The organism is Variovorax sp. N23 (genome assembly GCF_025486315.1).
GTDB lineage: Bacteria > Pseudomonadota > Gammaproteobacteria > Burkholderiales > Burkholderiaceae_C > Variovorax.
In genome coordinates this window covers 186348-242359 of the sequence record NZ_JAOOPY010000004.1, presented here as the reverse complement: position 1 = coordinate 242359, position 56012 = coordinate 186348, and the positions used below count along the sequence as shown (strand labels likewise).

The following is a 56012-nucleotide window of genomic DNA, read 5'->3' as shown; positions in this document are numbered from 1 at the left end:
CACATGCCCGACCTCTACCGCGTCCTGGGCCATGCACCGGCGATGTTCGAGGCGTGGCTGGACTTCGCCTGGCCCTTGCGGCAACGGGCAAAGACGCCACGAAAGCTGCGCGAACTCATGATCTTGCGTGGAGCGCAGATGTCCGGAACAACGTACGAATGGGCCCACCATCTTCCCATGGCCTTGGCAGCCGGAGTCAGCGAGCTGCAAATCGACTCACTGGCAAACTGGAAGCAGTCGACACACTTCGACGCGCAGGAACGCGCCGCCCTCGAGTTGGCCGAAGAGGTAACGCGGGGGCCTGGCGCATCGAAGCAGGCCATCGAGCGCCTGCGCCTCGAAGGCTTCGAAGAAGAAGCACTGGTCGAGTTGGTCCTGACTGCGAGCTTCTATGTCTGCGTGGGACGGCTATTGCATTCCTTCGAGATCCAGCCCGAGCCTGGATACGAGGAGCAGGTGAAGCGGATGGACCCGGCCAATTTCGATTGACGGAACGCTCAGCCCGCGGCAATCCAACGGTACCGCGTTCGCCGACCTGCTCACCGATGAGCGCGCCCAGTTCCAGCCACCGATTGACCGACACACAGGATCGATCGGTCTACGTGGCCGGCACAGTCATTGCGGAAACCGCTGCTGGCGCGGCCATCGGCTCAATGGTCGCCGGGGGGCGGCACCGTTGCCGCCGGGATCATCGGCAGCATCGTGGGCGTGATCGGAGGACTCGCCGTAGGCACAAGGCGATCAGCCCTTCGGGAGCGCGTCGCGTGATTCAGGCGAGCGACTCTTTCTGAGCCGGCCCCATGATACGCGTAGGTCTACTTAACTCAGGACGCAAACGACCCGCGTTTAGCCATGTTTGATTGGTGCGCTCAGACGATGGCGGCGGACAGCGCCAGGGCGCGTTCCACCATCTGCGACGAAAGGCCAAGGTAGTTGACCGGGTCGGTGAGACGATCGATGGTGGCGCGCTCGACATGCTGAGTAATGGCCGGCATCGCCGCTAGGGCCGCAGCCAATGTGCCGCCCTGCTCGTTGACTGCCCGGCAAGCGTCATAGACTAAGTCGTGCGCCTGCTGCCGGCCAATGGTGGGAGCCAGTCCCATCATGACAGCCTCCGCAACGATTAGGCCTTTGCTCATGCCCAAGTTATGCGCCATGCGCGCTTCGTCAACGATTAATCCGCCAAGCGCGAACTTCGCTTGATGGAGAGCACCAGCCGTCAAAATAAAACTCTGTGGGATCGCGATCCATTCGGCGTGCCAAGGGCCGGTGGCGCGCTCAAAGTCCTGCACCATCGCGTCGACCATCAGACCCGCGTTCTGCCGCACCGCCTTGGACGCAGCCAGCATAAGCTCGCTGGAAATGGGGTTCCGCTTCTGCGGCATGGTGCTGCTGGCGCCACGACCCTTGACGAAAGGTTCATAGACCTCGCCGAACTCCGTGGAGGCCATCAGCATGATGTCGAGCGCGATCTTGCCAAGCGAGCCGGTCACCAGCGCCAGCAGGTTGACGGCCTCCGCAAAGCCGTCACGCGCCACGTGCCAGGTGGTTGCCGGCACACCCAGTTGCAATTCTGCGGCAAGGGCCTGCTGGACTTCCATTCCCTTGTCGCCCAGCGACGCCAACGTGCCAGCCGCCCCCGCAAACTGCACCACCGCCACGCGCGGGCGCAGTTCGGCGAGCCGTTGCTGGTGTCTGTCGAACATGGCCAGCCATATGGCCACCTTGTAGCCGAAGGTGATCGGCAGCGCCTGCTGCAGATGGGTCCGGCCGGCCATCGGTGTGTCGCGGTAGCGCTGGGCGAGTCCCGCCAGAATGGCACGCAGCTGCCGAACATCCTCAGCAACAGCGTCGAGCGCATCGCGCACCTGCAGGGACACCGCCGTATCCATGATGTCCTGGGTGGTGGCACCCCAATGCACGTAGCGACCGGCTTCGCCGCACATCACCACCATCTGGTGGACCAATGGCAAGATTGGATAGCCGACGATGTCGGTCTCCTCGCGCATGTGGTCGAAGTCGATGCGGTCCAGCCGCGACTCGCGAGCGATGGCGTCGGCCGCGTCCTGCGGTATTACACCGACCTGCGCCTCGGCTTTGGCGAGCGCAACTTCGACATCCAGATAACGCTGGACCATCTGCTGATCGGAAAACACCGACCGCATCGCGGCCGTTCCGAATGCGTCGCGGAACAGGATGGAATCGATGACAGTGCTGCCGAAGGGGAAGGAAGAGTGGTTCATGGAGGAGGGAAAATTTGAGAACCTCGCGGTTCACCGAGCGGCAATTCTCAGCAGGGTCCGAGCGAGCAAATCCGGCTTGGTCATCATGGCGTTGTGCACCGTGGGCAGCTCTTCATAAGTCCAGCCGTCACGGTCCGCGGCTCGCTCGCGAGCCCATTGGCGCATCGGTTCGATGCTGGCCAACGGATTGAGGGTGCAACCGATGTAGGTGGTAGGAAGGCCGTTGCCCACAGGGTTGCGGATGTTCAGCGGCGAATCGTAGGTAGCCGCTGGATGGGGCGTCAGGCGACGCCGCAGCCATTCGACGTCGGGGCCGTCGGTGATGCCGAAGAAGGAGGTGGGCGGCACCGCCAGCGAGACCCCACCCGCAGCACGGATCGCATCGCGCCGTTGAATCGCGACCGCCGGCGGCACGGAACTCAATGCCGATTGGCCGGGCTGCAGGATCACTGCGTCCAGGTACACCAACTGCCGCAGGCGCCCGGCAACGCGATCTGCCGCGCCGCTGATGGCGATGCCCCCGAAGCTGTGGCCGACCAGCACCACGTCGTTCAACTCCTCCGCCTCGATCATGTTGACCAGGTCCGTGACGAGGACCTCGACCGTAATGTCTTTCGAGATGAGGTGCTTGCGCTCGCCCAGGCCGGTGCTGGTGGGCGTGAAGACGCGGTGCCCCTGAGCTCGGAGGCGATCGGCGACTCGCACCCAGCACCAGCCCCCGTGCCAAGCCCCGTGCTGCAGCACGAAGGTATGGCGTGGTACGGACATCGGCGCCGTTTGCGCTTGGCTGGCGCCAAGCGGTACGCCCGCCAGCGCGGCGGTCATGAGCGTTCTGCGCTTCATATGCTGTCTCCTTGTCGTTGAGCTTGCAAACGCGCTATTCGAGCTTGATGTCGGCCTTTCGGATCACCTCGCCCCAACGCTTGGTTTCGGTTTCGACGAAGCTGCTGAATTCGACTGGCGTGGAGCCCGTGGGGATGTAACCCAGCGGCTCGACCATCTTCTTGAACTCGGGAGACTTCAGCGTGGCATTGATTTCGGTGTTCAGCTTCTGGACCACAGCAGCAGGCGTGTTCGCTGGCGCCAGCAAGCCGTACCAGCCGTAGACTTCGAAGCCCTTGAGTGTCTCTGCGATCGCAGGCACGTCGGGAATGAGCGGCGAGCGCTCCGGACTGGTCACCGCCACTACATGGAGTCGGCCGCTGCGCGCCATGCCCAGCGAATCCGGGCCGGCAAACACGGTGGGAATCTCCCCACCGACGGCGGCGGTGATGGAAGGTCCGCCGCCTTTGTAAGGAACATGCAGCATCTGCACGCCAGCGGTGCTGGCGAACAGCTCGCCGGCCAGGTGGCTGGTGTTGCCGCTGCCGGCGGAGCCGAAGCTAAGTCGGCCGGAATTCTTCTTCGCATACTCGATCAACTCCGGCACGGTCTTCGGACCGAACTTGGGGTTGCTGTAGAGCACCAGCGGCAGCTTGGCCACCATGGAGATCGGTGTGAAGTCTTTGACCGAGTCGTACGGAAGATTCTTGTACAAACTGGGATTGATGGCGTGTGCCGCCAGCACCATCACCAGGGTGTAGCCATCGGGGTTGGCCTTGGCCACAAACTGGGTTGCAATGGCACCGCCCGCACCGGCCTTGTAGTCGAGGATGACGGGCACGCCCAGCCGTTTTCCCAACTCGACCGACAGTGGTCGAGCCACCGAGTCGGCAGTCCCTCCAGGCGGATATGGAATTTCGATGGTGATGGGCCGACTGGGGTAGTCGGCGGCTGAGGCACCAAGAACGGCGAGCGTGAGGCTGGCGGCCACAAGGGTTCTGCGAAACGGGTAGGTCATAGGTCAGTCTCCTTTGTTGATGTTCAATGCGTCAGAACGGACACGCAGTCGGCCCAATGCAGTGGCGCGCCGGTGGCGCGCTGCACCTGTTCGCGACTGACGCCGTCAGCCAGGCCACGCACCACGAAGCCGGTGCCCGGCACGACGTCGATGGCGACCAAGTCGGTGTAGACCGAGGTCACCACGCCGCAGCCTGTGAGTGGAAATACGCAGCGCTCCAGCAACTTGGGCTGGCCGTCGCGTGTGGTGTGCTCCATCGTGACGATGACGCGTTTGGCCCCAGCCACCAGATCCATTGCACCGCCGATGCCGGGCACCGCGTTCGGGTCGCCAGTGGACCAGCTAGCGATGTCGCCGTTGGGTGACACCTGGAAGGCACCCAGGATGGTGGCGTCCAGATGGCCGCCGCGCATCATCGCGAAGGACGTGGACTGCTCGCAGATCGACGAGCCGGGCACCAGCTGCACATGTTCCTTGCTGGCGTTGATCAGGTCGACGTCGCCGGCCTCACCCTCGCGCAGCCCCCGCAAGCCGAGGATCCCGTTCTCACTGTGCAGGATGACTTCCTTGGATGGATCGAGGTAGCGTGCGACGAGGGTCGGGATCCCTAGTCCCACGTTGACGTAGCTGCCGTCCGGGATCTCCGCCGCGACGATCTGCGCCAGCCGGTGCCGCGAGAGCTTTTTCAAATCAGCCATGGTTGTCCTTGCGCACCGCGCGGGCCACGAAAATGCCGGGGGTGATCACCGCATCGGGAGCAATGGCGCCCAGCGGCAGGATGTCGTCGACCTGCGCAATGGCGTGTCGCGCGGCCATGCACATCACGGGGCCGAAGCCACGGCCCGCGAGTCGGTAGGTGAGGTTGCCCCAACGGTCAGCCTGGTAGGCGCGCACCAGCGCGAAGTCGGCGCGCAGCGGCTGCTCGAGCACATACCCCCGGCCTTCGTACATGCGCTGTTCCTTGCCTTCGGCCACCGGCGTGCCGTACGCAGTCGGCGTGAAGAAGGGACCCAGTCCGGCGCCGCCGGCGCGCATGCGCTCCAGCAGCGTCCCCTGTGGCACCAGCTCCAGTTCGATCTTGCCGGCCTTGTAGAGCTCAGCAAACACGTGCGCACCGGACGATTTGGGGTAGGTGCACACCATCTTGCGCACCCGGCCGGCGGCCAGCAGGGCGGCCAGTGCATGGTCGCCCGTCCCGGCATTGTTGCTGATGATCGTGAGGTCACGAGCGCCTTGGTCGACCAGGGCGTGGAGCAACTCGAACGGCAGACCCGAGTCGCCGAAGCCGCTGACCATGACCGACGTGCCGTCGGTGATGGAAGCCACCGCGTCCTGCAGACTGGGAGCGATTTTGTTGATCACAGCGCGGCCTCGGTTGCCAGGATGGCGGTCGACTGGCTCGACAGCGTGGCGCCGTTGCCGTGTACAAGCGCGACCTCCACGCCGGCCTGCTGACGTGCACCGGCAGCGCCGCGCAACTGTTCGACCGCCTCGAGCACCAGGAAGCTGCCGTACATGCCAGGATGGCCGAATGACAGGCCACCACCGTTGGTGTTGACCGGCAACCTTCCTCCCGGTGCGATGCCGCCGTCCTGCACGAAGGCCCCACCCTCGCCCTTCCTGCAGAAGCCCAGATCTTCGAGGAACAGGATCACGTTGATCGTGAACGCGTCGTACAGGCAGGCCAGGTCGACGTCGGCGATCGACACGCCGGCCATTTCCAGCGCACGCGGGCCGGAACGGGATGCCGAGGTCACCGTGAGGTCCGGCATGGACGAGATCTGACGGTGCCAGGTTTCGCTGGCATTGCCGAGGACATAGACGGGCGGATTCGGCCCGTCTTTGGCACGATCGGCCAGGGTGAGCACAAAAGCGCCAGCGCCGTCCGTCAGCAGGCAGCAGTCGCGCACGCTGAGCGGGTCGCAAACCAACCGTGCGCCCAGCACGTCGTCGATGGTCAACGGACCCCGGCTAAAGGCCGCAGGATTCAGCTGCGCCCACTGGCGTGCGGCCACTGCCACCTCGGCCAGCTGCGCGCGTGTGGTGCCGTACTGGTGCATGTGCCGCGCCGTGGCCAGCGCGTAAGCGCTGATCGGCTGCATCGGCTGGTACGGCGTTTCATAAGGCTGTGGGTCCAGCACCTGGCGCATCTTGGTGACGGCCGCGCGGTCCACCGAGCCACTGCGCTGCGTGCTGCCGTAGCAGACCAGCACGTTGGTGCAGTCACCAGCCATCAGCGCATGCACCGCCGGCAGCAGCTGGGCAATGAAGCTGGAGCCGCCCAGCATCGTGCTGTCGACGAAACGCGGCTGGAGTCCCAGGTACTCGGCCACGGGCAGGGCCCACATGGTGGCCAAGCCGCTGCAGGTGCACAGACCGTCGATGTCTGCCATCTTCAGGCCTGCATCGGCCACCGCCGCCTGGGCGGCCAGCGACAGGATTTCCACCTCGCTGAAACCCTTGGCGTCACCCAGTCCCGCGCTGCCGATGCCTGTGATGGCGGCGGCGCCGCGGAACGCCTTGCTTGCAGCGCTCATACGCCCTCCCCGTTTGGGTGAAAAACCACCAGCGGCGCGCCGGCATGCTCGATCAGCACCGCGACCACTGGGTCGCCGATGGCAACGCGGCCCGGCTCGATGCCTTCGACCCGACTCATCATGCGAAAGCCCTCTTCCAGATCCACCAGACACAGATGCAAGTCACCGCCTGCGGTCGGTGGCCGACGCATCACAGTGGTTGAATGCACCAGACCATGGCCGCTGGGCGTAAACCATGTGTAGTCCGTCGAGCCGCAGGCGGTGCAAGCAGTGCGCGGAAAGAAAATGGGACGGTGGCAGGCGTTGCAACGCTGCACTTGCCAGCGGCCCTCTGCCAGCGATCGCGCGTAGTAAGCGTCCGGGCCCACTGCTGTGGCCGCAGCCGCTGGCGCCTCGACGGATTGGTTTGGCATGTGCATCAAATCGGATCCCAGTTGACGACGTCGGGCGAACGCTCCAACGCATAGAAATCGTGCTTCATGGCTGGAATCGCGACCTGTGCGATGGTCTCGGGTGTCCAGCCTTCGCTCAGGTGCACCGAGCGTTTTGGACGCGGCTGGCTGAAGACGAAGATCTCGTTGGCGCGCACCCCGAAGATCTGCGCGTTGACGTCGTGTGCTGCATCGCTGGCCAGGAAGACCGCCATCGGCGCGATCTTTCCGGCCTCCATGCGCTTGAGCTTTTCAACGCGCGCCCGTTCTTCGGGCGTGTTCGCCGGGATCGAATCCGTCATACGGCTCCAGGCGAAAGGTGCTATGCAGTTGGATCGCACGCCATAGCGCTGCATGTCCAGCGCAATCGACTTCGACAGCGCAACGACGCCCAGCTTCGCGGCCGAATAGTTGGCTTGGCCGAAGTTGCCGATCAGACCCGAAGTGGACGTCATGTGCACATACGCACCGGAACACTGCGCCCGGAAATGGGGGGCGGCCGCTCGGGCAACGAAGAAGCTGCCGTGCAGGTGGACGTCGATTACCTCGCGCCATTCCTGCTCGCTCATGTTGAAGAAGAAGCGGTCACGCAGATTGCCTGCGTTGTTGATGACCGCATCGATGCGCCCGAAGTGGTCGAGCGCCGCCTGCACGATGCGATTCGCTCCGGACGATGTCGTGACCGAATCGGTGTTGGCTACTGCAGCGCCGCCCGCCGCCCGGATGTCCTTGGCCAGTTTTTCGACCACAGTGGCATCGCCGCCCTCGCCCGTCAGCGTGACGCCGATGTCATTCGCCACCACCTTGGCCCCGGCCTTGCCAAGTGCTAGTGCAATCCCCCGACCGATGCCACCACCAGCACCGGTGAGTACCACGACCTTGTCCCGCATAGTTCTCCCTCAAATATGTACATACAAATGATATGTTTGAACATATTAAAGAGTCAATCCTCCCGGCCCCAGGGTTTCCACCAGGAAATGACTGCTTCAGAGTTCTTTGGGAGACTGCCGCTTGAGGACCGTCGAGTACGCCGAACGCTCGCCTGGATGGATGCTCACCGACACTTGGTACAGCTCGCGTGCCTGGTCGAAGTACTGCCGGATGAATTCCAGGGCCGGGGTATCAGGGGCCACACCCAGCTTCGGGGCCAATTCAGCGGGAAGCGCAATGGCACGCACAGTCTGGCGCACCTCGCTGAGTACCCTGCCATTGGCTTCGTGAATCAAGTCGGAAATCAGGCGCTGATCGCTCTTGAGCTTCGAGCGGATCAGTTCGCCGTCGTGCTCGACCACATAGACAGTCCACCAGGCCATGGGAAACCCGACGACATCGGGCGCGGAACGCGATGCTTGCACCTCCATCCAAGAGCTGCCAGGCGCACAGCCCAGGCGTCGAGCCAAAGCCTTGTCAGCCACGATGTTGCGGATGCCGTGGATCACCCGGGTGGAGTTGGCCGAGTACTGGATGAGTTCGTCGACCGACGAGATGGTGGGCTCGTAAGTTGCCACGACGGGATGACGGGCCTCCACTTTGGTTCCAGCACGTTTTCGCCGCGAAATCAGCCCCAAGCCCTGCAGCTTCTCAAGCGCCACCCGTACGGTACCCCGGCTTACATTAAACGCCTCCGCAAGCTCGGTCTCACCGGGCAGATTGCTGCCGACCGGCCACGTCCCGTCGGCAATGCCGCTGACCAGAGCCCTCGTCACTGCCGCATATCTCTGTTCCACGCCCACATTTTCCCCCGTGTACCGGCCTGCAAGCCTCGCTCGAATTCTAGAGTTGTCACGAAGCGGTCCTGCTTTTCGCGAGAGCAGGCTACGGCCGTCAAGGTGCGGCATCGGCAATGCGGGCAACTGCTCGAGCTCCGTCAGCAGTTCGCGAGCACGTCGAATCGTCGCCTATAACACTTCGGGGGCATCTACACGGACTTCTTGACTGAGGGCATGCGTCATCCGCTCGCAGTTCGCCTCCCACTCAAGAGCGGCAATGCGCTTTTTCGCTGCAGGTGATGCATGCAGGTCTCCAACCATGCAATCAATCTGCGGCGAGTTCAACGTCGCGCGCAAGAAACCTACCGCCACGCTCGGGGGAATCTCGGGAGGCCGCCCTTCCCACCTGCTGACGCCGGGCACAGCGGCTGGGAGCTACCAGAATCTCCACCAGGGTCGCGCGCCAGCACTGGCCGCAGGCGGGGCAGCCAATGGCGCGCCCAAGATGCTTTCCCAACTACCCCGGCGCCGCAACTCCCGCTCGAGTTCGTGTGCCCGGCCGAAAGCGAAACGGTTGCCGTGCAGCGCTTCACGCCTCTGTTGCCAAGCCGCCGCAGCTAACGCCTCGTCCGAGAGCGTCAGAAAATCAGTTTTCAGCTGGTCCATGTTGGCCCCTCCTTGATTTTATTCTGCGAGCCCGGCCTTCGTCCGTCCATAAGCAATTCGGCGTAGGCGAGACAAGCGTCGCGTGCGCAGCGTTATCGACCACCGCGGCGTGTTGACCGGCGGTACGCAATGCTGCCAATCCCATCGCGACCTGGCTGCCATCACGTAGGTGGAGCGCGGCTCCACCTACGTCAGAACAGCGTGCCGCCTCGCGGTGGAATCTGGCGGGTACGGCCTGAAGCGTAAGGTTACGGCAGTGCCGAAAGACACGCCGACCACTGTCTCGAAGTCGGGCACGTCGCGGTGGCACCCGAGCGGGGTTCCCCTGGCTAGTACTCCGCCACCAGCACCTGCTACAGCGCACCGGACGCCTCGCTCCTCAACCTGCTCGGCTGCTTCAAGCTTGAACTCTCGGCTGAACTACCTTCTCGTTCCCACGAACCACCTCCAGCTTCGTCTTCTACAGATGAGGCCTCGCGGGAGACGATATACACGCTGCTCCTCGAGTTAGACGGCGCTGCAAGCATTGGCCGAGACGAGCAGACGTTCAGATTTCATGAGGAGGACGAAAACATCCTCTCCACGGGTGGTCAGCTTGAGGAAGAAGCCTGGGAGGCTTTCCACGATGGTCGCTGTACGATTGGCTCGTCCCGGTGTACTTCAGCGCGCGGCCAAGACCGGACCTCGTCGGAGAGTTTCCAAAAGGGCGGTATGCGCAGGTGTCGCCCTGTCGCCCTGTCGCCCTGTCGCCCTGTCGCCCTGTCGCCCTGTCGCCCAGAGGAAATCGAGTCTGAACGCTGGCTGAGCAAGGCGCGAGGAAAACCTGATGGAACCTTCTGTATTCTGATTTGACTCAAGGATTTTCTGTCGGGACGATGGATAGACTATCCCAAGCGACTGTCGGCGCCGCCACTGGGTGTCGCAGCTCATTCGCAAGATTGGAGCGTGACACCATACCAGCATCGGCATCGCCCTCTTCAGCGGTAACCAGCAGTCGCTGCAGGCGTTGTTGGCCGCCGCGGATCAGGCGCTCTACGAAGCGAAGGCGAGTGGCCGCGGTCGCTATCGAATGGCGTCGTAGAGGGTCGATAAGTCGATGCGCGCACTTACGAGGCCATCTGCGCGTCTCTAGACGCAATCTCTCCCCGGCGCGCATCCGCGATCGCGAGACGCGCTGCGCTTGTGAATCAGGACCTCCTTTCTGGGGAGTTCCGGAGGCGCACGCAGGAACTCCTTCAATGCAGCGGGTGCTAGCGGCCTGGAGAGGTAATAGCCCTGAATGTGATCAAAGCCCAAGGCGACGATCTCATGAAAAACCTCCTCTGATTCCACCCCTTCGGCGAGCATCCTGAAGCCCATGCCATGCCCTAGATTGACAATGCCCTGCAGCAACTGGCGTGCCCTGGGATTTTCGGTCACATGTGCGACCAGCGCGCGGTCCACCTTGAGCATCTGAAATGGCAAAGTCTCCAAGCAGGTCAGATTGGAGTACCCCGTGCCGAAGTCATCCAAGGAGAGCTGCATACCCAGGGCACGGATCTGCTTCAGCGATTCCAGGGTCGCGGGTGCCGTGAGGCCGCTGTATTCGGTGCATTCGATATGAAGCATCTCACGGGCAACGCCATGTTTCGCGCACGCGGCCTTGAGAGTTTCCAGGAATTGGGGACGTTCCAGGGTGCGTGCGGAGACATTCACTGCGATGGTCACACGCAAACCCGCGTTGTGAAGCTCTGCCAAGTGCATCAAGGCTGTGTCAATGACCCAGGTGGTAAGGTCGTGGATGAGTGTCGTGTTCTCCGCCAAGGGTATGAACTCGCCCGGCGAAATAGCACCCAGCACGGGATGGCGCCATCTGAGCAGAGCTTCAGCGCCCTCGAAGGCACGCGTGCTAACCCGCAACTTGGGCTGAAACACGAGGTGGAATTCATTGTGGGCGAGGGCTCTAGGGATATCCCGCAGAATGGCGTAGGCACGCTGATGGCCCGCGTCGAACTCAGGGATATAAGCCACGCAGGCGACACCCACGGTCCGCGCATTGTGAACGGCCGTCATGGCCTTGCGCAAACTGTCGTCTATCTCCGGCGCTTCCAACTTGAACTTCAGAATTCCCACCCTGGCGTCGAGTTCGATCATGAGGCTGCCACTGGCCACCGGTTCTCTTAGCGTCCGCACGAGTTGCTCGACAAACATGTCGAGTCCTCGGTTCTGCCGATCCACCAGGACGGCAAACCGCCCGACGCCGACAAAGTAAAGGTTTGAACCCTCATGCAGGAGCGATTGCAACTGGATCGCCAACGCCCGCAGAAAATCTTCCACCGGGCCAACCCCCACCGCGCGCACGGCGTCACGCACCGCGCCGTGATCGATTGCTTCCACCAGTAGCAAAGTGCGCGGGTTGCCCGGAAAGCGGGCGGAGAGATCGTGAAGATCCTCGAGCATCTGCACATGGTTCGGTAGTTGAGTCAACTCGTCGATTCTCCCGGCAGCTCGATGGAGATCAATCTGCGACATCACAACGGCGGCGAGATCCTTGAGTCGCTCACACTGATCCACGGAAAACTTCCGAGGAACTCGGTCGATCAGACACAGGCTGCCCAGGGCATGGCCGGAACGCAGGATAAGCGGCGCACCGGCATAAAAACGGATGCCCGGTTCGCCGGTTACAAGTGGATTGCCTGCAAATCGAGCGTCCTTTGTCGCGTCTTCGACCACCGTCACCGCAGCATGGCGAATCGTATAGTCACAGAACGCTTGCTCACGAGGGGTCTCCGCGGTGTCCAAACCGATGCACGCTTGGAACCACTGTCGGTCCCGGTCGACCAAGGAAATAAGAGCAATCGGAACACCAAACAGCTCAGCGGCAAGGCGCGTGATCCGGTCGAAGCCTTCGGCCGCAGCCCTGTCGAGCAAGCGCGTTGAATGCAGCGCGAACAAGCGTTCGTTCTCGCGCTGCGTATCAAGGTCAGGGTGTGTGCGACTGATCACGCAAATTCCATCTTAAGAGCGAGAGCAATTTTCTATAGCACGAATGGCCGCATGTGTATGAAGGTCGGCGCCCATAGCACCCTAAGGGAGGGCGAGTGATCGATTTGCAGACGAGATGCCTCGAAGTAAATCCACGTCTTGATCAGTTGCCCCTGGTTCGTCTGCGTCACGGCGAGATTGGTTGTTCAGAGACGCTTTCTGCAATGGCGGCACCCCAAGGTGCGGGCGAAGGAAAAACGTCCTCAAGAAACGAGATGAACGCCTTGACGTTGGGACTTGCGCGTCGGCTCTGTGGCCAGACGGCCGTGATCGTCGACCCTTCCGCCAAGAACTCGTGGAGAACGGGGAGCAGCAGCCCACGCTGAACATAGGGGGCGGCGATCCAAGATGCCGCCATGCCGATGCCCCCGCCCGCGGCGAGCACCTCCACGACCGCGTCGCTGACGTCCACCACAATGGCCGCGGGGGGCGTGATTTCCAGGGTACGGCGTCCCACCTTGAACATCCAACGCAGCGTCTGCCCCGACGTCTGGTAGCGGAACCCGACGCAATCGTGAGCCTTGAGATCCTCCGGCCTTCGAGGTGTTCCCCGTGCCGCCAAGTAGGCCGGCGAAGCGAAGGCCCCGATCCGGTTTGTCGCGAAGCCGCGCGAAATCAGGGTGGAATCGGCGAGATGGCCCATGCGGATTGCCACGTCGATGCCTTCCTCGACAAGGTTGACGAACCGGTCGTTCAGCCGAAGGTCGATCTCGAGCTTGGGATGGCGACGACGGAACTCCGGCAGTGCCGGTGCGAGCAGTCGCGTCCCGATGGGTAGCGGCGCAGCGATCTTCAAGATCCCGGAGGGCTCTGCGCGCACTGCGGCTGCCGACTGAACAACGTCCTCGGCAGCGCGCAGCAGGTGCAGCGCACGCTCGTGCAATTCGCGCCCCTCCGGCGTCAGGGTCAGTGAACGGGTCGTTCGCGTGAAAAGGCGCAGACCCAACTGCTGCTCGAGACGTTGGATGGTCTTGCTGACGGCCGAGGGTGAGACGGAAAGCGACCGCGCCGCCGCTGTAAAGCTGCCATGCGACGCCGCGCGCGCAAAGGCGACTATGCCGGTGAGGCGCTCGAGACTAATTTGTTCCGTCATGGCACATAAGAAGTGAGTTAGTAGCGGATTATCAAACAAATGCTCAAGATCCACACTCCTGGTTCAGCGACGCCACACGGAGCCGCATATCAGGAGAATTCATGACCCAAGCCACCAACGCAACCTCTAGGCTCCCGCTTCCCGAGAAGCAGGCGTGGACGAACCAGGCGATGAAGGCGATCCGCTTGCACGAGTTCGGGGGGCCGGAGGTGCTGCGTTACGAGGACGCACCGATCCCTGAACTGAAAGCTGGCGAGTTGCTCGTTCGCGTGCACGCCGTGGGCATCAATCCTCCCGATGCGTACTTACGCGAAGGGTACAAGATGCTTCCTCCCGAGTGGCAGCCGCAGGTGTCGTTCCCCGTCATTCCTGGGACGGACATCTCGGGCGTGGTCCATGCGGTTGCCGATGATGTGAAGGAGTTTGCGCTCGGAGACGAGGTGTATTCGATGGTGCGTTTCCCCCACGGGCTTTTCGGGGACAGCAAGGCTTACGCCGAGTTCGTCAGCGTGCCGGTGTCCGAAGTTGCCTTGAAGCCTTCCGGGATTGACCATGCACACGCGGCCGGAGCACCGATGTCGCTGCTCACCGCGTGGCAGTTCATGATCGACCTTGGGCATGACGTACCGAATCCGCTTCAGCCGAACAGGCACGAGCCGGTGCCTCTTAAGGGCAAGACCGTCCTTGTAAATGGCGCCGCCGGCGGTGTGGGGCACTTCGCGGTACAGATCGCCAAGTGGCAAGGTGCGCGCGTCATCGCGGTGGCTTCGGGCAAGCACGAAGCGTTCCTGCGAAAGCTCGGCGCGGACGAAATCATCGACTACAAGAAGACTGTGCCCGAGGATGACGTCCGCGACGTCGATCTGGTGATCGACTCGATCGGTGGCTCCGCCACGAGTCGCTTCCTGCGCACGATCAGGCGAGGCGGGGCTTTGTTCCCCATCTTCCCCCTCGGTTACGCCGGCGCCGAAGAAGCCGAGGAGCGCGGTGTCACGGTCTCTGCAACACAGGTGCGATCCAGTGGCACGCAGCTCTCCACGCTGGCTCGCTTGCTGGACGCAGGCACGATTCGCGTCGCCATCGACAGTACCTTTCAGCTGGCAGACGCTAGGAAGGCCCACGAACGCGCCCTCGGTGGGCACCTCCAGGGGAAGATCGTGATGACAGTCGCATGACGGCCGGACATCGGCCCGGTAACTGGCACGAGCACCCTGCCCCACTTCTCAGTCTCGGACAAGTATCAACAACATGAACCCGGGTACAAAACTGCTTCATGGAACCGCGTCGTGGTTCGAAATGGTCGGAAAAGCGATGGCGGAGGCAGCTTCGAACGCCGCGCTCCCGTCGGACCTTCAAGTGTCTTTCGTTGAACGCTATACCGATGGCGTCGAGTTGTCCAAGGGCTTCGTCCAAGGTCTTCGCTTCGAAATAACGAACGGCGCACCGTCTTTTCGCGTCGGCGCAGGTTGGCACGAGCAGGCGGACGTCACGGTCGAGATCACCAGCGCCGGCGCCCGAAAGCTCAATGTCTTGCGCAGCGCCGACCCGGCTTACCTTAAAGCACGCGACGAACTTCTGAGAAGCGGCGAGATGCGAGTGGTCGGTGATCCTTCACGCATGGGCGCATGGCTTGACACGGTGCACGACCCCATCGTCGATCGAACGAGTTGATGCACCAAGCCTTACTTCCACAAACCAATTCAGATGAAGCAAATATGAAGCACGCAGCCGAAGTCCTCGCCATCTCGATTCTGGGAACCCTCTTCGCCTGGGGCGCACCCGCCTCGTCTTGGGCTCAGCAAATCGGGGGAGGATCGATCCCCCCGGTGTCGATCAAGCTATACACGCTCGATTGCGGCCTGACCGAATTCCAAGGCGCAGGCTCAGACGTTTTTTCCGACACCGGCGAGTACGAGGGCAAGTCGCTCGAGCTACCCACCCCATGTTTCCTGATTCAGCACGGGAAGGACTGGCTGCTCTGGGATACCGGATTGAGCGACAAGCTTGCAGTTCTTCCAAACGGGCAGGAAAAGTTCGGTGGGCGCTTCTCCGTTCGGCGAACGCTCGCGGCACAGTTGAAAGAACTGAGTCTGAAGCCGGACGACATACGCTATGTCGGAATCTCCCATCTCCACTTCGATCACACCGGAAACATTGGACTGTTTCCGAGATCCACCTTCATCGTCGCGGCATCGGAGCTCGCGTCGGCGCGCGGCAAGCCCAAGCCATTTGGCGTCGACACCGCGTCAATCCGACCGCTTTCCGGGTCGAAGATCCTCGCCTCCGACATGGATCACGACGTGTTTGGTGACGGAACGGTCAAGATGCTGAAGACGCCGGGACATACACACGGCCATCGATCGCTCATCGTCAAGTTGCCGCAGGCTGGCGTAGTGCTGATTACCGGCGACCTTTACCACACCCGGCTGAACTATGAGAAGGGGCTTATCCCACGTATCAATGATCGCGCCGAGACGATGGCATCAATAGATCGGTTCGCCAGGATTCGAACAATCACGGACGCGCGGGTCGTGATCCAGCATTCGCCCGAGGACTTTGCATCGATGCCGGCATTTCCCCGATTCCTGGAATAAACACGCCCCTCTGTCGAGCCTACGCCGCTTATTCGACAGATGTAATGTTCGTCCGTTCCTCATCGAGTTCAGCGAATCCGTCGATTACGACGCTTGGCGGCTGGCAAACTTACCGCTCTCCGCACCGGCACGGATGTCCGCAGCGGTTTGAGCCCAGGTCTTGCCGAGAACACGCGAAAGGTACGACCCGGATTTCCATCCCACCTGCTGCGCCACGGAAAGCACGGAGTCGTCGGTGGTCTGCAGCAGATTGCGGGCCGCTCGACGCGCCTCGCCTGCTGGAACTCGAGCGGCGACATTGCAAACTCAGAGCGAAAGATGCGTTCGGCTTGCCGGCGTGACAACTCTTCTTGCTACGCAGGACGAACTCGGAAGTCTCTCGAAGGTCGCGCGAGCGGTCAGCCTCAACTGATATCTCGCGACATCCCCTGAATTGGCGCAGCACCGCGCGGTGATGGACGCAGCATCGGCCGCTCTCCAGCAAGTTTTTCCGGACGCACCGCTGCCAACCCGCACGACAGTCGGCGTTGCGTCCTTACCGAGCGGCGGCACAGTGGAAGTGTGCCATGGTTCTTGCGCTTGCAACGCCGGACTAACGCCAAACATTCGGCGTATCCCGGCCTGCAAGTTCCTTATCCAACGCCAACCTCATCCCTACGCAGTGCGGCACGGGAGCAATCCGCGATCCGTGCCGAAGGAGCAAGGGTGTCATGATGGAGTGTGGCATGGCCGCGGTGCTGCGGAGGGAGAGGCGGAGTAGGCTCAAGGATCTGACGGCCGGCTCCTCACAGTGACGTGTCGAGCATCGTCGCGGCGCTTATGAAATTTTCCATTGCTGGGCTCATGCGGCTTGGCAAGAACGCAAGTGCGAGCGTTGTTTCTCTAGGGAGGCGCTGATTAATAGGTCGCGGTGGGCACGGGTCATGCATGCGTGAAGGCACCGCAAGTCCTCTGCCCCTACCGAGATGAACCAACGCAGCTTTGCCAGCGCCGAGTACGCGATGAAGAAGAAGCGCACGCGGCGCGAGAAGTTTCTCACCGACATGGAACGCGTCGTGCCTTGGGCGCGCTTGATCGCTGTGATCGAACCGCTGTATCCCACGAGTGGACGCGTCGGGCGCCAGCCGGTAGGCGTACCCCGCATGTTGCGCATGTACTGCCTGCAGCAGTGGTACGGCCTGGCCGACGAGGCGCTGGAAGACGCGCTGTACGACAGCCAGGCCCTGCGTGACTTCGTGGGTATCGACCTGTCGCGCGAGTCGGTGCCCGACGCCACCACGCTGCTGAAGTTCAGACGGCTGCTGCTGGCCAACGACCTGACCAAGGCGCTGTTCGACGAGATCAACGCACATCTTGCCGAGCAGGGCCTGCTCATGCGTGCCGGCACCATCGTGGACGCCACCATCATTGCGGCGCCAAGTTCGACGAAGAATGAAGGCAATGCGCGCGACCCCGAGATGCATCAGGCTAAGAAGGGCAACCAGTGGCACTTCGGGATGAAGGCACACATCGGCGTGGATGCCGAGTCGGGCTTGGTGCACACGGTGGTTGGCACGGCAGCCAACGTCAACGATGTGACGCAGGCCGGCGCGCTGTTGCATGGCGATGAGATGGCCGCCCATGGGGATGCCGGCTACCGCGGCGTGCACAAGCGCGAGGAAGCACAGGGGCCGCACTGGCACGTGGCGATGCAGCCGGGCAAGCGAAGGCAGTTGGACCTGACCCGCAGATGGGCGCAACTGCTCGAGCAAGCCGAACAGTTGAAGGCGAGCATCCGGGCCAAGGTCGAGCATCCGTTCCACGTGATCAAGAACCTGTTCCGACACAAGAAGGTTTGCTACAAGGGCCTGGCGAAGAACACGGCGCAGTTGTTCAGCTTGTTCGGTCTGGCTAACTTGGTGATCGCGAAGAGGTCGCTGTTGGCGTTGCACACCCGAGGTGCGTCCTGAGCGCATTGAGCGGCCCCGGAAGGGGCGCAGCGCGCCCGGAAAATTGCTGCGCAACCTGCGCAGAGAGCAACTGACGGGCTTCACCATGACTTCGTGCTGCGCGTCGCTCACCACGCTCGGCAGCTGTCATTGATCAGCGCTTCCCTAGGGAGCACCTCGCGCAAGTCCCGGTAGGTAATCTTCGGCAAGCGATATGTGCGCATGACTTCCGGCACGAGTGCTACGCCGAGTCCGCTCTCTACCAGCGCCAGGACGGTCGGTATCTGCGTTGCTTCCTGCGTGATGTTGGGCACGAAGCCGGCAGCCTCGCACGCCGACATCGCATGAGCATGCAAGCCCGCCGCCTCGGGCGAATACATAATGAACGGCTCGTCTGCCGCATCGCGTAGCGTAAGGGGGTCGGGCAAGGCCAGCGGATGATCTGCTGGCAACGCTAGCAGCATCCGGTCGCGCTGCAGAGTCTTGAGCGTCGCACCGTGTGACTTAAGCATCGGGGTGCGCACAATGCCGAGATCAAGAGTTTCCTCCTCGAGCCTCGCGATGATCTCGATTGAAGTCCCCTCGGTCAGCACCACGGTCACGCCCGGGTACAGTGCACGGAACTGCGGCACCAACGTGGGAATCAAGCGATAGATGGCCGAGCCTACGAAGCCAACGCGCAAACGACCGCCGGTGCCGTCCATCACCGATTGCACAGCTCGATGCAGTTGCTCGCCATGGAAGATCAACCGCCGTGCTTCGACAAGCGCGGCAGCGCCCGCGATCGTGAGCTGAACGCCTGCCGGCGTACGGTCGAAGAGCCTAGTGCCGAGTTCGCGCTCCAGCTTCTGAATTGAGACCGACAGCGCCGGCTGCGCGACGTGCAGGCGATCGGCAGCCCGGCTGAAGTTCAGCGTTTCGGCGAGAACGTCGAAATGGCGAAGGCGTCGTAAGTCCATGGCTCAGGTGGCAAAGCTCGTCGAGCATACCCGCGCCAACCGGAAGCGCGAGCGCTCAACCACCAAAGCGGGGCGCGCGCTTCTCGAGGAAAGCGTTCACTGCTTCAGCGTGATCTGCGGTCTTGTGTGACACCGCCTGGAACACCGAAGATAGTTCCAGCACCGTATCGAGCCGGGAATGTAAGCCCTCGCGTATCAGGCGCTTCGTGAGGCGCAGGCCATGTCCGGCATTCGCCGCGATGCGTCCGGCAAGCCCGCGCGCGGATTCCATCAACTGCTCGTGCGGTACCACGCGTGAGACCAAGTTCCATTCGAGCGCCTGCCGCGCATCGATGGTGTCGCCGGTGAAGGCCAATTCGGAAGCTCGCGACAGTCCGACGATCCGGGGCAGCAGCCAGGCACCGCCATCTCCCGCAATGATGCCGATCTTGACGAAGCTCTCAGCAAACACCGCCTTTTCGGACGCAATGCGCAGATCGCACATGCACGCGATGTCGAGCCCGGCGCCGATCGCATGGCCGTTGATTGCCGCGATGATGGGAACTTCGAGGTTGAAGAGTGCGAGCGGCAGCCGCTGGATTCCCCGCCGGTACTCCTGTCGGATTGCCATCTCCGACACCTCGGGCGTGGCTTGGCGTCTCATCTCACTGATGTCGCCACCGGCCGAGAACGACGGCCCGTTTGCGGTGAGGATGACGCAGCGCACACTGCTGTCGCCGTCGATGCGGTCGATCGCCGCCAGAAACTCGGAAACCGCCGTGTTGCCGGTCAATGGATTGCGTCGCTCCGGTTGATTCATGGTAAGGATGACCAGCGGGCCGTGCTGTTCATAGAGCAGGAAGTCAGACATGAGGTGGCTCCTTCGGTTTGAGGCGCGAGCGTAAGGACAATGCGCTCGACCCGTCCAATACCGTTTGACGCGGCAGCTATCGATTTCCCATATGGCACGCCGCACATTCGGTATTGGACGTTGCGCGCGTCGCGTCCTATCGTCCAGCCATCACCGTACTGGACCGTCATGGCCGATCTCCTGGACCACCTGCGACTCGCGGCGCTTCCCCCCTCCACCGAGGCCTTTCGTCGTGAGGTCAAGAGCTTCATCGCCGCGGCGCTGCCGCCCTCGCCTGCCGACGTGCGGTCCCGTTCCTGGCTGGCCTTCGATGCCGAGTTCAGTCGCAAGCTCGCCGGCCGCGGCTGGGTCGGTGCCACGCTGCCGAAGCGCTACGGCGGCGCTGAGCTCGACGCTTTCAGCCGCTTCGTGCTGATCGAGGAACTGCTCGCTGTGGGTGCCCCAGTGGGCGCGCACTGGATCGCTGATCGGCAGAGCGGCCCGCTCATCCTGAGGTTCGGCTCCGAAGCGCAAAAGGCGCGCTACCTGCGGAGCATCTGCCGTGCCGAGATCTTCTTCTGCATCGGAATGAGCGAACCGAACGCTGGCTCCGACCTCGCGAGCGTCGGCACGCGCGCCGTGCGCACCGACAAGGGCTGGCGCCTCAACGGACGCAAAGTATGGACGACCAACGGTCATCGGTGTGACTACACGATTGCCCTGGTGCGCACCTCGGGCCAGCCCGTCGACCGGCAGGTCGGGCTGTCGCAGTTCGTGGTCGACTTGAAGCTGCCGGGCGTGACGGTGCGACCGATCGTGGATCTCACCGGTGATGCGCACTTCAGCGAGATATTCTTCGACGACGTAGTCCTTGCCGAAGACGCGCTCATCGGCAACGAAGGCGACGGCTGGACGCAGGTGAACGCGGAGTTGGCCTTCGAGCGCAGCGGACCCGAGCGACTCTATTCGAGCATCATGCTTCTCGACTGCTGGCTTTCTTGGCTTCGTCGCAACGGTGCTGCGCAGCATGATCTTGAAGCACTTGGCCGCTTTGCGGCGCATCTGGCTACGCTTCGGCAACTGTCGATTTCACTGACTGCCAAGCTCGCCGCAGGCGAAAGTCCGGTGGTTGAAGCCGCGCTCGTGAAAGACCTCGGGACCGAGTTCGAACAGTCCGTACCCGCCGTCGTGGAGGCCGCTCTGAGTTCAGACCCGATGATCGCGCCCGACGATGAACTGCTGCGCGCCCTCGCTTACGTGAGCCACATGGCGCCCACGTTTTCACTGCGCGGAGGCACCCGCGAGATCCTGCGCGGGATGATCGCGCGAGGCCTCGGCCTCCGCTGAAGAAGGCTCACGACATGTTCACCGAAGCCATTGCCGCCATCCTCGCGCACCACTGCACCACAGACATCGTCCGCGGCATCGAGGCCGGAGCAAGCGCACAGCTGCTCTCCGGCGCCCTCCACGACGCCGGCTTCCTCGAACTACTGGCACCAGAGGAACGCGGCGGCGCGGACGTGGGCTGGCCCGACTTTTTCGAGGTCGTCTCGCTCTGTGGCGCATGGGCCGTGCCCTTGCCGCTCGCACAGACCATCGCAGCGCGGCGCTTGACCACCGAGCCCCAGCAGTTGCCTGTGGGCTTCATCAGCTTCGCCCCCGCGCTGACACGCGGCAGCGACGGCACGTTTCATGCCCACAACGTTCCCAGCGGGCGCACCTCGTCGCACGTGATCGGCGCAATGGACGAAGTGCTCGTGCTCCTGGCCGTGTCGGACGCTTCTGCATCCTCCAGCGGAAGAAGCGCAAGCGGAACACACGCAGACGGCATTCACGGCAGCCTCGACGCATCCTTCTGCTGGCCCGCGCATGTCGCCAAAGGTTTGCGTGGCGGCATCCCCGCCGCCGAACTCGCGCCCATCGCCGCCCTGCTGCATGCAGGTCTCCTGGCGGGCGCAATGAAGCGCTGCTTCGACCTCACCATGTCCTACGCAAATGAACGCGCCCAGTTTGGCAAGCCGATCGGAAAGTTCCAGGCAATCCAGCATCAGTTGAGCGTGATGGCCGAGCATGTCGCGGCCGGTCGAATGGCGGCCGAGGCGGCCTTCGGGACCGACGCACGCCGGCCTGGCGCGATGGCCTGCGCGGTCGCCAAGGCGCGAACCAGCGAGGCCGCGCAGCATGTCGCCGCGATCGCCCATGCCGTGCATGGCGCCATCGGCGTGACGGCGGAATACGACCTTCAGCTCTTCACCCGCCGCCTGCATGCATGGCGAATGGCACACGGCTCCGAGGCCTGCTGGCACCGTGTGCTGGGCCAGTGCTTTCTCGACAGCACCCAGCCGCTCGCCGTCGATTTCGTGCGAACCGTCTGGGAAGGAGCATCGGCATGACAGGAGACACGCGCAAGCCTTCGCTGCACGGCATCCGCATTCTCGACTTGTCGCGCGTGCTCGCCGGCCCCTGGTGCACCATGACGCTCGGCGACCTCGGCGCAGACGTGATAAAGATTGAGAACCCGAAAGGCGGTGACGATACGCGCGGCTGGGGACCGACCTTCGTCGCGGGCGAATCCGCCTACTACCTCTGCACCAACCGAAACAAGCGAAGCGTTGCGATCGATCTCGCCAGCCCCGAAGGGCAGCGGACGATCCGCGATTTGGCAGTGCAGTGCGACGTGGTAGTCGAGAACTTCAAGGCCGGCGCGCTTGACCGCTATGGGCTCGACCACGCATCGCTGCGCGCACTTCATCCCGGCCTCATCTACTGCTCGATCTCTGGCTATGGACGCACGTCACCCCTCGCCGAACGCGCGGGCTACGACTATGTTGTGCAGGCTGAAGCCGGTCTGATGTCCATTACCGGCGAGCCGGATGGCGAACCGATGAAGGTGGGCGTCGCGGTGGCCGATCTCTTCACCGGCATGTACGCCGTGCAGGCGATCCTGGCGGCAATCATCGCGCGCGATCGCGACGGAGAAGGTCAGCTGATCGACATCGCGCTCTTTGACTGCCAGTTGGCCATGCTCGCCAACGTCGGCAGCGCGACGCTCATTAGCGGCGAAGAGCCGCAGCGCTTCGGCAACGCGCACGCATCGGTCGTACCCTACCAAGTGCTGCCCACGCGGGACTCGGAGATCGTCCTCGCGGTGGGCAACGACCGTCAGTTCAAGCTCCTATGCGGCGCTGTGCTAGAGCAGCCGGCAATCGCGTTGGACAGGCGCTATGCGACCAACCGCGCGCGACTCGACCATCGCGAGTCGTTGATCGCGCGGCTGAAGGAGATCCTCGCTACCCGTGACGCGGCGGAGTGGCAGCGGCGACTGGCACGCACCGGCATCCCGACCGGTGCTGTTCGCACGGTCGGTGCTGCGCTAGCCTCAGCGGAGGCAGCAGCGCGCGAGATGGTGGCGACAGTGCAGCACCCGACCGCAGGGGCTTTGAAGTTGATCGCCTCGCCGATCAGGATGACCGGCACTCCGGTGGTAAAGCCTTCGCCTCCGCCGCTCCTTGGCCAGCACACCGAGCAAGTGATGCACGAGCTCCTCGGCGGCCGCCGAGACGCTCTCTAGCCGGCCGAGGTGTAGGCTGTCTTGACCACGCTATAAAACTCAATCGCCTGCGACCCCTGCTCGCGCGGGCCGTAGGAGGAGCACTTGCGTCCGCCAAAAGGCAGATGAAAATCGAGGCCGCTGGTCACCTGGTTCGCCTTCACGATGCCCGCCTCGGCATAGCGTTTGAAGTGAGTCGCATGCTTCAGGCTTGGCGTGCATATGCCGGCTGCCAGCCCAAAGTCGGTGTCGTTGGCGAGCGCAAGCGCCACATCGTAGTTTTTCGCCCGCAACACCATCCCCACTGGCCCGAATATTTCCTCACGCGCGATCCGCATGTGCGGCGCCAGCTCGGTGAAGAGCGCTGGCTGCAGGTAGAAACCTTGCGTCGCGCGGGACAGCCGCCGGCCGCCCGAGCGCAGCCTCGCGCCCTCCTGCTTTCCGATCTCGATGTACGACAGGGCGATGTCGAGCTGGCGTTGATCCACTACTGGGCCGATATCCGTCGCTGCATCCGGTGCATGACCAACGCTCAGGCGCTCTAGGCGCAGCGGAAGTTCATCCACGAATCGACCATGGATGCCGGCGGTGACGATGAAGCGTGACGCTGCAGTGCAGCGCTGACCGGTACTAAAGAATCCTCCGTTCAGGGCGCAGGCCACGGCGGAATCGAGATCGGCATCGTCGAGCACGACGAGCGGGTTCTTGCCCCCCATCTCCAACTGCATGCGCTTCATGCGTGGCGAGGCGACGCACGCCGCGGCGATTTGCCGGCCGGTTGGGACCGAACCCGTAAAACTGATCGCATCGACCTCCTTGTGCTCGGTGAGCACGCGGCCGACTTCTGGCCGGAGCCCATCACCAGATTCAGCACGCCGTCGGACAGGCCCGCACGGTGCAGGATGTCCACCAGCTCCCAGGCCGAGCCGGGCACGAGCTCGGCCGGCTTGAATACGACGCAGTTGCCGCAGGCGAGCGCCGGCGCGATTTTCCAGGCCGGGATCGCGATCGGAAAGTTCCAGGGCGAGATGACACCAAGTACGCCGAGCGGCTCGCGCGTCGCCTCCGCGTCGCTGCCTTCGACCAGCCCCGCCAAGCGTTCCCCACGCAGCCGGAGCGCTTCGCCGGCCATGTAGGCGATCACATGGGCGGCCCGGACGACTTCGCCGATCGCCTCGGCCAGCGTCTTGCCCTCCTCGCGTGCGAGCAGGCGGCCGAGTTCGTCGCGACGCGCGAGGATCTCATGCGAAGCGCGTAGCAGGATCTCCTGGCGCACCGGCGGCGCAGTACGCGACCAGCGGGGGAACGCGGCACGCGCAGCCTCCACGGCCTGCTCGGCTTCTGCCGCGGAGGCCTGCGCATAGAGCCCTACTACATCATCCGTGTCCGATGGGTTGACATTGGACAGGATGTCACGGCAAACGTGTTCGCCGTCGATGAGGTTGGCAAGGGTACGGGTCATCGGTGCAGCTTCAGCGGCCGGCCGCGACCGCCGCCTCGCGTACTTGGGTCAAGGTGGTTGAAGGGCTGATCGCCTCTGGGTCGATAAGGCAATGCAGGATCGCTGGCAGGCCCGACGCGGCCGCACGCTCGAACGCCGGCACGAATTCGCGGGTGGTCGTCACGCGCTCGCCATGTCCGCCGAACGCGCGGGCATAGGCAGCGAAATCCGGGTTGCGCAGCCCGGTCGCTACGACCCGACCGGGATACTCGCGTTCCTGGTGCATGCGGATCGTTCCATACATGCCGTTGTCAACCACGATGACGATAATCGGCAACCCGTACTGCACGGCGGTTGCGAACTCTTGACCGTTCATCAGGAAGCAACCGTCGCCGGCGAAAGCAACGACGGTTCGGTGCGGATCGATGCGCTTGGCCGCGATCGCCGCAGGCACGCCGTATCCCATTGAGCCGGAGGTTGGGGCGAGTTGCGTGCCGAATGCACGGAAGCGATGGAAGCGATGAATCCAGGTCGCATAGTTACCGGCACCGTTGCTCAGGATCGCATCGGCTGGCAGGCGGGCGTCGAGAGCCTGCATCACTTCGGCCATCTGGAGCGATCCCGGAGAGCGGATCGGCTTCGGATTGCTCCATGCCAAATAGTCGGCGCGCGCTTGTTCGAGGAAGGCAAAGCGCGAGGCACTCGGCGCAATTTCGATGCCGCGAAGGGCCTGCACGAACGACGTCGGGGTCGCACAGATGGGCAGCGCCGCCCGGTAGACGCGTCCCAACTCACCAGCGTCCGGTAGCACATGCACGAGTGTCTGACGCGGTACCGGAACGCGCATCAATGCGTAATTCTGGCTCGGTACTTCCGACATTCGGCTGCCGATGACCAGCAACAAGTCGGCCGAAATCGCATGCTCAACCAACTTCGGACTCGGACCGAAGCCGAGATCACCGACGAAGCTCTGATGATCGGTCGGGAACAACATCTGCCGCCGAAGCGAGACCGCGACCGGTACGCCCGCATGGGTGGCCCAGGCCGCAAGACTCGACACCGCTTCGGCCGACCAGCGCGAACCTCCGAGCACCAACAGCGGGCGCTCGGCCTGGACGAGCATCGCCCGCAGACTGTCCATCTGTGCCGCACCAGGATGCGCCTCGATGGGCATCGCAGGCAAGCCATCGGGGGCATCGGTCATGTCAACCAGCACGTCCTCCGGCAACGCGATGACGACTGGCCCCGGACGGCCGGAACTAGCGACGTGCATAGCGTGGGAGATGATCTCGGGAATCCGGTCGACGTCGTCGATCTCGGTGGTCCATTTGGTCATCGAACCGAAAACTGCTCGATAGTCCAGCTCTTGCAGTGCGCCGCGCTCTCGGACGCCGCGTTCGATCTGGCCGACGAACACCAACAGAGGTGTCGAATCATGCTGCGCGATGTGGATGCCGGGCGCCGCATTCGTTGCGCCAGGTCCGCGTGTCACGAAGCATGCCGCCGGCCGGCCTGTGAGCTTGCCGTGGGCTTCGGCCATCATTGCCGCGCCCCCCTCTTGCCTGCAGATGGTCAGGGTGACGTCGGCGTCATGTAGCGCGTCAAGCACCGCCAGGTAGCTCTCGCCCGGCACACAGAACACATGATCGACCCCATGGAGGCGCAGTTGGTCGACCAGGATTTGGCCGCCTGTCCTGCGTATGGCGGTTGTATGGCTAGCGATGGGCATGAGGTTCCTGAAAATGTAGGTGGGACTTTGGATGAGAGGGCATCGATGCCGCGGCCGACCTGTCTGATTCAGCACGGCTTCTTCGTCGCCGCGAGCTTAGAGACACCGCTCACCGGCACCCATGCGCCGCGATCGATGCCGCTATTGACCGAATGGCATATCTGCTCGCCGCACTGCTGTGTGAATGCAAGGCGTCCTTGTATGCACCTGCCCGCCACGGGACTGCACCGCCCGCGCCTCGTATGTGGGCGCACGATCAATGCGTACCCGGATAGGCGCCTCCATCGACCAGAATGTTCTGTCCCGTGAGATAGCCCGCGTGGACGCTGCAAAGGAACGCGCACACAGCACCGAATTCGCCTGGCGTTCCGAAGCGCCCCGCTGGCACGGCCTGAAGCCGGCTGGCCGCCTCCTCTTCGTAGTTCTTGCCGGCCTGCGCCATTACCCGTTGGAGTCGGCCGGTGTCGAAGCCGCCCGGCAGTAGGTTGTTGATGGTCACGTTGGCTCCCGCCAACTTGCGCGTGCGGGCCAGGCCGGCGACGAATCCGGTCAGCGCGCTTCGTGCTCCATTTGAAAGTCCCAGGATGTCGATGGGCGCCTTGACCGCGCTGGAGGTGATGTTGACGACCCGGCCGAAGCCGCGCGCGGCCATGCCGTCCACCGTCGCCTTCATCAACTCGATCGGCGCGAGCATGTTCGCGTCCAACGCCTGAAGCCAGGTGTTTCGGTCCCAATCCCGGAAGTCACCCGGCGGTGGTCCGCCGGCATTGGTCACGAGTATGTCGACCTCGCGACGTGCAGCAAAGACTGCCGCGCGGCCGTCAGGCGTTGCAATATCGGCCGCCACGCGCAGCACCTTAGTGGAGGCGCCACGGCCTGCGGCGGTCATAGCCACCTGATCGGCCGCCTGTTCCAGCGTGGCCGCATTGCGCGCCACCATGACCAAGTTCACGCCCTCGTTCGCCAGCGCTGAGGCGCACCCCCATCCCAGCCCTCTGCTCGAGCCGCATACCAAGGCCCAACGGCCTGCCAATCCGAGGTCCATATCGATTCCAGTTCCATTCATATCGTCGAATCATCTTGTGCTTGCGCGACAGCAGCCATCGCCAATGCGGCATACGACCATGAGCGATCCCACATAGGCGTGCGCCGTCGTTACGCCAATACTTTTCATCGGCGAACGCCCCCCCGTCGCGCCGTCGAAAAACTATGAGAGACAACAACCGAGATGAAAACGATCGCCCAAGTCCACGCCAATTCCCACAGACGAATCGCGGGTGCGCGGTGCTCTCTGCTGCCCCTTGCCGCACTGACCCTCAGTGGCGCCGCATCCGCGCAGTCGAGCGTCACACTCTTCGGCATCATCGACACCGGCGTTCAGGTCGTACGCAACAGCGGCGGCGGCAGCGTCACACGGCTCAGCAGCTCAGGCATCAGTGCGTCGCAAATCGGCTTTCGCGGCGTAGAGGATCTTGGTGGCGGCTTGGGCGCGGGCTTCTGGCTCGAAGGATCGATCGGACCGGATGACGGAACCGGACGCCCTTCGAACAGCAACAACCAGGCTTCCGGGGCAGGCAGCTCGCAGGCGCTGAGCTTCAACCGGCGCTCCACCGTCAGCCTTCTGTCCCCATGGGGGGAAGTCAGGCTTGGACGCGACTTCAATCCTGCGTACTGGAACCTATCCGTTTTCAGCGCGTTCAGCACGCTCGGTGTCGGCGGTACCCAGTTGGCTGCCTCGATCGTGACGGGCGCCACTTCCACCTGGACCTCCAACGCCATCGCCTACTACTTACCCGCGAATCTCGGCGGCATCTATGGGCAAGTTCAGCATTTCCGCGGCGAGAACACGAGCAACAGCGGCGCCATCGAACACGACGGAACGGGATCCGGCCTGCGGCTCGGGTATCGCGCCGGGCCCATCGACATCTCTGGCGCCGTCAGCCGCACCGAGCGTGCGGGGCCCCTGGGAGACGTCCGGCAGGCCAACATCGGGGTCTCCTGGGACTTCGACGTGGTCAAGCTGATGGCGGTGCTCAGCCGTGACCGCGGATCCGTCGGCACCGTCGCAGCGGACGGCCGGGGCTGGTCGCTGGGGGTCGTGATGCCGGTGGGCGCGGGAGACATCCGCCTGGGCGCCTCCCAATACACCACCGAACTCGCCACGGGCACCTCGCCGCAAACCCGCAAGGTGGCGATCGCCTACCGCCATTACCTTTCCAAGCGCACGACGCTCTATACAGCCTTCGCACGCGGCCACAACAGCGACGGCGCCGCCGCATCGGTCGTGGCTGGTGCTGGGAGCCCGGCGGCGAATCGTGGCTCGTCAGGCTTCGACTTCGGCATCCGGCATGGCTTCTAGCGCCGGCTGCCCAAGAGCGACTGTCAAGGAACTATCTCAACCAACGCCCCTCAGGAGTGCCCCAGTGACTGCAACCGAAACAACCACCACCACCACACCCGCAACCGCCCGGAGCCTCTCTGACGATTCTCGCCCGGGCGCGCTGAGCCCCGCTCGCATGGAGGCCATCGTCGCTCGGGCTCCCGACTACCGCGCCTCCACAGGAGCGCCGGCAGTGGCGCATGCCGAGCTCATCGAGCATCTATGGGGCGGGCCCCTGACACCGCTCATGACAGCGACGGAGTCGAAGGGCAGGTTCGCCGGTGCAGTGCTCACCTGCCCGCCCACGGCCTGCGTCGGCGCCCTCTCCATGATGCGCGGCGCGCGCTCTAAGGGATGGCGAAACCCAGGCTCGATCGAAAACCTGTTCTGCCTTGAAGGGAGCCTTGAGGTGCGCTATGGCACACGGCTGGAGCATTCGCTTGTACTAGACCGCTTCGACATGGTGTCGATGCCAGCGGGCGTGCGGCATGCAGTTGCCAACGTCGGTGACAGTGACGTGCGTACCGTGATCGCCTTGAGCATTGCACAAGGCGGAAACTACGACGCCGTGTTCGATTCGGCTGACGCCAAGGGATCGGACCCGGCGCGCGCAGCATTAGGTCTGCGCTTTGAAGATGAACCGGGCATCGACCTTAAGGCCGACACCGACTCCGTCGCCGGCCGCGTAACGCGTTTCGCGAAGCTGGTTCCTTACAAGAAAAGTCTGAAGGAAACTGGCGGCCTGCCGCCGGAGGCGACCGAAGCGCTCACCGCCGGGTCAGTCTTCACCCTCATCGTTCCCGAGGGCCATGTCGGCCGCTCGCGCACCGCACCGATGTATGGCAACCAAGGGCTCTACATGTCAATCGCCGAGTGCCGCACCGGCGACGACGCGCCGCCGGCGCACGCGCACTCCGACACGCAGGAGTCCTTCTTCATCCTGGACGGCAGCTTCGAGATCTACACCGGCCTGGACAATGAATCGTCCGTTGCGGTCGCTCCAGGCGATCTGGTGGCGGTGCCGAAGCAGCTGATGCGAACCTTCCGCAACACCAGCGGCCAGCCTGCGCGCCTGCTGGCGATCATCCAGGGACCCGACAGGATGCGAGACAACGTGTCGTACTCGCAACGTGTCGGCGCCGACTTCGAGAGGCGATTCGGTGCCCAGGCGATCGAGGCCTACAAACAGATCGGAATGACGTTCGACGCCGAGGAGCGGCTGGGTCTTTGAGCCGGTCGTGATGCGCGCAGTCCGGCCTCCGCGCGGCTCGGCCGGCGCGGTGACTTATCCTTGCGCGCAAAAGGTGTTCGATCAGTCGCCGGCTTCGCGATTTCCGCCCGTCGTTCGCATCGCGCCCATTTCTATCCGACTGGAGACGCCCTGTGACGATGCCGCGCAACATCAACCTTCATCTGCTGGAGCACCTGAGGGCTCTTGTCACCGAGCGACACGTGACGCGCGCAGCCGAAGTGGCGGACATCGGGCAGCCGGCAATGTCCGCGAGCCTGGGCCGCCTGCGGACCATGCTCAAGGACCCTCTGCTCGTCAAGACCGCGCGCGGCATGGAGCCGACGCCCTACGCGATCGAACTTGCCAAGGCGATCCAGATCGCCTTCGAAGCGCTGGACGCGCCTCAGCAGGGCCGTTCGGACTTCGATATTGGGATGGCGGAGCGCACCGTTCGCATCATCTCGACCGAGGCGGTCGCGCTCCTGTTTCTCCCAGCTCTCATGGCGCGGGTCCGCGAGCAGGCACCGAAGATGACCATACGCTGGAGCAGCGGAGACCTGCGCCGTGCCGCGGAATTGCTGCGCGAAGGTGAGGTGGACTTGGTCATTTCCAGCCTGCGTAACATTCCGACCGCCTACTACAGCTCCTCGCTCTATCCGCAGCGCGCCTGCTGCATCGTGAGACGCGGGCATCCGGGCATCGACGGCAAGCTGACGATGGCGCAGTTCCTGCAGTATCCGCACGTCGCATTCGGCGTGTCGGCCGCCGCGCTCAGCGTGGTCGACAGCTTGGTCGAGGGCGCACTCGACGGCCTCGGGGTGAAGCGCCTCGTCGCCGTGACCGTCCCGAGCTTTCTCGTCTCGCCGGCAGTGGTCGCGAAGTCCGACTTGCTTGCGGTGATCCCTGATCGCATCGCGGCTGAAAGCGCAAGTCGCTATCCGCTGCAGATCCTTGAGTTGCCCTTCGACATCGGTGCGTTGGACCTCGCGATGTACTGGCATACCCGAAGCCATGCCGACCCCGCGCAGCAATGGCTTCGTGCGGCGCTCCGGGAAACGACTCACGAAGCGCACGGTTTAACCGCCGCTTGAGGCGGTATCAGAGGAAGCACATACGGCGATTGCGTTCGCCGCATGGCATGCCGGCCACACGGCTCCTAGACTCCGGTGAACCGCAACGAGCGGCAGCCGATGCGCACCTTTGCAGGCGGAGGCGCATGAAGGAGACCGGATGAAGCTCGAGGACGCCCTCAACATTGCCGACCTGCGCGCAGCCGCCAAGCGTCGACTGCCGAGGGCCTTGTTCGAATACGTCGATCGCGGCGCCGAAGACGAGATCGCCCTTGCGACCAATCGAAAAGCGCTCGAAGCGCTCAAGATCCGGCCCAGGGTACTGCGCGATGTCTCGCGGCGGAGCATGGAGCACACGCTCTTCGGCCGTCCGTTGCGCTTTCCGATCGCGGTTGCGCCAACGGCGGTGGCTGGCATGCTCTGGCATGACGGCGATGTGCTCTCGGCCAGGGCAGCAGCGGCCGAAGGTATCCCATATACGCTCTCAACCTACTCAGTCACCGCCCTCGAGAAAGTGGCTGCCGCCGCACCCCACGCCCGGCTCTGGTTCCAACTCTATGTCTCGGCGAACCGTGACCACATGCGCTCACTCGTCGGCCGCGCGAAGGATGCGGGCTATGAGGCTCTTGTCTTCACGGTTGACGGCGCCGTTTCCCCGAAGCGCGAATACAACGCCAGGAATGGGTTCGGCATCCCGATCACCTACGGCCCTCGCTTCATCAGGGATCTATCCATGCATCCGCGATGGTTGCTCGGCGTCGCGGTGCGTTATCTGCTGACCACTGGCATCCCGGGCATCGCTCATCATCCGGGCGTTGACGCGCCAGTCGGCACGGAAGACGAGATCAAACGCGCATTGCCGACGTCTGCCACCAGCCGCATCCAAGCCGACCCTTCGATCAACTGGGAAACCGTGCGTGAACTGCGCGACCTCTTTCCGGGCCGGCTCCTTCTCAAGGGCATCTTGCATCCGGAAGATGCGAAGCTTGCGCTCTATGCGGGAGTCGATGGCATCGTGGTATCGAACCATGGCGGACGCAGCCTGGACGCGTCGATTGCGACCATTGACGCCTTGCCTGACATCGTCGCCGCCGTCGGCGGAAGGCTTCCCGTCCTTGTCGACGGTGCTTTCTACCGAGGCAGCGACATCGTCAAGGCACTGGCGCTCGGCGCTTCGACTGTGCTCATCGGTAGATCGGTGCTTTGGGGCGTGGCGTCGTTCGGCGAGCCCGGTGCGCGCCGTGCCATCCGCATCCTTGGCGAGGAGATCGACCGGGTCATGGCGCAGACTGGCTGCACGAGCCCCGATCAGCTCTCTCGGCAAATCCTTTGGCGGCGCACCGCCTGAGCCGAGTCGATCCCGCGGCAGTTGGTCAATGGTCCGTCAGCTTGCGGAACGACGAATCGAAAACCTTGCCGGGATTGAAGAGGTTGTCAGGATCGAACATGGCTTTGATCTTCCCCGTCATCTCGAATTCGAGCGGCGCCTTCTGGCCGCGCAAGCGGCTGATGTTCTCTACGCCAACGCCATGTTCAGCGCAGATCGAACCGCCGAACTCCCAGATGAGCGCATCGATCGCGATGACGATGCGCTCGCAGAGCATGTCGAACGCCTGATCGCCTGCGGCATCCGCCGGACGCTCCGGCCAGACGCTCAGGTGCAGATTGCCGTCGCCGACATGGCCGAATGCGATGACTTTCGCTGGCGGATGAACCGCACACGCCCGCCGCTGCGCCTCATCTAGGAACGGGATGATGCGGTCGATCGGCACCGAGGCGTCCCACTTGAGCATCTTGCCGGTCATCATGCGCATTGGGGAGATGGCGTCGCGCAGATCCCAAAGATTCTGTTCCTGCGCAAGGTTGCCGGCGAGCGCCGCATCCGTCAGCAGGCCTCGCTCCAGCGCTTCCACGAAAAACACCTCTAGCTTCTCGGTAACGTCCTCCTGGCCGGAGAACCGCACGAGCACATGCCATGCAGAAGACGTGGCGATCGGACGGATCAGCGTGGCGGATCGGTCAATTGCCATGTCAACAAGATCACCCGGAATCAGTTCGAAAGCGCTCAGTTCGGCGTCGCCCACTGTCCGCGCGAGCGCAAAGAGATCCATCAGCCGCGAGATGTCGCCGACCGCGCCGAAGAGCGTCTGCTCGCGCGGCGGGCGGGGATGCAAGCGCAGCACCGCGCGCGTCACGATGCCGAGCGTGCCTTCCGCACCTATAAACAACTGCTTGAGGTCGAGTCCCGATGAGTCCTTGCGCAGCGCGCGCAAGCCGTCCCATACGCGTCCATCGGGCAGGACGACTTCGAGGCCGAGCACCTGTTCCCGTGTATTGCCGAATCGCAGCACGTTGATGCCACCGGCATTGGTTGAAATGGCGCCTCCGATCGCAGCCGAGCCACGCGCGCCCCAGTCGAGCGCGAAGACTCGATCGACATCAGCTGCGGCCTCCTGGATGGCCTGCACGACGCAACCCGCCTCGGCCGTGACGGTGTAGCGCAAGGGATCGATCGACACGATCCGGTTCATGCGTGCCAGTGACAAAACGATGCAGGGGGACGGTTCTTCTCCCAGGCTTGCATCCAGCATTACTCTGGCATCACCGAGCGGCACGGCGCCGCCGCACAGGCCAGTGTTCCCGCCCTGCGGCACGATGGCCACCGCATGGGCGCGGCAGATCCGCACCGTTGTCGCGACCTCTTCAGTGCTGGCCGGTCGAGCCACCAGCAACGCCTGGCCGCCATATGCGCCGCGGACATCCCGAGTCAACTGGGCCGCCTCCCCGCCCTGCAGCCACCCCTGCGGGCCGAGATGCGACTTCAGTGCATCGATCGCGCGTTGTGACATACAGGAAGGGTGCCGCCGTGGGCATCCGATCTCACTCGAGCCGGATGCCGGTAGCCTTGATGACCTTACCGTACTTTTCGTGGTCGGCCGCGATTTCCTTTTCGAAGTCATCGAGCGAACCCGTTGAAGGCTCGAAGCCGGCGTCTCGAAGCTTTTGTTGCAGCTCCGGCGTGGCAAGCGCCTTTGCCATCGCGCTACGCAGGCGCTCCACCACCGGCTTGGGCGTGGCCGACGCCACGAAGATCGCCTGCCAGCCGATGACCGCTGCGCCCGGATAGCGCTTGCCGATCGCATCCACGCCGGGATAAGAAGCCATTGCCCCCGGCCCGGTGTGTGCGACGATGCGCAGTCGCCCCGACTTGACGTGCGCGATGGAGCCAGGCGGTGGCTCGAAGACGCAGCCAAGCTGGCCGGAGAACATGTCCGGCACTGCCTGAATCGAGGTCTTGTAGGGCACGTGCAGGATGTCGACGCCCGCCGATAATTTGAAAAGCTCCAGCGCGAGGTGCGGCGGCGAGCCATTGCCATAGGTGCCGCAACCGAGCTTTCCCGGATTTGTCTTGCTGTAGGCGATGAACTGCTCGAGGTTCTGGATCGGCAGCTTTGCATCGACCGTCACGATGTAAGGGGTCTCTCCGGTTCGCGCGATCGGCGTCAGGTCCTTGGCGTAGTCAAAGGGCTGTTTGCCGAACCAGGGATTGATGACGAGCGCGCTGGAATTGAGTACGAGCGTGTAGCCGTCGGCCGGTGCTCTGATCGCAGTCTCGGTACCGATGGCCCCTGTCGCCCCCGGCCTGTTGTCGACGATCACCGGTTGCCCGAGCTGGTCCTTTAGTTTGTCGGCATAGCTGCGCCCGAGGATGTCCGACACGCCACCCGCTGGAAACGGGACGATCAGCCGGAGGGGGCGGTCAGGGAACTCGGCGGCGGCAAGGGCGGGCGCCAGCATCAGGGCGGTTGCGAACAGGCGGTTGAAAGTCTTGTAGATGTTCATTGTGTCTCCGTCGCCAAGAGCATAGACCGGGCGATTGCCCGGTTCCATGCGACGCGTTCGATGCCGCTATCGACTCCTTGGGATGTCGCCGGCGCCGCTTCGATGCTGCAATTCCGCTCTGTTGATACCAGCGGAAGAAACCCGATGAACCCATCTACCCCTCTGTGCCCCACGCACCCGACGCGCTCGAAGAGGTACGCATGAAGATTGCTCAAGCCATCGCCGATGCTCTGGCCCTCGAATCAGACGGCGTCCTCTTCGGATTGATGGGTGACGCCAACATGGCAATCTGGGGGGCACTCGTCGAGGACGGCCGCACGCGCGTCATCTGGTCTCGCCATGACGGCGCGGCGATCCAGATGGCTGACGGTTACGCGCAGGCTAGCGGAAAGCTTGGCATCGTCACGGTCACTTGCGGCCCTGGCCTTGCCAACGCGGCCAACCCTTTGCTGAGCGCTTCGCGCGCCGGCACGGCGCTCCTGATCATCACGGGCGAGTACCCGGCCGACGGCAAGTCCGGTCTGCAGTCGCTTGACACGCGCCGCTTCGCCGCTGCGTGCGAGTGCGACTTCCGGTCGCTCGCGAACGCAGACACGCTCGCCGAAGACGTCGCCGAAGCCTTCTATGTCGCACGCACGGGGCAATGCCCGGTGATCCTGAGCCTGGCGCAGGCGCTCTGGGACGCCGAGCTTCCGTGGGATTGGAACTACCGCCCCTCGGCGGATTTCGTGCCAAGGCGCAACCTGCCGGCTCCCGCCGAGGCAATTGCCGAGCTTGCTGAACGGATGGCCTCCGCGCGCCGCCCCGTTGTGGTCGCTGGCCGCGGTGCGCAGTATGCGGGCGCGCGCGCCGCGATCGAAGCACTCGGCGAGCACGTCGGCGCGCTGCTCGCCACCTCGCTCGTCGCGAAGGGCTTCTTCGATGGCAACGTTTATGACATTGGGATCTCAGGCTCCTACAGCAGCGTGCCCACCGAAGCCCTGATGGCAGAAGCGGACTTCGTGCTTGCGGTGGGCGCCTCACTCAACACCTACACGAGCGAAGGCGGCTTGCTGTTTGCACAGGCAGAAGTCGCACGCATCGACATCAAACCCCATCCCGCGACGATTGGCGTCGTGCCTGGCCTCTACCTGCAAGGCGACGCGAAGCGAACGGTCGAGGCACTGCTCGAAGCATTGCGCGAGCACACCGCGCCACGCGAAGGATTTCGCACAGCTGCGACGCGGGACCGGCTCGCAGCGCCGGTGCCAGTGCCGCCGAAAGCAAGCGACGGCCTCGACCCGCGCGTCCTGATGCGCAACCTGTCGCGCGCCCTGCCTGCCGACACGCAAGTCGTATGCGGCGCAGGCCATTTCATGTCGTGGCCGATCGCGCACCTGGCCCTGCCGCACGGGGGGCGTTTCCAGCATTCCGCGGCATTCGGCAGCATCGGGCTCGGACTCGGCCAAGCCCTCGGTGCCGCAATGGCGGACCCGAGACGTTTCACAGTGCTGATCGAGGGCGACGGAAGTCTCTTGCAGGCGGTGCAGGAGCTGCACGCCGCTGCCGAACAGAAGATGCGTCTCGCCATCGTGGTGATGAACGACGCGGCCTACGGCGCCGAAGTGCTCAAGATGCAATGGAAAGACCGCGACGCGCGCGCAGCGCAATGGAAGTCGCCCGACTTCGTGGCGCTGGCACGCGGTTTCGGCGGCGAGGGGGCAATGCTCGAGCATGAAGACGAGCTGGCCGCCGCAATCGCGCGCGCTCAGACATTCGAAGGCCCGTTTGTCATCGATGCGCGCATTTCGCCCACTCTAGTGAGCGATGCATATTCCCGGCTTTTCCTCGCCGAGGAAAACAAGATGCCACTGCTGCGGCCGGTTCGCTGAAAAAAGAGACGCTTCATGCATTTCGAAACACGCTTCCAAGTTGCCGGGACACCGGAAACAGTCGTCGAACAATTCGCCGATGTGCCGCTCATGGCGAGTTTCCTTCCCGGGACGAGCGTCGAGGCGCCGGCGACCGACGGTAGCTACCCCGCGACGCTGATCGCCTCGTTCGGCCCGAAGAAGATCGCGTTTAAGGGGACGCTCACCAACCGTGTCGACAAGGAGTTGCTCAGCGGCACACTGTCCGGTAAGGCGAGCGCGGACGTGCGGGGCGCCCGCATGGCGGTAATGATGAACTACCAGTTGGCGCCGGCCGAGACTTCTTCGACGCGCGATTCTGGAGTCGACGCAGGGTCGGCCAGAACCGATGTGCGGCTCGAGTCTGACGCGCAACTCACCGGCGTGCTTGCCGAGTTCGCGAAGGCAGGGGGTGTCATCGTCGCCGAAGCATTGATCGCCGAATTCGCACGCCGATTCAGCGACCACGTAGAGGCGGCTGCAGCGGGCCGTAGCCCTGCCAGACCGGCGCACAATGCGACGCTGTCGATGACGACAGTTGCAGCGGCCATACTGCGCCGCTTCAGGCGCGCCTTCTTCTCGATATTTTCGCGCGCTGCATGAAGTGAAAGGCCCGCCCATGAACGAGCTCCTGTTGAACGTGGCCCGGCCGCTGGCAGTTGACTGCAACGGACAGTCGATCCCGGCCGTCTACTGGCTGCCCGACTGTGCGTGCAAAGGGGTCGTCCTCGCATGTCACGGGGGGAGCGGACACAAGCTCTCGGCCGCGATTCTCGCGATCGCCGGAGCATGTCTGCCACTCGGACTCGCCGTGCTTGCAATTGACGGCCCTGTACATGGTGATAGGCGCAGTGATGGCAGCCTCGACCCGAGAACGGCGGTTCGCAGCTTTCGCGAAGCTTGGCAGGCCGGCGTGGGCCGGACGAGCATGGCACGGGAGATGATCGCAACGCTCGACGCATTGCTGCCATTGCACGGCCTCGAAGATCTCCCGATAGGATATATCGGCGTCTCGATGGGGACGGGCTATGGCATCCCGCTACTCGGAACCGAGAAGCGCATCAAGGCGGCCGCCATCGGGCTCTGGGGCATGAACTTCCCTGCCAGTGAGCACTTGATCGGCTACGCGAAGAGCATCTACTGTCCGGTCTGGTTCACCCAGCAATGGGACGACCAGACCTTCGACCGCGAAGGGACGTTCGCCCTGTTCGACGCGATCGGATCTATGGACAAACGCCTGGTTGCCTACCCAGGGCCGCACCGCGAACTTGAGGGCGAACGACTGGACGACGCCGTGGCGTTTCTACAGAGGCGATTGGCGGAGTAAGCCTCAGTTGAGAGGTGCTAGCGAGGAAACGCTGCGGGAGCAGCAGATGGTTGAGTTCCATGCAATCCCAACCCATCACAGATGGGTCAGTTTTCGGCCGGCGCCAACAGCCTTCTTGGTCAAAAAGGCGTTCATGTGGTGCTGCGGCTCGCCCGTGTTGAAGGCTTCGCCGAACTCTGCCACACTGTTTTCGATCGCCGCATCAAGACTCATGGTCTCCCAGCGGCGAAGCAGGCGCTTTTGTTGGCGCAGCACCGACCGCCCGATCTGCGAAAACCCATGCGCGACTTCCTCGATCCGCGAGTCGAGCTGGTCCTGCGGCACGCACTCGCTGATGAGGCCCCAGTCCCGCGCCTGAATGGCGCTTATGTTCTCACCAGTCAGCAGCATCCAAAACGCCCGAGTCGTGCCGATCTGCGAAGGCATCATGGCAGCATGAATTACTGATGGAATACCAACCTTGACCTCCGGCATCCCGACCACGGCGTTGTCAGCGGCGATCCTAAGGTCGCCCGCCATCGCCACCTCCAGGCCGCCGCCCAGAGTATGACCCTCCAGGCGAACGATGACTGGAACTGGGAAGTGACGGATGGCATTGCAAAGATCGCGCAGACCGCTGATGAAGGCGCGGCCGCTCTCGGCATCGAGACCTGCCATCTCCTTGATGTCCGCGCCAGCAATAAAGGCGCGCGAGCCACTGCCGCGCAGAACCACGCAATTGATGTCTTCATTGCCCGCCAAGCTCTCCAGCGTATGGAGGAGGCCCTGAATTACCGGCGTGCTCAGCACGTTGAGAACGCCACCAGCGGTGATGGTGATTACCGCAGTGGCCGGCGTCGAAAACGAGACCGCCGCAGGGGAGGCAGCCGCTGCATTCGTTTGTTCGGTCGCTGCCATCACATCTTCTCGAAGGCAATGTCTTGGACGAGTTGGGCCCACGCCTTGTTCGAGCGTTCCACGATCTCCTTGAACTGCTGGGGCGTCGTGTACTCAACGATCGCGCCTTGATCCTGAATCGTCTTCTTCAAGCCCGGGCTTTCCAAGGCTTTCTTGGCTGCCGAGCTCAACTTGGCAAGCACGGCTGGATCGAGGCCTGCGGGCGCACCGATGCCATACCAGGACATGTTGTTCATTGGCTTGAGACCGACCTCTTCGTAGGTTGGAACGTTGGGCAGCTGTGTTAGGCGCTGTGGGCTTGACACAGCCAGCGCGCGCAGCTTGCCGCCTGCGATCAGGCCGCCAGAGGAGGGCATGTTGTCGAAGACCACGTCGATCTGGCCAGACATCAGGTCATTCAGCGCCGGGCCCAGGCCTTTGTACGGGACGTGGGTGATCTGGGTCTTGGTCGTGCTTCCGAACAAAGCGCCACTCAGGTGGCTGTATCCGCCGTTGCCCGACGACCCGTAATTCAGCTTGGTCGGAGCCTTCCTTGCGGCGTCGATGACATCCTGAACGCTCTTGTAGCTCGAAGATGCATTCACCACCATCACGCCGGGAACGTTGGCGATGTTAGTGATGGGCGTGAAGTCCTTGACCGGGTCATAGGCTTTGGCGGCATACACGTTCGGATTCACGGCATGCGAGCTCTCTACCATCATCACCAGCGTGTAGCCGTCTGCGGACTGGGTGGCTGCGAAGCTTGAACCGGTGCTGCCGCCGGCCCCGGGCTTGTTTTCGACGACGATGGACTGACCCAGCGCGTCGCCAAGGTAGCGTGCCATGACGCGGCCGATCACATCGGTCGCACCACCCACGGCGTAGGGAACGATCAGGCGGACTGGGCGGTCCGGATAGGATGAGGCGCCTGCCGCCTGCGCCATGGGGATGACGCTCATGCACAGCGTCATGGACAAGATGGTTTTTGAGAATTTCATTGCTGTCTCCGTTATTTGAGGTTGATTGTGAATGCTCGCCAGCCGCAGCGGGCCGCTCGGGTGCGGGGGTGATTCGCGTTAGCTCAGGTCAGTTCTGGTGCGGCGTTCTCCACTGCTGATGGCCCCAGCGCAGGCGGTGGTTGAACGGTGATTTGTTTGTTTGGCCAGATCATGGGGTTGCGCACGAGCTTGAGAGTCCCGAACGTCGGATGCTCGACGGTCTGCAGCATCTGGCGGTGAATGACCTGCGGATGCTGGAAAACCTGCTCCATGGTGTGGATGTTCCCCCAGGAGATGCCGTGCGAATCCAGTGCCTCACCCAAGGGGGTTGTGCACCAGCGCTTCACGGCGTCCCCAAGGAGCGGACGAAGCTCACGCATGTTGGTCAGCCGCCCCGCATTACTGGCAAACTTGGGATCCAGATGCCACTGCATCCCCATGAGCGCACAGAAGGACGCGAACTGCTTGTCGTTGCCGATGGCCAGGATGACGTACCCGTCCGCGCATTCGACGACCTCGTAGGGTGCTAGGTTCGGGTGAGCGTTACCGGTGCGCTTTGGACTTTGTCCGGAAACCAGGTAATTGGCGCCCTGGTTGGCGTTCATGGCCACCGACACGTCAAAGAGCGCAATGTCTAGGTGCTGCCCCGTGCCGGTTCGGGCGCGCTGAATGATGGCCGCCAGCACAGAGCTTGTCGCATACATCCCGGTCATGAGGTCAACGACGGCGACGCCCGCGCGAAGCGGTCCTGCACCTTCTTCGCCGTCCGGTATGCCGGTGTAGCCCATGAGTCCACCCATCCCCTGGAAGATGTAGTCGTAGCCTGGTTTATGAGCAAACGGGCCCGATTGCCCAAATCCAGTCACGGACAGGTAGATCAGCCGTGGATTGACCTTGGCCATGGTTTCGAAATCCAGGCCGTAGCGCGCGAGGTCGCCGACCTTGTAGTTTTCGACCAATACATCGGCGTCCCGTATCTGCTGAATCAGCCATTCCCGCTCTATGGAACGGGCAAAGTCGAGAGTGACTGAGTGCTTTCCACGATTGCACGACAGGAAGTAGGCCGAGACTTGCTCGCCGGTTTCGCTGACTACGAAGGGCGGGCCCCAGCTGCGCGTGTCGTCGCCCACTCGCGGGCGCTCTATCTTCAAGACGTCAGCGCCGAGGTCCGCCAGGTTCTGAGTGCACCATGGACCAGCCAGGATTCTCGACAGGTCCACGACCCGAACCCCACTAAGCGCATTTGCAAGCATTCTTTCTCCGAGAGCTAAGGCCAATTTTTGGCGCAGGGCATCGGACGGTCAATTGATCAGTATTGCAGTGAGCGTTCGTGAAAGTTGGACGCGGCTGAGCAGGGAATTTTGTCTAGTCCCGCTGGGGTTTACCCAATCATGGTTCGCGGTCGCCCACCGGTCGTGTCGCTGCGACCAGTGGATCACCCAGCAGAAAGTCCACGCACGCAGTGATGAAGTCCGGGAAGCGCGCATCAGCCCGGACGGCCAGGTTGAGTTCTCGGCGCGCCCAAGGCTCTTCAAGGGTCAGTCGTGCGACCCGATGGGGCTCCTGGCGATTCTCAAGAACACTGCTAGGAACCATGGCAACCCCCACGCCTGCTGCGACGAGCGAGAGCACTGCTTCGAACCCCTGTGCATGCAATCGTGCGGTTACTGTTCTGCCTTGCCTGGCGGCCGCGTCGCGAAGGAACAGATAGTTGCTGCTGGAGCGATGCATGCAAACGAATTCGAAGTCTAGGGCGTCACTCAGGCGTACAGATTGGCGCGTCGAGATCTCATGATCCGGCGGCGCTACGATGACCAGTCGATCGACGGCGTAGGCGTGAATGGCGAGTCCCTGAACTTCGGTCCTGCCAGCGAAGATCCCGATGTCCGCCTCACGGGCGAGCACCGCAGCCGGGATTGTCTCGCTCTGGCGCTCCTCGACGTCCGCATCAATGCCAGGGTGAGCGACCAGGAAGCGCCCCAGAGTTTGCGTAACAAAGCTGCTCAGGGAGCTGCTGTTGGCGACGATGCGGACGTGCCCTTTGATGCCAGAGATGAACAGGCGCACGTCACCTTGCATTCGTTCGATGTCTTCGAAGATCGCGCGAACGTGCGAGAGCACCGCCTCGCCGGCTTGAGTCAATTCCATGCCGCGCGAGTTGCGGTCAAAGAGCGGCGTACCAAGGGCCTGCTCCAGGTTCTTGAGCCGGTAGCTGGCCGCCGAAGTGGTGATAAATGAGGCCGCGGCCGCAGCCGTCAGGTTTTTCGCTTGGGCGATCTCTAGGAAGAGCCGAAGATCCGTGAGTTCGTATCGCATGGAGGGGTCGCATTTTACGAGCGAGGAGCGGCAAACTGGCGCCGATTCAGGTGCATCCGCGCGATAAAAGAAGTTGACGAACAACCGCGAAAGCGCGTGCAGTTGCGCGTGTGGATCCGACCACAGGAGCCTCCCCTCGGAATCCTTGCTGCAACCTCGAAGGACTGCTCAGCGTCGAGAGTCGAAACCTCATCACTACGCTGACTGTCCGCCACTGGCTGCTGACCTTGAGTTTTCAGCGGAATGACCGTCGCTTGCGAAACCCGACATTCACGCTCGCCATGTGCGTCGGTCCGCTGTACCCCCGTAACCGGTCAATCGGGCGAAAGCTCCTCGCTAGATCACGCGAACGGCTGCTCGCGCAGTTGGTGAAATAGCGCTCTGCGTCCTCAGCAGCCACTCGCTGGCCTGATTTCGTCGCTCGGATGCAGCCGTTCTGCAGCGAGCTGAGCAGTATGTGGACGCTATAGTCCGTAAAAGTCAGGCCAGATGGTCGTCCGTGTCATGCACTATCTGTCCGGCTCCGGTCGTGTTGACAGCCTCGGCGGTCAAATCCATCAGGATACGGCTGCGCTCACCGGTGAAGGTGATCGTGATGTACTGCACTGGCTGCTTGCGCCGGTTGTGCATGAGCCGAACGATGCGCACCAGCGGTGCACCCATCTCCACCTTCAGCAGTCCAGCCATGACAGGTCTGCGTCTACGGCGGTCGTTTCCTGAATCACGCGGCCGAACTTTACGCCCTCGGCCATCAAGATCTCGAACAGGGCCTGCTTCCTCAAGGCGTTCTCGGTGACATTACGGCCGATTGAATGGGGCACCCAAGCGTCCGTCACCATCATCGGCACGCACCGGATCGAGCGTAGACGCACGGCATGCACCGCCGCTTCACCTTCGGGGAGTTGGAGCTGCTGCGCCACCATGGCCGGCGCCGACATAATCTGTACCTTCAGAACCGTCACTTCGGTCTCGCGCGCCTGCTTTCCCAGCGAAGCGAGTAGGCCGAAGCTAGCCTGCTGGCGTGCGGCGCGTGGCGCGTGGCGCGTGGCGCTGCACGCACAAAGGTACCGCGGCCCGGGAGCTTCTCTACAAGGCCAAGTTGTTCCAGGTCCGCCACAGCGCGTCGTACTGTGATGCGCGAAACGTCGAACTGGGCGCAGAGCGCGTCCTCGGCAGGTATGAGGCTGCCCAAGGGGTAAACGCCCTGGGCGATATGATCGCGCAACACCACGAAGAGCTGGCGGTGCAAGGCTGTACCGGGAGTTCTGCGCAGGTGAGATGTGTTCGCAATGTCCATTGAAGTTCCCGAGAGGCGGTTCGGGCACGCCATGCCGTCATGGCCCATTTTGCCCGCGCAGTGATAGGCCCTGGGCGCACCCGAAATGACAAGCTGGCCGCTTTCTTCCAGACAACCAGGCACTGCGGACCTGGCGCGTCGGCGGTCGCTGGAAGCACGAAGAAGTGCTTGCCACTTCTGACGACGACAACGAAATCCTTTGAGGTTGTATCGCTGTGGTCAGTACGGATGACCAAGATTTACACCAGCACGGTGTGCTGGTAGCTCCCAGCAGAAAGCGTATTGATCGCGGAGGCTGGAATCTCCATCAGCAGTCGCGTGCGCTCGGGTGTGACCACGGTGGTCAGGTGGTATGCCGGGCGGTCCTCGATGTCGTAGAACAGCCTAGTGACCTTGATCAGCGGAGTTCCCACGTCCGTCTTGAGCAGGCTTGCATGCTGTGGGGCGGCCGCGATGGCGGAAAACTCCTGCACCACCTTGCCAAACTCCACGCCTTTGCTGATGATGATCTCAAACAAGGCCTTCTTCAGCAGGCTGTCATGCGTGATGTCGGCCGCCCACTTCGCCTGCACCCACGCTTCCGTCACCATCAACGGCATCTTGCCTGCGCTGCGCAAGCGCACGATGTGATGAGCCAACCCGTTAGGCTCCAATTCCAGAAGCAGTGCTATGTCTCCCGGGGCTGGGACGGTTTCCACGAGCAGCACCTGAACTTTCGTGTCCTTGGCTTGCCGCTTGAGAGCCTCAAGCAGCGGGAGAGTGGCCTCACGCCTGCCGCCATCCTTGCGCGCCAGCACGAACGTGCCTTTGCCAGGCACCTTGCGCACCAATCCATGTGATTCGAGGTCCGCCACTGCGCGCCGCACCGTGATGCGCGATACGCCGAACATCCGCTCCAGGTCTGCTTCCTTCGGGATGGCGGCATCGACGTGGAAGCTGCCGCGCACGATCTGGTCGCGCAGCACGATGTATAGCTGGCGATGCAAGGCGGTGCCGGGCGACCGCTGCAGCGCAATGGTCATCCCGGGCGGTTTGGGCACCGCTTGTTCAGAGCGCATGGGAACTCAAAATGGAACAGAATCATCTCAAGGATGTTACCTTGTCACCTCCTCGACCTCGCCGTGCACGCATGCAGGTCAGTCGACGCTCATCTTCGAATCCCTGATCACCTTGCCCCAGCGGTCGATCTCTTCCGCGATGTAGTTAGAGAACTCCGCCGGGCTACCACTCGTGGTGACCATCACTCCCTGGCTTGTGAACTTCGAAGCCACTGCTGGATCGTGCATGGCGGTGCGGATTGCCTTCTCCAGAACGACCAGGACTTCGCTCGGAGTTCCCGCCTTGGCCGTGACACCCCACCACACGTTGAGCGCGATGTCTCCGTGGCCCAACTCCTTGAGCGTGGGCGCTGAAGGAAATTGCGGCAGTCGCTGGTCCACGCCGACCCCAATCACCCGCATCTTGCCTCCCAGCACAAGCGGTCCAGCAGATGTGACCGTGTCATACATGAAGTCCACCTTTCCGCCCGCCACATCCAGCAGCGCCGGCGCGGAACCCTTGTAGGGAACGTGCGTGTGCGTGGACTGCGTCTTGGCCGAAAAGAGCGCACCGAACAGATGGCCGCCCGTGCCCACGCCTTGGGACGCATAGGTCAACGTCTTACCGGAACTCGCGGCCTTGAACAGGTCGACGAAGGTCTTGTACGGACTGTCGTTCGGCACCACCAAAAAGCCGGGCGAGACTACCAACTTCGTCACACCCTGGAGGTCCTTCCGAGGGTCATACGAAAGCTTACTGGCCAGGCTGGGATTCAACCCCAGCGCCGGCAGGTCGCCCATGAAAAGCGTGTACCCATCTGCAGGTGCCTGCTTGACCACGCTCACCGCGGGTTGCGCCAGGCCGCCAGGACGGTTGTCGACGATCACGGGCTGATGGACGATCTCGCCCAGCTTGTTGCCGACTTCCCGTGCAAGCTGGTCGGTGATGCCGCCCGGTGCGTATGGAACGACGATGCGGATGGGCTTGGAGGGAAAGGCCTGCGCCGTTGCAAGCAGCGGGCACGCCGCTGCGAGAACGATTGTCAACCGGGTGATGAACGTCTTCACTTGCTGTCTCCTGGAGTGGGCTGGGATTCCTGATGGCCAAGCTGGCGCGAGAGCGCGCGGCAGGCCTGGAGCAGTGCCTGCGGCGCCGCGCCGTGCCAATCGGGTGCGAGCCGGTCGACCTGGGAAAGGATCGCAAGCGTCATGACCATGACGCCGCGCGCATCAAAGATCGGCGCTGCGAAGGCATTGGTCGGGATCTTGTGCAGTCGCATGGCGAGCGCCGGGTCGACAACGCGCGCGATGCCGTGTTCGTGCGCTGCGGCAACGTCCGCTTCGAAGGCTGCGCGCTGCTCCGCCTCGTCTTCCTCGGGGCGGCGAAACACGCGCAGGTCCTCCTCGATAAAGCTGCGGGTGACGTCGCTGGGCAGAAAGGCGGCGAATGCGCGCCCGGCCGCCGAGATCGTCACGCCATAGACCAGGCCCACGCGCAGGTTGTCGCTGATCGGGTGCTCAGATGGCTCCCAGCTCACGACCGTGGGGCCATGGTTACCCCACACAGACAGGCACAGGGTATGTTGCCCGACGGCCTCGCAGATGGCCGGCATCTCGGCCGCCACGCGCTTCACGTCCTGCGCACGTGCCGGCTTGTCCCAGCCGATCTGCGTGGATACGGGCCCGAGGTCGTGCGCGTAGGTGCTCATGTAGCGGCCTCCGCCGAAGGCCAAAGGTCGGCGGCTGGAGTGCCCCACCCGCTCGACGCGCCCGACAAAGACCACGTGATCGCCTGCAGGATAGGACGCCACCTTGACGCACTCCAGGTGCGCAGCTGAGCCACTGATCACGGGCGCGCCCCCAAGACCGTCCTGATGTTCGATGCCCACGAACTTCTCATCGTGCGACTTTGCAAACTGGTTGGAGACGTGGATCTGATCGTCGGCCAGGATGTTCACGACGAAGTGATCGACACCATTGAACGCTGCATGGCTGCGGGATGTGAGCGCCTGACACCAGAGCACCAGCGGAGGGTCCAGCGAAACCGAGCTGAACGAGTTGGCCGTGACACCGTGTGCCTTGCCATCGGCTGTGCGCGTCGTGACGATGGTCACGCCGGTCGTGAACGTGCCGAACACATTGCGCAACTGGCGCTTGTCAAACGAATCGAGAATTGGCATAGGGTCTCCTAGTCGGTGAGATACATGGACCACGGGCTCAGCCATCCATGCCCAGCAGGTGGCCGAACAGCCGCTGCTTGGACGCGAGATAGACAGAGTTCTCGCGATCAGGGGCAATCACCAACGGAACGCGCTCGGCGATGTCCAAGCCGAAGTCCGCGAGGCCCTCGTACTTGCGGGGGTTGTTCGTCATGAGGCGCATCCGAGATACGCCGATCTGCCGCAGGATCTGCGCACCAACTGCATAGTCGCGCTGGTCTGCGGAGAAGCCGAGCGCAAGGTTGGCTTGCACCGTGTCAGCGCCGCCATCCTGCAGCGCGTACGCACGCAGCTTGTGCAGCAGGCCGATTCCTCGCACCTCATGGCCACGCAGGTAGACGATGGCGCCGCAGCCCTCTGCCGCAACCAGGTTCATCGCCTGAGCCAGTTGGGGCGCGCAATCGCAACGCAGCGAGCCGAACACCTCTCCAGTCAGGCATTCCGAATGCACACGCACCAGCGGCGACGCCAATTCGCCCGGCTGGCCCATCACCAGGGCCAAATGCTCCTGGCCGTTGAACAACTCGCGGTAACCGTGGAGCTCAAAGACGCCGTACTTGGTCGGCAGACGGCAACTGGAAGCGCGCTCGACGATGACCTCGTGGCGCTTGCGCCAAGCGATGAGGTCGGCGATTGTGACCATCAGCAAGCCGTGTTCGAGTGCGAAGTCCTCCAATTGCGGTCGCCGGGCCATGCTGCCGTCCTCGTTAGCGATCTCCACCAGCACGCCACCTGGGCGCAGACCCGCCAGCCGCGTGAGGTCTACGGAAGCCTCGGTGTGGCCCGGCCGTACGAGTACGCCCCCTTCCCGCGCACGCAGGGGGAACACATGGCCGGGGCGATTGAAGTCTGAAGGCCCAGCCATCGGATCGACCAGCGCGCGCAGCGTGGCGGCGCGGTCGGCCGCTGAGATTCCTGTGCTGGTGCCATGCTTGTAATCCACGGTCACTGTGTAGGCGGTGCCCATGGCGTCGGCGTTCTGCGCCACCATCTGCGGCAGCGACAGTGCGTCCAGGCGCTCGCCAGGCAAGCCGATGCAGATCACGCCGCTGCTGTGCCGCACCATGAACGCCAAGCGCTCAGGTGTGGCGTACTCTGCGGCGAGAATCAGGTCGCCCTCGTTTTCACGGTCCTCGCTGTCAACGACGACGACCATCTCGCCCCTCGCGATGGCCGCGAGAGCCTGGGCTATGGTTGCAGTCATGGCGGACTCCTTGTGTTATCGGCGGTCATGCCGCCGTGGGTTCGGAAGGCAGTTGTGCCCAGGGGCGGAGTTCTCGGTCGTGCCGGCACCAGGCTGCGATGTCCTCGGCATAGCGGCGCGTCATGTCGATCTCGTCCCAGCCGTTGAGGAGCCGGGTGCGCCAGACCGGATCGACGGTGAAGCCGAACGACCGTTCCTCAACCGTCAGGCTGCAGGCTTGCAGGTCCAGGCTCATCCGGACGCCACCCGGCGCCAGCAAAGAGAGCAGGACCTCCATGTCGTGCTCGTCGACGCGCGCAGGCAGCAAGCCGTTGTTGACCGCGTTGGCTGCGAAGATGTCGCCGTGCGAGGGGGCGAGCACGCAGCACACGCCGGCATCGACGAGCGCGTAGACAGCCGCTTCTCGTGACGAGCCACTGCCGAAGTTGCGGCGTGCGGCAATGATGCCGGCTCCTTGGTTGGTCGGAGCGTTCAGCGGGAAGTCCCCTCGCAACTCTCCATCCGACCCGCGCCGCAGGTCGTGGAACAGATAGGGTGCGTAACCTGATGGTGGCGTACGTGCCTCCTTCATGAACCGGGCGGGAAACACCTGATCGGTATCGATGTTGATCTGCGGCAAGGCGCAGGCAATCGCCTGCAGGCGAACGATCGGCGTCACTGCGCAGCCTCCAGGTTCAGTTCGCGCACATCGACGAGGTGTCCGGCGACCGCCGCGGCTGCCACCATCGCCGGAGACATCAGGTGCGTGCGAGAGCCGCGCCCCTGGCGACCCTTGAAGTTGCGGTTGGTGGTGGACGCACAGCGCTCGCCTTCGGCCAAAGCATCTCCATTCATCGCCACACACATCGAACAACCCGAGCCGGCCCACTCCAGGCCGGCCGCCAAGAAGACGCGGTCTAGACCTTCCCGTTCGGCTTGTGCCTTCACCAGCGTGGAGCCGGGCGAGACCAGGCCCGGCACGCGTGCACGGCGGCCCGCGAGCACCGCAGCGGCGGCGCGCAGATCCTCGATGCGGGAGTTGGTACATGAGCCGATGAACACGCGGTCGATCGCGATATCGCGGATGTGCATGCCCGGATGCAAGCCCATGTAGTCGAGAGCGTCGCGGACGTGCTTCGCCTTGCTGCTGTCCGCCATGGATGCCGGGTTTGGCACTGTGGAAGTGACCGGCAAGGCATCCTCCGGCGTTGTTCCCCAAGTCACAGTGGGCACGATGTCGGAGGCGCAAAGGCGCAGTTCTCGATCGAATGAGGCGTCTGTATCGCTTGCCAACTCCAGCCAGGTCTCGACGGCGCGGTCGAACGCCATGCCCTGCGGGGCGAATGGGCGCCCGCGGACGTAGTCCAGGGTGGTGGCATCTGGCGCCACCAAGCCGCAGCGGGCGCCGCATTCGATGGACATGTTGCACAGGGTCATGCGGCCCTCCATGCTGAGCGCACGCACGGCCGAGCCTGCGTACTCGATGACATGTCCGGCAGCGCCATCCGCGCCCAGATGCGCGACGATGGTCAGCACCAGATCCTTGGCCGTAACGCCATGGGCCAGTTCGCCGTCGACCGTCACGCGCAAGCGCTTGGGCGGCTTTTGCCAGAGCGTCTGCGTCATGAGCACATGGGCCACTTCTGAGGCACCTACGCCGAAAGCCCAGGCGCCCAGTGCGCCATGCGTTGAAGTGTGGCTGTCGCCTTCCACGACAAGCGTGCCCGGAAGCGTCAAGCCAAGCTCGGGGCCGACAACGTGGCAGATGCCCTGCCAAGGATGGTTCATTCCATAGTGGCGGATGCCGTATGCCCCTGCATTCGCGGCGAACTGTTCCATGATCCGTGTGAATTCGCCCTGGGGGTCGAGACGATTGATCGGAACGGAGCGTCCGCGCGTTGGCACGTAGTGGTCGGCGATGCCGACGGTGAGGTCCGGCCTCGCCACCGTTGAACCCTTGGCGCGCACCTTGTTGAAGGCGTGGAATGAGCCTTCCTGCAGATAGTGCCTGTCCACCCACACGAGGCTGGCGCCATCCTCGCGCGTGGCAATCACATGCGAGTCCCACAGCTTCTCGAAGAGGCTGCGCGGCCGAGCGGTATGCTCACTCATAGCTGCGTGCCAGTGCCAGCAGTTCGGGCGTACCGATCAACGCGTTAAAGGCGTTGAAATCGATCATCTGCGGTTGCTTCGGCAACGTTGTGCCGTGCTGCAGAAGGCTGGTGAAGTAGTCCTGCAGTTGGGTGGCGGCGAAGCGCACCGTGCCACCTGGGAAGATGACGATGCGGTAGCCGCGTCCTCCCAGTTCGGACACGCTCTGGATCGGCGTCTTGCCGCCTTCCACCATGTTGGCCAGCATCGGTACGCGGGATGCGAAGATCTCGCACACCTTGTCCATGTCCGCTGGTGTTGTCGGCGCTTCGATGAAAAGGGCATCAACGCCCGTCTCCAGGTAGGCTTCGGCTCGATCTATGGCCGCTTGCAAGCCTTCCACCGCCACAGCATCCGTGCGAGCCATCACCAGCATGCCGGATTGGCGCGCATCTAGCGCTGCCCGCAGCTTTCCGCACATCTCCGATGTCGGGATCAGCGACTTGTTGTCCAAGTGCCCGCAGCGCTTTGGAAATGTTTGGTCCTCCAACTGGATCATCGCCGCGCCCGCTCGTTCGAAGTCGCGTACCGTGCGTTGGGTGTTCAAGGCATTGCCGAAGCCGGTGTCGCCATCGACGATCAGCGGCGTGCGGATACGGTCTGTGATGCGGGCGCAGATGTCCACGGCTTCCTTGGCCGTCGTCAGCCCAACGTCGGAGCGTCCGAGCTGCGTGTAAGCCACTCCCCCGCCGGAGAGATAAAGCGCTTCATGCCCGGCCTGCTCAGCCAGTAGAGCCGTGAGGGCGTCGTACACGCCGGGCGCCAGCACAGCCGGGCCGCGTTGCAGGCGCTGCTTGAGGGTGGAGCCAGTTGTCATTTCGATCCTTTTTGATGTTCGTGAGGCAAAGCGCTGCCCGTCCCTGCCCACTGGGCACGGTTCTCGACCTCGTCACCGCGAGCATGCGCGGTGGCGTCAGCGGGCTTACTCGATGCTGGAAAGTTCCGAGATCGAAATGACGCGCGCGATGCCGCGCAGCAACGCGATGGACGCGTCATGCTCCGCCTGGCTCACGGCGGCGCAGGCGTCTTCCACCACCACAACCCGGTAGTCCCGGTCGTGCGCATCGCGCACCAGGCTTTGCACGGCCCAGGCGGTGCTCACCCCTGCCACCACCAGTTGCTTGACCTCCTGCGCCCGCAGAGCAGGTTCGAGTGCCGTGCCGTAGAAAGCATTGATGCGGGGCTTCTCGACTACCATGTCGGCCAGGCTTGCCTTCAAGTCCGGATGGAACTCGGTGCCAGGTCCGCCCAGCGCGAGCGCGCCAAATTGCTTGGCCTTGCCGAACATCGGCGAGAAAGCTGGCGCTTCGTGGTAGCCGGGCTTGAACCCGACCTTGACAAGCACGCTCAACCAATCTTTGGCTTTTGCATGCTCAAGCAGGGTGTTGGCGTGCTGTATCACATGGCGGTCGGCCGCGTGTTGGGCCGAGCGTGCGATCTTGCCGGTGGGGTGCATGATGTCGACGATGTAGTCGAGGCCGATGAATGCAGTTTTCATGGGAGTTCCGGGATTTGAATGTTCAGGAAGAGGAGATCAATCGAGGGTCAGGGTTTGCCGCCATCGACATTGAGTTCCATGCCAGTCATGTAGGAAGCCTCGTCGCTGGCAAGAAAAAGCACCACCGCCGCAATTTCCTCAGGTTGCGCAAGACGCTGCAGCGCACGCACCGAAGCAAGGTCGTCGAACACCTTCGCCTGTGCCGCGGCGTCGAGTCGCTCCACGAACTTGCGCGGCATGGGCGTGTCGACGGGGCCTGGGCAGATCACGTTGAATCGAATGGGCGCAAACTCTTGCGCTGCAGCCTTGGTGAGCGCATTGACCGCAGCCTTCGACGCGCTGTAGGCACCAAGGTTCTTCAGCGGCCTGAGGGCGGCACCGGACGAGACGTTGACGACGGAGCCTGCGCGCTTGTCGATCAAGGGCAAGGCACCACGGATCATCAGGAAGGTGCCGCGTCCGTTGACCGCCGCAAGCCGGTCCCATTCGGCGACCGTCGTTTCGCTCAGCGGCTTGCCCAGGATGATGCCTGCGTTGTTGACGAGGATCTCTAGCGCCACAGAGTCACGCGACAGTTCGTTGTAGAAGCCGTTGACATCCTCTTCCGACGCGATGTCGACCTTGCGGTACGTCACGTCGGAGCCGATCGCCACAAGCTTCTTCACCGCCTCGGAATCCGGCTCGGCCAAGTCGGCGGCAAAAATCTTCGCGCCTTCGCGCGAGAGGGCTCGGACGATCTCCATGCCGATGCCGCCGGTCGCACCACTCACGACCGCGGTCTTGCCCGCGAGGCGGGGCTTTGCTTGGGATTGCGCTGTCATTGCTTTCTCCAGGTGACTCAATGACGCAGGCCCGCTTCACGCAGCAGCGGCATGACTTTGCGATCGAAGTAGTCAAGCTCCTTCACATAGTCCAGGAAGTACAGCACCACACCCTCAAGGCCTTCGTTCGAGTACACCTGCAACTGCTCCACAATTTGCCCCGGCGTTCCGACAAGAGCGTTGGTACCGTAGCCAGCGACGAATTTCTCCTGCGATTTGGCGAGACGTTCATTGAACGACTGGCTCTCGATTCCGAGCACAGCCATCATGTTCTTGGCGGCCTCCCAGTCACCGTGCTCCAGGATGGATTGGTAGACGGCGCACGCCTCATCTTCCGAATCGCGGGCGATCACCAGTGCAGACGCGCACACGCCGATCCGGCGCTGGTACTTCGTGGCGGCGATGTCCTTTACCGCCATGAACTTCTTGATGTTCTCCACCTTGTCGACGCTGGCAAAGGAGAAGTCAACGTTCTTGGCCGCAAAGTCCATGCCCGCGCCCGATGTGCCTGCGTTGATCAACACAGGGCGCTCCTGCAGAGGCTTAGGATCGCCTTGCACGCCTTTGAGCTGGAAGAACTGGCCGTCATAGTTGAACGCGCCTTCAGTGCTCCAGATGCGCTGCACGATGTCCAGCCACTCGTCGCCGTATGCGTAGCGCATGTCGTGCTCCCGCATTGAGCCGCCGAACATCTCCATCTCAGGACGGAACCATCCCATGACGAGGTTGATGCCGAAGCGGCCGTCGGAGACGTGGTCGATGGTGGCGGCCTGCTTGGCCGCGACCACTGGATGTACCGTCGATACATGCGACGTGGCGAATACCCCGATGTTTTTCGTTGCCGCGGCCAACGCCGCGGCAAAGGTATAGGTCTCAAACGACGTCCCATTGAAGTTGGTCTTGCCGCCAAATCCGCGCCAGCGGCCCAAGGGCAGCGCGATCTCGAAACCCATCTGGTCGGCTTTGGTGACAATCTGAAGGGCCTGCTGCCAGGTCATCTCGAACGTTGTCTGCGCTTCGCTGATGAGCAAGCCATTGCTGCAGTTCATGCCGAATACGCCCAGCTTGAGTTTCTGGTCATTCAGCAGAGGGTGAACGGGGCGCGTGGCCTGCGCTTGTGGGGTATTCATGGTGTGATGCTCCAGGTTTGATGGTGTGCCACTCAGGTCGTGGCGTGGTGGCGAGCGGCGATGGTGCGCCGCAGCAGAACGAGGCCGACGGTGCCGATGCCGATCACCATCACGCCGTAGCTCACGATGGGCCAGGTTTCATTGTTGAAAGTCTTGAGCAAACCCAACGCGATCATGGGCGTGAATGCGCCGCCGAGCAGCGCCCCAAGGTTGGCACCCAACGAAATCCCCGAGAACCGAACTTCGGGACCGAATGACTCCACAAGAAGCGCTGCTGTCGGGCCGTAGAACGCGGAGTTGAGTGCCAGAGCTGCTGTCACGGCGAGGGTAATCAGCGTCATGTCCTTCGTCTGCAGTAGTCCGAAGAACTGGCTCAGAATCAGTCCGAGGCCCACTGCACCGAACAGCATCACGGGCACACGGCCCAGCTTGTCCGAAAGGGCGCCGAAGGCCACCAGCGCGAAGATCTGTACGAACGAGGCGATGGCCACAGTCGTCATCATGTCGGACAGAGCCATCCTGAGCGTGCCCACGCAATACTGCACGGCAAACACGATCACAAGGTAGTAGATGCACTGGCTCACCGCGAACACGGCGGCCGAGCAAGCCACCTCGCGCGGATAAGTGCGGATGGCTACCAGCAACGGCGCGCGTGTTCGCCCCCCCTTGGCGACGGCAGCCTTGAACTCTGGCGTCTCGATCGTTTGAGTTCGTACCCACAAGCCCAAGGCGAGCACCACCACGGCGAATATGAAAGGCAGTCTCCAGCCCCACGTCATGTACTCTGGGCCGGTTATGGCGGCAGCGAGTTTCAGCATGCCGGTGGCGAGCAGCAGGCCCAGCGGGACCGCCGCCTGGGGCAACGATCCGATCAGGCCGCGGCGGTGCAACGGTGCATGCTCCACCGACATCAGCACTGCGCCGCCCCATTCTCCGCCGTAGGCGATTCCCTGGATAAGGCGCAAGATGACCAAGACGATCGGCGCGGCGACACCAATTTGCGCGTATGTCGGTAGCAGGCCGATGCAGAAGGTGGAGACGCCGATCATCATGAGCGACATCAGCATGAGCGGCTTGCGGCCAATCTTGTCTCCGTAGTGACCGAAGACCATGCCGCCCACCGGACGAGCAATGAAACCCACGGCCAGCGTGGCAGCGCCCAGCATAGTCCCCAAGAACGGATCAGAAGCCGGGAAGAAAAGCGGCGCCAGGATGACGGTTGCGACACTGGCGTAGAGCAAGAAGTCATAGCTCTCCAGCACCATGCCGAAGAAGCTGCCTGCGATCGAGCGGCGTGACGCGGCAGAGCCAAGTTGTGTTAGTCCAGGCGCCGGCGGTGTGGCCGCGGCACCGCTTGTCAACAGCACGGATTGGTTCATGGGAAACGCTCGAAGAGGTTGAGGGGCGATGCCTCATCACCCGGTATCAAAACTATAAGGTCATTACGTTATAACCTTATAGTGGTAAACCCCACGGCCTGTGATTTCGGCAGTTCTGGAAGGACTTCAATGGGAGATGGCGCGATAGTGCAGCCGCGACCCCGAGCCTGACCTGCCCACCACACAGCAGCACTGGCGTGCGGCTCAGTTCCGATTTGGCGCCCTACGTACGCTAAGCGGCAATGTCCTGGCCATGAACCAAACCAAGTTCGGTCTTCGAACTCAGCCGGTTGGCGTCAAGGGTGAAAGGCTGTCGCAGCCGGAACATGTTGGCTGGCGCGAACCCGACGCTCGCGACTGACCCTCTTGGCCGACAGCGTCGGCTCCGCCGGACCCCACCGAGCTGGCGTTGGGCGGCGGAGACACTGCCGCCTCGGCGTGATTGCGGAGGTGGCCACTGCGGCTGCTCAGATTTCTGTTTGCTCGGAGATCTCGGGGGCGTCATCGACTTCAAAGCCGAGGTTGCACCGTCGATTCCAGCTTGGAGTGCCCGAGCAGCAATTGCACCGCGCGCAGGTTCTTCGTCCTCCGATAGATCAGGGTCGCCTTTGTCCTGCGCATGGAGTCCCCTGAGAGTCGCATACGGTGGATCATCGGTATGTCCTTGCTTCACTTTTTAGCCAATGCATGCCGTATAACCGTCCTGCTGACGCTGATGCTGATGCTGATGCTGATGCTGATGCTGATGCTGATGCTGATGCTGATGCTGATGCTGATGCTGATGCTGATGCTGA

The 56012-nt window shown here is 63.1% G+C and carries 52 protein-coding genes and 2 pseudogenes (1 of these 54 only partly in view); 16 read left to right on the top strand and 38 right to left on the bottom strand.

Annotation, left to right across the window (positions count from 1 at the left end; genetic code table 11):
* Positions 1 to 489: the 3' portion of a carboxymuconolactone decarboxylase family protein gene (locus tag N8A90_RS08460; protein ID WP_262074284.1), read on the top strand. Its footprint begins 93 nt before the window's first position; the window shows 489 of its 582 coding nt (coding positions 94-582); its start codon lies off the left edge, out of view; its stop codon occupies positions 487 to 489.
* Positions 490 to 869: 380 nt separating this feature from the next.
* Here the strand turns inward: N8A90_RS08460 and N8A90_RS08455 are convergent, their stop codons facing one another.
* From N8A90_RS08455 to N8A90_RS08410, 10 genes are all read right to left on the bottom strand, one after another.
* Entirely contained in the window at positions 870 to 2243 is a 1374-nt protein-coding gene (locus N8A90_RS08455) for an adenylosuccinate lyase family protein (RefSeq protein WP_262074283.1), read from the bottom strand.
* 30 nt (positions 2244 to 2273) lie between these two features.
* On the bottom strand, positions 2274 to 3086 hold the full coding sequence (locus N8A90_RS08450; RefSeq protein ID WP_262074282.1) for an alpha/beta fold hydrolase: 813 nt from the start codon (positions 3084 to 3086) through the stop codon (positions 2274 to 2276).
* Between the two features lie 34 nt (positions 3087 to 3120).
* On the bottom strand, positions 3121 to 4083 hold the full coding sequence (locus N8A90_RS08445) for a Bug family tripartite tricarboxylate transporter substrate binding protein (protein ID WP_262074281.1): 963 nt from the start codon (positions 4081 to 4083) through the stop codon (positions 3121 to 3123).
* 23 nt (positions 4084 to 4106) lie between these two features.
* Entirely contained in the window at positions 4107 to 4781 is a 675-nt protein-coding gene (locus N8A90_RS08440) for a 3-oxoacid CoA-transferase subunit B (RefSeq protein ID WP_262074279.1), read from the bottom strand.
* A complete protein-coding gene (locus N8A90_RS08435) occupies positions 4774 to 5445 on the bottom strand; it encodes a 3-oxoacid CoA-transferase subunit A (RefSeq protein ID WP_262074277.1) in 672 nt (223 codons plus the stop codon). The genes N8A90_RS08440 and N8A90_RS08435 overlap by 8 nt, the downstream gene beginning before the upstream one ends.
* Complete coding sequence (locus tag N8A90_RS08430; protein WP_262074275.1) at positions 5442 to 6620, bottom strand: acetyl-CoA acetyltransferase; 1179 nt, start codon at positions 6618 to 6620, stop codon at positions 5442 to 5444. The genes N8A90_RS08435 and N8A90_RS08430 overlap by 4 nt, the downstream gene beginning before the upstream one ends.
* Positions 6617 to 7039 (bottom strand): Zn-ribbon domain-containing OB-fold protein, encoded by a 423-nt coding sequence (locus N8A90_RS08425; RefSeq protein WP_262074273.1) that lies wholly within the window; start codon positions 7037 to 7039, stop codon positions 6617 to 6619. Before N8A90_RS08425 ends, N8A90_RS08430 begins: the two co-directional genes overlap by 4 nt.
* Positions 7039 to 7941, bottom strand: a complete 903-nt coding sequence (locus N8A90_RS08420) for an SDR family NAD(P)-dependent oxidoreductase (RefSeq protein WP_262074271.1) — start codon at positions 7939 to 7941, stop codon at positions 7039 to 7041. The genes N8A90_RS08425 and N8A90_RS08420 overlap by 1 nt, the downstream gene beginning before the upstream one ends.
* A gap of 96 nt (positions 7942 to 8037) precedes the next feature.
* A complete protein-coding gene (locus tag N8A90_RS08415; protein ID WP_262074270.1) occupies positions 8038 to 8778 on the bottom strand; it encodes a GntR family transcriptional regulator in 741 nt (246 codons plus the stop codon).
* A 417-nt stretch (positions 8779 to 9195) separates the two neighbouring features.
* Positions 9196 to 9426, bottom strand: coding sequence for a hypothetical protein (locus N8A90_RS08410; protein WP_262074269.1), 231 nt, complete (start codon positions 9424 to 9426; stop codon positions 9196 to 9198).
* 961 nt (positions 9427 to 10387) lie between these two features.
* On the opposite strand from N8A90_RS08410, the gene N8A90_RS25470 reads away from it, so the two are divergent.
* Positions 10388 to 10507: a diguanylate cyclase domain-containing protein gene (locus tag N8A90_RS25470; RefSeq protein ID WP_410087654.1), complete on the top strand. Its 120-nt coding sequence runs from the start codon at positions 10388 to 10390 to the stop codon at positions 10505 to 10507.
* A 47-nt stretch (positions 10508 to 10554) separates the two neighbouring features.
* Here the strand turns inward: N8A90_RS25470 and N8A90_RS08405 are convergent, their stop codons facing one another.
* Both N8A90_RS08405 and N8A90_RS08400 read right to left on the bottom strand, forming a co-directional pair.
* Entirely contained in the window at positions 10555 to 12411 is a 1857-nt protein-coding gene (locus N8A90_RS08405) for a putative bifunctional diguanylate cyclase/phosphodiesterase (RefSeq protein WP_262074268.1), read from the bottom strand.
* 166 nt (positions 12412 to 12577) lie between these two features.
* The gene (locus N8A90_RS08400; protein WP_262074267.1) at positions 12578 to 13543 is read right to left on the bottom strand and encodes a LysR family transcriptional regulator; all 966 of its coding nucleotides are present in this window, start codon (positions 13541 to 13543) and stop codon (positions 12578 to 12580) included.
* 101 nt (positions 13544 to 13644) lie between these two features.
* Between N8A90_RS08400 and N8A90_RS08395 the strand changes: the two genes are divergently transcribed.
* The 4 genes from N8A90_RS08395 to N8A90_RS08380 all read left to right on the top strand — a co-directional run bounded on the left by N8A90_RS08395 (position 13645) and on the right by N8A90_RS08380 (position 18086).
* Positions 13645 to 14718, top strand: coding sequence for an NADP-dependent oxidoreductase (locus N8A90_RS08395; protein ID WP_262074266.1), 1074 nt, complete (start codon positions 13645 to 13647; stop codon positions 14716 to 14718).
* Between the two features lie 73 nt (positions 14719 to 14791).
* Entirely contained in the window at positions 14792 to 15214 is a 423-nt protein-coding gene (locus N8A90_RS08390) for a hypothetical protein (protein ID WP_262074265.1), read from the top strand.
* Between the two features lie 44 nt (positions 15215 to 15258).
* Positions 15259 to 16137, top strand: a complete 879-nt coding sequence (locus tag N8A90_RS08385; protein WP_262074264.1) for an N-acyl homoserine lactonase family protein — start codon at positions 15259 to 15261, stop codon at positions 16135 to 16137.
* A gap of 965 nt (positions 16138 to 17102) precedes the next feature.
* Complete coding sequence (locus N8A90_RS08380) at positions 17103 to 18086, top strand: IS5 family transposase (protein ID WP_262074263.1); 984 nt, start codon at positions 17103 to 17105, stop codon at positions 18084 to 18086.
* Positions 18087 to 18193: 107 nt separating this feature from the next.
* On the opposite strand, the gene N8A90_RS08375 is transcribed toward N8A90_RS08380, so the two are convergent.
* Entirely contained in the window at positions 18194 to 19024 is an 831-nt protein-coding gene (locus N8A90_RS08375; RefSeq protein WP_262074262.1) for a LysR family transcriptional regulator, read from the bottom strand.
* 55 nt (positions 19025 to 19079) lie between these two features.
* Positions 19080 to 19874 (bottom strand): crotonase/enoyl-CoA hydratase family protein, encoded by a 795-nt coding sequence (locus N8A90_RS08370; RefSeq protein WP_262074261.1) that lies wholly within the window; start codon positions 19872 to 19874, stop codon positions 19080 to 19082.
* Positions 19875 to 20042: 168 nt separating this feature from the next.
* Between N8A90_RS08370 and N8A90_RS08365 the strand changes: the two genes are divergently transcribed.
* The 3 genes from N8A90_RS08365 to N8A90_RS08355 are packed head-to-tail and all read left to right on the top strand — an operon-like array spanning position 20043 to position 23424.
* The gene (locus N8A90_RS08365; RefSeq protein WP_262074260.1) at positions 20043 to 21200 is read left to right on the top strand and encodes an acyl-CoA dehydrogenase family protein; all 1158 of its coding nucleotides are present in this window, start codon (positions 20043 to 20045) and stop codon (positions 21198 to 21200) included.
* 14 nt (positions 21201 to 21214) lie between these two features.
* Positions 21215 to 22246 (top strand): acyl-CoA dehydrogenase family protein, encoded by a 1032-nt coding sequence (locus tag N8A90_RS08360; RefSeq protein ID WP_262074259.1) that lies wholly within the window; start codon positions 21215 to 21217, stop codon positions 22244 to 22246.
* Complete coding sequence (locus N8A90_RS08355) at positions 22243 to 23424, top strand: CaiB/BaiF CoA transferase family protein (RefSeq protein ID WP_262074258.1); 1182 nt, start codon at positions 22243 to 22245, stop codon at positions 23422 to 23424. The genes N8A90_RS08360 and N8A90_RS08355 overlap by 4 nt, the downstream gene beginning before the upstream one ends.
* On the opposite strand, the pseudogene N8A90_RS08350 reads toward N8A90_RS08355, so the two are convergent.
* The 3 genes and pseudogenes from N8A90_RS08350 to N8A90_RS08340 form a co-directional block, all read right to left on the bottom strand.
* A pseudogene (locus N8A90_RS08350) lies at positions 23421 to 24865 on the bottom strand (aldehyde dehydrogenase family protein). The gene N8A90_RS08355 and the pseudogene N8A90_RS08350 overlap by 4 nt on opposite strands.
* Positions 24866 to 24875: 10 nt before the next feature.
* Positions 24876 to 26573 (bottom strand): thiamine pyrophosphate-binding protein, encoded by a 1698-nt coding sequence (locus tag N8A90_RS08345; protein WP_262074257.1) that lies wholly within the window; start codon positions 26571 to 26573, stop codon positions 24876 to 24878.
* A gap of 256 nt (positions 26574 to 26829) precedes the next feature.
* Positions 26830 to 27618 carry an SDR family oxidoreductase gene (locus tag N8A90_RS08340; protein ID WP_262074256.1) on the bottom strand — a complete coding sequence of 263 codons (789 nt, stop codon included), beginning with the start codon at positions 27616 to 27618 and terminating at the stop codon, positions 26830 to 26832.
* Between the two features lie 183 nt (positions 27619 to 27801).
* On the opposite strand from N8A90_RS08340, the gene N8A90_RS08335 reads away from it, so the two are divergent.
* The 4 genes from N8A90_RS08335 (at position 27802) to N8A90_RS08320 (ending at position 32602) form a co-directional block, all read left to right on the top strand.
* On the top strand, positions 27802 to 28932 hold the full coding sequence (locus N8A90_RS08335; RefSeq protein WP_262074255.1) for a porin: 1131 nt from the start codon (positions 27802 to 27804) through the stop codon (positions 28930 to 28932).
* Positions 28933 to 29089: 157 nt separating this feature from the next.
* Positions 29090 to 30184, top strand: a complete 1095-nt coding sequence (locus tag N8A90_RS08330; protein ID WP_262074253.1) for a cupin domain-containing protein — start codon at positions 29090 to 29092, stop codon at positions 30182 to 30184.
* A gap of 158 nt (positions 30185 to 30342) precedes the next feature.
* Positions 30343 to 31275, top strand: a complete 933-nt coding sequence (locus N8A90_RS08325) for a LysR family transcriptional regulator (protein ID WP_262074252.1) — start codon at positions 30343 to 30345, stop codon at positions 31273 to 31275.
* Between the two features lie 139 nt (positions 31276 to 31414).
* Complete coding sequence (locus N8A90_RS08320) at positions 31415 to 32602, top strand: alpha-hydroxy acid oxidase (RefSeq protein ID WP_262074251.1); 1188 nt, start codon at positions 31415 to 31417, stop codon at positions 32600 to 32602.
* A 25-nt stretch (positions 32603 to 32627) separates the two neighbouring features.
* Here the strand turns inward: N8A90_RS08320 and N8A90_RS08315 are convergent, their stop codons facing one another.
* Together N8A90_RS08315 and N8A90_RS08310 are read right to left on the bottom strand one after the other, a co-directional pair.
* On the bottom strand, positions 32628 to 34103 hold the full coding sequence (locus N8A90_RS08315; protein ID WP_262074249.1) for an FAD-binding oxidoreductase: 1476 nt from the start codon (positions 34101 to 34103) through the stop codon (positions 32628 to 32630).
* Between the two features lie 31 nt (positions 34104 to 34134).
* Entirely contained in the window at positions 34135 to 35097 is a 963-nt protein-coding gene (locus tag N8A90_RS08310) for a Bug family tripartite tricarboxylate transporter substrate binding protein (protein ID WP_262074246.1), read from the bottom strand.
* A gap of 200 nt (positions 35098 to 35297) precedes the next feature.
* On the opposite strand from N8A90_RS08310, the gene N8A90_RS08305 reads away from it, so the two are divergent.
* The 3 genes from N8A90_RS08305 to N8A90_RS08295 are packed head-to-tail and all read left to right on the top strand — an operon-like array spanning position 35298 to position 38313.
* On the top strand, positions 35298 to 36968 hold the full coding sequence (locus N8A90_RS08305; protein WP_262074244.1) for a thiamine pyrophosphate-binding protein: 1671 nt from the start codon (positions 35298 to 35300) through the stop codon (positions 36966 to 36968).
* Positions 36969 to 36983: 15 nt separating this feature from the next.
* Entirely contained in the window at positions 36984 to 37589 is a 606-nt protein-coding gene (locus N8A90_RS08300; protein WP_262074243.1) for a hypothetical protein, read from the top strand.
* A 16-nt stretch (positions 37590 to 37605) separates the two neighbouring features.
* Positions 37606 to 38313 (top strand): alpha/beta hydrolase, encoded by a 708-nt coding sequence (locus tag N8A90_RS08295; protein ID WP_262074242.1) that lies wholly within the window; start codon positions 37606 to 37608, stop codon positions 38311 to 38313.
* Between the two features lie 75 nt (positions 38314 to 38388).
* Here N8A90_RS08295 and N8A90_RS08290 read toward each other — a convergent pair whose 3' ends face one another.
* The 19 genes and pseudogenes from N8A90_RS08290 to N8A90_RS08200 all read right to left on the bottom strand — a co-directional run.
* The gene (locus tag N8A90_RS08290; protein ID WP_262074240.1) at positions 38389 to 39210 is read right to left on the bottom strand and encodes an enoyl-CoA hydratase; all 822 of its coding nucleotides are present in this window, start codon (positions 39208 to 39210) and stop codon (positions 38389 to 38391) included.
* Positions 39210 to 40187: a Bug family tripartite tricarboxylate transporter substrate binding protein gene (locus tag N8A90_RS08285; protein ID WP_262074238.1), complete on the bottom strand. Its 978-nt coding sequence runs from the start codon at positions 40185 to 40187 to the stop codon at positions 39210 to 39212. The genes N8A90_RS08290 and N8A90_RS08285 overlap by 1 nt, the downstream gene beginning before the upstream one ends.
* An 83-nt stretch (positions 40188 to 40270) precedes the next feature.
* Positions 40271 to 41440: a CaiB/BaiF CoA transferase family protein gene (locus N8A90_RS08280; RefSeq protein WP_262074237.1), complete on the bottom strand. Its 1170-nt coding sequence runs from the start codon at positions 41438 to 41440 to the stop codon at positions 40271 to 40273.
* A 136-nt stretch (positions 41441 to 41576) separates the two neighbouring features.
* Positions 41577 to 42503, bottom strand: coding sequence for a LysR family transcriptional regulator (locus N8A90_RS08275; RefSeq protein ID WP_262074236.1), 927 nt, complete (start codon positions 42501 to 42503; stop codon positions 41577 to 41579).
* A gap of 480 nt (positions 42504 to 42983) precedes the next feature.
* Positions 42984 to 43190 (bottom strand): hypothetical protein, encoded by a 207-nt coding sequence (locus N8A90_RS08270; RefSeq protein ID WP_262074235.1) that lies wholly within the window; start codon positions 43188 to 43190, stop codon positions 42984 to 42986.
* On the bottom strand, positions 43175 to 43465 hold the full coding sequence (locus N8A90_RS08265) for a UTRA domain-containing protein (RefSeq protein ID WP_262074233.1): 291 nt from the start codon (positions 43463 to 43465) through the stop codon (positions 43175 to 43177). The genes N8A90_RS08270 and N8A90_RS08265 overlap by 16 nt, the downstream gene beginning before the upstream one ends.
* Positions 43462 to 43800 (bottom strand): winged helix-turn-helix domain-containing protein, encoded by a 339-nt coding sequence (locus tag N8A90_RS08260; RefSeq protein ID WP_262074232.1) that lies wholly within the window; start codon positions 43798 to 43800, stop codon positions 43462 to 43464. The genes N8A90_RS08265 and N8A90_RS08260 overlap by 4 nt, the downstream gene beginning before the upstream one ends.
* A gap of 239 nt (positions 43801 to 44039) precedes the next feature.
* The gene (locus tag N8A90_RS08255; protein ID WP_262074231.1) at positions 44040 to 44858 is read right to left on the bottom strand and encodes a GntR family transcriptional regulator; all 819 of its coding nucleotides are present in this window, start codon (positions 44856 to 44858) and stop codon (positions 44040 to 44042) included.
* 78 nt (positions 44859 to 44936) lie between these two features.
* Positions 44937 to 45905 carry a Bug family tripartite tricarboxylate transporter substrate binding protein gene (locus tag N8A90_RS08250; protein WP_262074229.1) on the bottom strand — a complete coding sequence of 323 codons (969 nt, stop codon included), beginning with the start codon at positions 45903 to 45905 and terminating at the stop codon, positions 44937 to 44939.
* Positions 45902 to 47017, bottom strand: a complete 1116-nt coding sequence (locus N8A90_RS08245; protein WP_262074227.1) for a flavin reductase — start codon at positions 47015 to 47017, stop codon at positions 45902 to 45904. Before N8A90_RS08245 ends, N8A90_RS08250 begins: the two co-directional genes overlap by 4 nt.
* Positions 47018 to 47054: 37 nt before the next feature.
* Positions 47055 to 48260, bottom strand: a complete 1206-nt coding sequence (locus N8A90_RS08240; protein WP_262074226.1) for a bifunctional 3,4-dihydroxy-2-butanone-4-phosphate synthase/GTP cyclohydrolase II — start codon at positions 48258 to 48260, stop codon at positions 47055 to 47057.
* A 25-nt stretch (positions 48261 to 48285) separates the two neighbouring features.
* Entirely contained in the window at positions 48286 to 48918 is a 633-nt protein-coding gene (gene leuD / locus N8A90_RS08235) for a 3-isopropylmalate dehydratase small subunit (protein ID WP_262074225.1), read from the bottom strand.
* Positions 48915 to 50351 (bottom strand): 3-isopropylmalate dehydratase large subunit, encoded by a 1437-nt coding sequence (gene leuC / locus N8A90_RS08230; RefSeq protein WP_262074224.1) that lies wholly within the window; start codon positions 50349 to 50351, stop codon positions 48915 to 48917. Before leuC ends, leuD begins: the two co-directional genes overlap by 4 nt.
* Positions 50344 to 51207, bottom strand: coding sequence for an oxaloacetate decarboxylase (locus tag N8A90_RS08225; protein ID WP_262074223.1), 864 nt, complete (start codon positions 51205 to 51207; stop codon positions 50344 to 50346). The genes leuC and N8A90_RS08225 overlap by 8 nt, the downstream gene beginning before the upstream one ends.
* Positions 51208 to 51312: 105 nt before the next feature.
* On the bottom strand, positions 51313 to 51888 hold the full coding sequence (locus N8A90_RS08220) for a cysteine hydrolase family protein (protein WP_262074221.1): 576 nt from the start codon (positions 51886 to 51888) through the stop codon (positions 51313 to 51315).
* A 47-nt stretch (positions 51889 to 51935) separates the two neighbouring features.
* Positions 51936 to 52709, bottom strand: a complete 774-nt coding sequence (locus tag N8A90_RS08215; protein ID WP_262074219.1) for an SDR family NAD(P)-dependent oxidoreductase — start codon at positions 52707 to 52709, stop codon at positions 51936 to 51938.
* A 17-nt stretch (positions 52710 to 52726) separates the two neighbouring features.
* The gene (locus N8A90_RS08210; RefSeq protein WP_262074217.1) at positions 52727 to 53839 is read right to left on the bottom strand and encodes an LLM class flavin-dependent oxidoreductase; all 1113 of its coding nucleotides are present in this window, start codon (positions 53837 to 53839) and stop codon (positions 52727 to 52729) included.
* A 32-nt stretch (positions 53840 to 53871) separates the two neighbouring features.
* Positions 53872 to 55218 (bottom strand): MFS transporter, encoded by a 1347-nt coding sequence (locus N8A90_RS08205; protein WP_262074215.1) that lies wholly within the window; start codon positions 55216 to 55218, stop codon positions 53872 to 53874.
* Positions 55219 to 55685: 467 nt separating this feature from the next.
* Positions 55686 to 55842: pseudogene (locus N8A90_RS08200) on the bottom strand (integrase); the annotation flags it as partial.
* Positions 55843 to 56012 lie beyond the last annotated feature (170 nt).

Excerpts from the sequence above, each read along its gene's own strand:
- N8A90_RS08280 (WP_262074237.1), bottom strand. The coding sequence starts at position 41,440 with ATGCTTGCAAATGCGCTTAGTGGGGTTCGGGTCGTGGACCTGTCGAGA.
- N8A90_RS08305 (WP_262074244.1), top strand. The coding sequence starts at position 35,298 with ATGAAGATTGCTCAAGCCATCGCCGATGCTCTGGCCCTCGAATCAGAC.
- N8A90_RS08210 (WP_262074217.1), bottom strand. The coding sequence starts at position 53,839 with ATGAATACCCCACAAGCGCAGGCCACGCGCCCCGTTCACCCTCTGCTG.
- N8A90_RS08240 (WP_262074226.1), bottom strand. The coding sequence starts at position 48,260 with ATGACTGCAACCATAGCCCAGGCTCTCGCGGCCATCGCGAGGGGCGAG.
- N8A90_RS08295 (WP_262074242.1), top strand. The coding sequence starts at position 37,606 with ATGAACGAGCTCCTGTTGAACGTGGCCCGGCCGCTGGCAGTTGACTGC.
- N8A90_RS08290 (WP_262074240.1), bottom strand. The coding sequence starts at position 39,210 with ATGGCAGCGACCGAACAAACGAATGCAGCGGCTGCCTCCCCTGCGGCG.
- N8A90_RS08285 (WP_262074238.1), bottom strand. The coding sequence starts at position 40,187 with ATGAAATTCTCAAAAACCATCTTGTCCATGACGCTGTGCATGAGCGTC.
- N8A90_RS08300 (WP_262074243.1), top strand. The coding sequence starts at position 36,984 with ATGCATTTCGAAACACGCTTCCAAGTTGCCGGGACACCGGAAACAGTC.
- N8A90_RS08215 (WP_262074219.1), bottom strand. The coding sequence starts at position 52,709 with ATGACAGCGCAATCCCAAGCAAAGCCCCGCCTCGCGGGCAAGACCGCG.
- N8A90_RS08375 (WP_262074262.1), bottom strand. The coding sequence starts at position 19,024 with ATGGACTTACGACGCCTTCGCCATTTCGACGTTCTCGCCGAAACGCTG.
- N8A90_RS08445 (WP_262074281.1), bottom strand. The coding sequence starts at position 4,083 with ATGACCTACCCGTTTCGCAGAACCCTTGTGGCCGCCAGCCTCACGCTC.
- leuC (WP_262074224.1), bottom strand. The coding sequence starts at position 50,351 with ATGAGTGAGCATACCGCTCGGCCGCGCAGCCTCTTCGAGAAGCTGTGG.
- N8A90_RS08320 (WP_262074251.1), top strand. The coding sequence starts at position 31,415 with ATGAAGCTCGAGGACGCCCTCAACATTGCCGACCTGCGCGCAGCCGCC.
- N8A90_RS08420 (WP_262074271.1), bottom strand. The coding sequence starts at position 7,941 with ATGCGGGACAAGGTCGTGGTACTCACCGGTGCTGGTGGTGGCATCGGT.
- N8A90_RS08450 (WP_262074282.1), bottom strand. The coding sequence starts at position 3,086 with ATGAAGCGCAGAACGCTCATGACCGCCGCGCTGGCGGGCGTACCGCTT.
- N8A90_RS08370 (WP_262074261.1), bottom strand. The coding sequence starts at position 19,874 with ATGTCTGACTTCCTGCTCTATGAACAGCACGGCCCGCTGGTCATCCTT.
- N8A90_RS08360 (WP_262074259.1), top strand. The coding sequence starts at position 21,215 with ATGTTCACCGAAGCCATTGCCGCCATCCTCGCGCACCACTGCACCACA.
- N8A90_RS08380 (WP_262074263.1), top strand. The coding sequence starts at position 17,103 with ATGAACCAACGCAGCTTTGCCAGCGCCGAGTACGCGATGAAGAAGAAG.
- N8A90_RS08260 (WP_262074232.1), bottom strand. The coding sequence starts at position 43,800 with ATGGACATTGCGAACACATCTCACCTGCGCAGAACTCCCGGTACAGCC.
- N8A90_RS08315 (WP_262074249.1), bottom strand. The coding sequence starts at position 34,103 with ATGTCACAACGCGCGATCGATGCACTGAAGTCGCATCTCGGCCCGCAG.
- N8A90_RS08245 (WP_262074227.1), bottom strand. The coding sequence starts at position 47,017 with ATGCCAATTCTCGATTCGTTTGACAAGCGCCAGTTGCGCAATGTGTTC.
- N8A90_RS08340 (WP_262074256.1), bottom strand. The coding sequence starts at position 27,618 with ATGGACCTCGGATTGGCAGGCCGTTGGGCCTTGGTATGCGGCTCGAGC.
- N8A90_RS08345 (WP_262074257.1), bottom strand. The coding sequence starts at position 26,573 with ATGCCCATCGCTAGCCATACAACCGCCATACGCAGGACAGGCGGCCAA.
- N8A90_RS08335 (WP_262074255.1), top strand. The coding sequence starts at position 27,802 with ATGAAAACGATCGCCCAAGTCCACGCCAATTCCCACAGACGAATCGCG.
- N8A90_RS08440 (WP_262074279.1), bottom strand. The coding sequence starts at position 4,781 with ATGGCTGATTTGAAAAAGCTCTCGCGGCACCGGCTGGCGCAGATCGTC.
- N8A90_RS08425 (WP_262074273.1), bottom strand. The coding sequence starts at position 7,039 with ATGCACATGCCAAACCAATCCGTCGAGGCGCCAGCGGCTGCGGCCACA.
- N8A90_RS08400 (WP_262074267.1), bottom strand. The coding sequence starts at position 13,543 with ATGACGGAACAAATTAGTCTCGAGCGCCTCACCGGCATAGTCGCCTTT.
- N8A90_RS08220 (WP_262074221.1), bottom strand. The coding sequence starts at position 51,888 with ATGAAAACTGCATTCATCGGCCTCGACTACATCGTCGACATCATGCAC.
- N8A90_RS08325 (WP_262074252.1), top strand. The coding sequence starts at position 30,343 with ATGCCGCGCAACATCAACCTTCATCTGCTGGAGCACCTGAGGGCTCTT.
- N8A90_RS08395 (WP_262074266.1), top strand. The coding sequence starts at position 13,645 with ATGACCCAAGCCACCAACGCAACCTCTAGGCTCCCGCTTCCCGAGAAG.
- N8A90_RS08365 (WP_262074260.1), top strand. The coding sequence starts at position 20,043 with ATGGCCGATCTCCTGGACCACCTGCGACTCGCGGCGCTTCCCCCCTCC.
- N8A90_RS08355 (WP_262074258.1), top strand. The coding sequence starts at position 22,243 with ATGACAGGAGACACGCGCAAGCCTTCGCTGCACGGCATCCGCATTCTC.
- N8A90_RS08310 (WP_262074246.1), bottom strand. The coding sequence starts at position 35,097 with ATGAACATCTACAAGACTTTCAACCGCCTGTTCGCAACCGCCCTGATG.
- N8A90_RS08205 (WP_262074215.1), bottom strand. The coding sequence starts at position 55,218 with ATGAACCAATCCGTGCTGTTGACAAGCGGTGCCGCGGCCACACCGCCG.
- N8A90_RS08430 (WP_262074275.1), bottom strand. The coding sequence starts at position 6,620 with ATGAGCGCTGCAAGCAAGGCGTTCCGCGGCGCCGCCGCCATCACAGGC.
- N8A90_RS08270 (WP_262074235.1), bottom strand. The coding sequence starts at position 43,190 with ATGGCTGGACTGCTGAAGGTGGAGATGGGTGCACCGCTGGTGCGCATC.
- N8A90_RS08390 (WP_262074265.1), top strand. The coding sequence starts at position 14,792 with ATGAACCCGGGTACAAAACTGCTTCATGGAACCGCGTCGTGGTTCGAA.
- N8A90_RS08330 (WP_262074253.1), top strand. The coding sequence starts at position 29,090 with ATGGAGGCCATCGTCGCTCGGGCTCCCGACTACCGCGCCTCCACAGGA.
- N8A90_RS08255 (WP_262074231.1), bottom strand. The coding sequence starts at position 44,858 with ATGCGCTCTGAACAAGCGGTGCCCAAACCGCCCGGGATGACCATTGCG.
- N8A90_RS08410 (WP_262074269.1), bottom strand. The coding sequence starts at position 9,426 with ATGGACCAGCTGAAAACTGATTTTCTGACGCTCTCGGACGAGGCGTTA.
- N8A90_RS08275 (WP_262074236.1), bottom strand. The coding sequence starts at position 42,503 with ATGCGATACGAACTCACGGATCTTCGGCTCTTCCTAGAGATCGCCCAA.
- N8A90_RS08385 (WP_262074264.1), top strand. The coding sequence starts at position 15,259 with ATGAAGCACGCAGCCGAAGTCCTCGCCATCTCGATTCTGGGAACCCTC.
- N8A90_RS08455 (WP_262074283.1), bottom strand. The coding sequence starts at position 2,243 with ATGAACCACTCTTCCTTCCCCTTCGGCAGCACTGTCATCGATTCCATC.
- N8A90_RS08225 (WP_262074223.1), bottom strand. The coding sequence starts at position 51,207 with ATGACAACTGGCTCCACCCTCAAGCAGCGCCTGCAACGCGGCCCGGCT.